Consider the following 55,910-nt stretch of genomic DNA (forward strand, 5'->3'; position numbering starts at 1 on the left):
GTGGGGGCGGGCTGCCACCTGGATTCAGGTGGGTTCGCCAGCGTCACCGCGCCGATGTGAGTGATGTGGGCGGCACATGTGGCCGCCTTGATGGCCGGGGCTGGCGTCTGGCCGCGTCGCGGCGCGCACATCCTCTATCCGGCACACGATTTATTGTACAATAACGCGGTTAACGGCCTCCCGATTAGGTGGCGCGCGGCATCCTTGGCCGCGCATCTATCTGGCCGGGAAGTCTTGCGTGTCCGTTCCATCGTGGTAGCAAGCCTGTTGGTCTAGTCCCTGTTACGGCGCCGAAGCCTGGTGCCGCCACAAGAGGGCCAACCGGGGGTCTGGGCCTGCTACCGGGATATTCGCACGGTCTGCCGCTCTCGTTCGCATGGGAGCGGTGCCATCCGGCTTTCGCCTGGGCGTTTTCTGGCTTCAGGCGAGCCGGCGGTCCGTCGTGATGAATTTCCGATGTCAAAGCGCCTGTCCATCGCGTCCTCACCGCGGGCAGTGTGCTGAACGGCGTGCCCCATGGAATTCAAAACAATTCAGACAAGGTGTGCGAATGAACCGCATTGCGAAACTTCTGGCTGTTGTGGCGCTGGCTCTGCCGGCAACTGCCATGACCGGTCTGGCATCTGCCGCAGAGCAGGCCGCCGCAAAGGCCGATCCGGCCAAGGGCGAAACCCTCTACACGCAAGGTGCCCCTGATCGCAATGTCCCGGCTTGCCTGAGCTGCCATGGCGCCAACGGTAACAGCGGCGGCGCCGCCAACCCGAAGCTGGCCGCCCAGCATCCGGAATACGTGCACAAGCAGCTCGACGACTTCAAAGCCAAGGCTCGCAACAACGCCATCATGTCGCCGTACGCGGCCGCCTTGTCCGAGCAGGAAATGAAGGACGTCGGCGCCTACCTGGCCAAGCAGACCCTCAAGCCTGCCACCGCCAAGAACAAGGACACCATCGAAGCCGGCCAGAAGATCTACCGCGGTGGCATCGCGGCCAAGGGCGTGCCGGCCTGCGCGGCTTGCCACGGCCCCACCGGTGCCGGCATTCCGGCCCAGTACCCGCGTATCGGCGGCCAATGGTCCGAGTACACTGAAGCGCAACTGGTTGCGTTCCGCCAGGGCACCCGCAAGAACAATCCTGTGATGACCACTATCGCCGCCAAGATGTCGGATGCCGAGATCAAGGCTGTGGCTGATTACGTCGCAGGGATTCGCTAAGTCGTTCCGCGCCGGGTAGCCGGAGCACCGTAGCGGGCCTCGCCACTCGCGAGGCGCCACGTCCAGGTGCAACCAAGCAGCCCGGCAACAATCGAAGAGGGTGGCCTGCGCGAGCATGTCCACCCTTTTTCATTTCAAGGCCGAGGGCCCCACTGCACATGTCCACCGCTTCCACGTCAGGACTGCACCTGAAGACTTCTCACCGCCTGCTACGCGACGCGGTTGAGCTGCTGTCCTCGATGCGTTTCGCTATCGCGCTGCTGACGGTGATTGCGATTGCCAGCGTGGTCGGCACCGTCCTCAAGCAGAACGAGCCCTATCCCAACTATGTGAACCAGTTCGGTCCCTTCTGGGCTGACCTGTTCCACGCGCTGTCGTTGCAAAAGGTTTACAGCTCCTGGTGGTTCCTGCTGATCCTGACCTTCCTGGTGATTTCCACCTCGCTGTGCCTGACCCGCAACGCGCCCAAGATGATCAAGGATATGCGCTCGTGGAAGGACCACGTGCGTGAGCGCAGCCTGCGGTCCTTCCACCATCACGCCGAGTTCGATTCGGGCCGTCCCCGCGCCGATGCCGTGGCGCGCCTCACCGCGCTGCTGGCGAACCGCGGCTACCGTATCAAGAGCGTTGCGCATGAGGGCGCCACCTTGCTGGCCGCCAAGGCGGGCGCGGCCAACAAGCTAGGCTACATCCTCGCGCACACCGCTATCGTGGTGATCTGCGTCGGCGGCATGCTCGATGGCGACATGCTGATCCGCGCGCAGATGTGGTTTGGCGGCAAGAGCCCGATCAGCGGCAACGCCGTGATCAACGACATCCCTCCCGAGCACCGTTTGTCGGTCAGCAATCCGGGCTTTCGCGGCAACGCCTTCGTGCCGGAAGGCTCGACGGTGTCCACCGCCATCCTGAATATCTCGGACGGTGCGCTGGTGCAGGACCTGCCGTTCAATATCACGCTGAAGAAGTTCACCGTCGAGCATTACTCGACCGGCATGCCCAAGCTGTTCGCCTCCGACGTGGTCATCACCGACCGCGCCACCGGCCGCAAGACCGAGGCTACCATCAAGGTCAACGAGCCGCTGGTGGTGGATGGCGTGGCCATCTACCAGTCCAGCTTCGAGGATGGTGGCTCCAAGCTGAAGTTCGTTGGCTACCCGATGCAGGGCACTAGCGACAAGACCTTCGCCTTTGCCGGCACCGTGGGCGCCAACGCGCCACTGAGCGGCACGGGCAACGCGGCCGACGCCGAGGGATTGACGGTCGAGTTCAGCGATTTCCGCCTGATGAATATCGAGAACGTCACCGATGCATCGGGCAAGCCGGACGCGCGTGGCGTTGCGCGCAAGTCGCTCAACGAGAAGCTCGAGGCCCACCTGGGCTCGGCGGTCAATCCTGACCGTGCGAAGGAGTTGCGCAACGTTGGCCCTTCGGTGCAGTACAAGTTGCGCGACCGCAACGGCCAGGCGCGCGAATTCAACAACTACATGGTGCCGGTGCAACTCGACGGCCAGTCGGTCTTCCTTGCCGGCATGCGGGATACGCCTAGCGAGCCGTTCCGCTATCTTCGCATCCCGGCCGACGAGCAAAACAGCGTGGCGGACTGGATGCGCTTGCGTGCCGCGCTGCAGGACCGCGCGATGCGCAGCGAAGCCGCGCGCCGCTTCGCACTTGCCTCGATGCCGGGCGAGGATCGCGAAGTATTGCGCGGCCAGTTGGCTGAGAGCGCCCTGCGCGCGCTCGACCTGTTTGCCGGCGCCTCGCGCAGCAACCCGCAAGCCCCGCCGGGCGGCTTCACCGCGATTGCCGCCTTCCTGGAAAAGTCCGTGCCGCCGGCCGAGCAGCAGAAAGCTGCGGATGTGCTGCTGAAGATCCTCAATGGCTCGATGTGGGAGCTCTGGCAGTTGGCGCGCGCGCAAGACAAGCTGCCGGTGGTGCCAAATAGTGCCAAGAGCGGCGCTTTCATGCAGCAAGCCATTAATGCGCTGTCCGACAGTTTCTTCTACACCGCGCCGGTTTTCCTGCAGCTCGACGACTTCACGGAAGTGAAGGCCAGCGTGTTCCAGATGACCCGTGCGCCGGGGAAGAACATCGTGTATCTTGGCTGTCTGCTGTTGGTGCTGGGCGTGTTCTCGATGTTCTACATCCGCGAGCGCCGCGTCTGGCTCTGGGTGAAGGATCCCGCAGATACCGCGGGAGCCGCCGGGGGACAGGGCGCCGCCAGCCATGTGCTGATGGCCATGTCCACGCAGCGCCGTACACTGGATTTCGAGAAAGAGTTTGTCGCGCTGCGCGACGATGTAGGCCGCGCCGCCGGCAGCATCGACACGACCGGCGCCCGCAATTAAGCAGGAACCACTATGTCTTCGAATGTAAATCAGGCCAGGCCGGGCATGCACGAGAGTCCGGCAGGCGTTGCCGCGAGTGGCGCTGAGCAGGCCTACCTGGAGCCGTCGTTCCTGCGCCGGCTGGGCTGGATCGACTGGCTCTTTGCCTTGATGCTGGCAGTGGGCGCGGGGTTCGCGCTGGCGCGCTACGGCGAGTGGATGAATGTCTACGACAAGGGCGTGCTGATCGCCGCGGTGCCTACCTTCGCGCTGCTGGGATGGCACTGGAAGCCGGTGCGGCTGCTGATGGTGACGCTGACCGTGTTGTCGCTGTTCGCGATCCAGCTCTACCAGGGCCAGTTGCCGCGCGCCGAGCAGGCCTTCTTCCTCAAGTACTTCCTGTCGAGCCAGTCCGCCATCTTGTGGATGAGCGCCCTGGTGTTCCTGTCCACCCTGTTCTACTGGGGCGGCTTGCTGGCGCGCTCGGAGACCGGGCTGCAGATCGGCAGCAAGATGGTGTGGGCAGCGGTGGTGCTGGGCTTTACCGGCATGCTGGTGCGCTGGTACGAGTCCTACCTCATCGGCGCGGACATCGGCCATATCCCCATCTCGAATCTGTACGAAGTGTTCGTGCTGTTCACGCTGATCACCTCGTTGTTCCACCTGTACTACGAAGGCCGCTACAAGACCCGCGCGCTGGGGCCGTTCGTGATGCTGGTGGTATCGGCGGCGGTCGGTTTCCTGCTGTGGTACACGGTCAGCCGCGATGCGAGCGAGATCCAGCCGCTGGTGCCCGCGCTGCAGAGCTGGTGGATGAAGATCCATGTGCCGGCCAATTTCATCGGCTACGGCACCTTCGCCCTGGCTGCCATGGTGTCGGTGGCCTACCTGCTCAAGCAGCACGGCATCCTCGCCGAGCGCCTGCCCTCGCTCGAAGTGCTCGACGATGTGATGTACAAGTCAATCGCTGTGGGCTTTGCCTTCTTCACCATCGCCACCATCCTGGGCGCGCTGTGGGCGGCGGAGGCCTGGGGCGGTTACTGGAGCTGGGACCCCAAGGAAACCTGGGCCCTGATCGTCTGGTTGAACTACGCGGCTTGGCTGCATATGCGGCTGATGAAGGGGCTGCGCGGCACCATGGCGGCCTGGTGGGCGCTAGTGGGTTTGCTGGTCACGACCTTCGCCTTCCTGGGCGTCAACATGTTCCTTTCCGGCCTGCATAGCTACGGCGAACTCTGACCTGGGTGTTGCGCCGCAATGAGAAAACCTGCCCATCGCTCCGATGCGGCAGGTTTTTTTTTCGCCCGAATGGAATAAAGCCGTCACATCCGGTGTTTACTGAAGGGACGGCGCCGGCTGGCGGTGCCGCATCGCATGGAGATCGACATCATGGCCCTTTCCCGTCCTAACGCAGTCGCTTCCCTCGCATCGTTGTCCCGCCCCGCCGTGCTCGCGCTCGCTTCTGCAGCGGTCCTGCTGTCCGCCTGTTCGGGCATGGGCAGCATGGGTGGCAGCGCCGGCAATATGCCGCCCACGGTGAAAGTTGCCGGTGGCACATTGACCGATCCCCAGGGCCTGACGCTCTACACGTTCGACCGTGACACGGGCGGCAAGAGCGCTTGCAATGGCGGCTGCGCCACCACCTGGCCGCCCCTGATGGCCGCGCCCGGCACCAGCGCCACGGGCGACTACAGCGTGATCACGCGCGACGATGGCGGCAAGCAATGGGCCTATCGCGGCAAACCGCTCTACCGTTTCTCCAAGGACGCCAAGCCGGGCGACCGCACGGGCGACAACTTCAACAACGTCTGGCACGCGGCAACGCCCTGATACGGGCCAGGGCAACCTGACGGCATGGAAGGTTTCGACCGCCAACTGGTGGCGCTGGCGCCGCGCTTGCGGCGCCACGCCCGGGGTTTGACCGGCGACGCGGCCTCCGCCGACGACCTGGTGCAGGACACGCTGGAGCGCGCGCTGCGCTACCGCTGGCGCTTTCGCCTGCGCGCGGGCGCGTGGTGGGGCGATGGCGCGGATGGCCTGCTGTCTTGGCTGCTGACCATGATGCACCGGCTGCGCGTGAACGCGTACCGTCGCGCCGACCTGGTGACCTATACCGACACGCTGCCCGACGTACCCAGTGCTGCGCCTGAGCCCGGCCTGCGGCTGGACTTGGCGCGGGCGCTGGCCCGCTTGCCCGAGGCGCAGCGCGCGGTGATGCTGCTGGTCGGCCTGGAGCAGCTCAGCTATGCCGAGGCGGCGCTGGTGCTGGCCGTGCCGGTGGGCACCGTGATGTCCCGGCTGTCGCGGGCTCGAGAGCAGATGCGCATGCTGATGGAAGGCACGCCAGCCAAGGCGGCCGATGCGAACCCGCAGGCCGCCGGCCGCGCGGCCGGACTGCAGCGAGTCAAATGATGTCTCCAGTCAACGAAGCCGATCTCCACGCCTACGCCGATGGCCAGCTCGATCCCGCAAGACGCGCCGAGGTGGAGGCATACCTGGCCGCCCATCCCGAGGCCGGGGAGCGCGTGGCAGGCTGGCGGCGGCAGACAGACGAATTGCACGCAGCCTTCGACGGCGTGCTCAATGAATCAGTGCCGTTAGCGGCACTTCCGCCAGGGCTGCGGGGCAGTAGCCGTGATGCGGCGCGGCGGCCCGCCGGCTGGGGTATGGCGCTGGCCGTCAGCGTTGCCTCGCTGGCGGTAGGCGGCGCGGTAGGCGGCGCAATCGGGTGGATTGCGCACGATCACGCGGACACACTGGCGGCCGGGGCGCCGTCGATGGAGCGCTTCGCGCGCGAGGCACTGGCCAGCCATGTCGTCTATGCGCCGGAGGTGCGCCACCCAGTCGAGGTGGCGGCCGCCGATGAAGCCCATCTTGTTGCCTGGCTATCCAAGCGCCTGGGGGCACCGCTGCGGGTGCCGGACCTGCGTGCCCAGGGATTCCACCTGATCGGGGGCCGTCTCGGCGTGGCCGAGGGCGGCCCGTCGGCCATCCTGATGTACGAGGCAGACGACGGCACCCGGCTGTCGCTGCAACTGCGGCACATGGCGCGCGATACGCCCGACACGGGTTTCCGGCTGGAGCGCATGGGCCCGGGGCCAGGTGAGCGTCCCGCCGCTGCGGCGCGTACCATGGCCTTTTACTGGGTAGACCGGGATCTTGGCTTCGCGCTGGCCGGGCCGCTGGAACGCGCACCCTTGCTCGCATTGGCGGAGGCCGTTTACCGGCAGTATCAGGGCGGTTGAGCCTCAGCCAAGCGTCGCGCGGAGCGCCCCGCATCCGATTGCCGGCTGCAATGCGTACGTAGGCCAGGCGATGCGACGGTGACGACGGGCCCAAAAAAGATGTCAGGATTCCCTTGTGCCAACCGACTCAACCCCAAGTCCAGTCGTGCAGGCGGGCCCCACCCAGGCCCGGCACGAACGGTGAACCGCATTTTGCATATGGCACGCAACGAGGAACAACGATGCTGATCCCCTCTCCGAAATGGCTGCGCGGCGACGATATCGCCGCCAGCGAGATCACGCCCCGCGGTGTTTTCGACGCGCGGCGCCGCCTGCTGGCGCTGGCTGCAGCGGGCGCAGCGGGGAGCACGCTGGCGCCATGGTTCGCCCGCGATGCGCATGCCCAGGCGCCGCGCGGGCAGAAACTGCCGGCCACGCCCAACAATGCCTACGTCGTGCCCGAGAAGCGCACGCCTTACGAGGACGTCACCACGTACAACAACTACTACGAGTTTGGCACCGACAAGGCGGACCCGGCGCGCAACGCCGGCACGCTGCGAACCCGGCCGTGGCAGGTCGCGGTCGAAGGCCTGGTGAAGAAGCCCAAGGTTTATGACATCGACGAACTCGTGCGCCTGATGCCGATGGAAGAGCGGGTCTACCGGCTGCGCTGCGTGGAGGGCTGGTCGATGGTGATTCCGTGGAGCGGCTACGCGCTGGCCGAACTGGTCCGCCGCGTCGAGCCGCAGCCGGGCGCCAAGTATGTGGAGTTCGTCACCCTCAACGACAAAAAGCAGATGCCCGGTGTCAGCGCCCGCGTGCTGGACTGGCCTTACACCGAAGGGCTGCGCATGGACGAGGCGATGCACCCGCTGACCTTGCTGGCCTTTGGCCTGTATGGAGAGGTGCTGCCCAACCAGAACGGTGCGCCCGTGCGCGTGGTGGTGCCCTGGAAGTACGGCTTCAAGAGCGCCAAGTCTATCGTCAAGATCCGCTTTGTCGACAAGCAACCCGCCACCAGTTGGAACCTTGCCGCGGCGCAGGAGTACGGCTTTTACTCCAACGTGAACCCGGACGTGGATCACCCGCGCTGGAGCCAGGCTACGGAGCGCCGCATCGGCGAGGACAAAGGCAGCGGCTTTGGCGCGCTGTTCGCGCCCAAGCGCAAGACGCTGCCGTTCAACGGCTACGGGCAGCAGGTGGCGTCGCTGTACCAGGGCATGGACCTGCGGAAGTTCTTCTGATGGCGCCCCCGGAGATGTCCCCGTCACGCCAGGCGGTTCGCTCGTCGCGGGCGGCGGGGCAGCCTGGGCTCGCGACGCTTGCGCCGGAACGCGTGCGCACGGTGAAGGTGGCGGTGTGGCTGCTTGCCATGCTGCCTTTCCTGCGGCTGCTCTGTCTCGGCTTTACCGATCAGTTCGGCGCCAATCCGCTGGAGTTCGTCACACGCTCGACCGGCACCTGGACGCTGGTCATGCTGTGCGTCACGCTGGCGGTGACGCCGCTGCGCCGGCTCACGGGCTGGAACTGGCTGATCCGGCTGCGCCGCATGCTCGGGCTCTTTGCCTTCTTCTACGCGCTGCAGCACTTCCTGTTGTGGCTTGCCGTGGACCGGGGCTTCGATGTGGCCTACATGATCAAGGACATTGCCAAGCGCCCCTTCATCACGGTTGGGTTTGCCGCCTTCGTGCTGATGGTGCCGCTGGCGGCCACCTCGGCCAATGTCATGGTCAAGTGGCTAGGTGGCAAGCGCTGGCAAGGGCTGCACCGGGCGGTGTACGCCATCGCCGTGCTGGCGATCCTGCACTACTGGTGGCATAAGGCAGGCAAGCACGACTTTGGCACGGTATCGATCTATGCCGCCGTGGTGTTCGGGTTGCTGGCGATGCGGATCTGGTGGTGGCGCAAGCCTGCAACTGGCCTCAAGGCACAAAGGTAGAACACAAAGGTAGAGCGTGATTTCGCGCTCGGCAGGGCGGGGCGGCCGCCCCGCTTGGGGGCGCCAAAGGGCTTCAAGATGTCCCCGGACCCGGCCCAGCCGCCGTCAAGCAGCGGCGCCGCCCCGGAAAGCGCCGCAGGTTGTCGGATTGCGGCGCCGGCACAGCCTGGTCCTGGCGCGCCACACGCCGAGTGGCGGCGAGGAGGGCGGGCGCTTAGCCTTGCAGCAGGCGTTCGTCGCGGAACAGGTCAGCCACGTGCTCGCGGCCGCGCACCAGATGCACGTCGTCGCCGTCGACCATGACTTCGGCAGCGCGCGGGCGGGTGTTGTAGTTGGAGCTCATGACAAAGCCATAGGCGCCGGCCGACATCACGGCCAGCAGGTCGCCCGGCTGCACCGCCAGGGCGCGGTCGCGGCCGAGCCAGTCGCCGGATTCGCACACCGGGCCGACCACGTCGTAGGTCAGGGCGGTGGCCTGCGCGGCTTCGCGCAGTTGCACGGGCTCGATGCGGTGGTAGGCCTCGTACATGGCAGGGCGGGCCAGGTCGTTCATGGCCGCGTCAACGATGCAGAAGTTCTTGGCGGCGCCCGGCTTGAGGAACTCGACCTGGGTCAGCAGCACGCCGGCATTGCCCACCAGCGAGCGGCCCGGCTCGAACAGCACCTCGCGATGGCCATGGCCACGCTCTGCCACGCGGTCCAGCAGCGTGCGGGCAAAGCCGGTGATGTCCGGCGGGGTCTCGTCGTCGTAAGTGATGCCCAGTCCACCGCCTACGTCGATATGCTCAAGATTGATGCCTTCGCGTTCCAGCGCTTCCACCACGTCCAGCACCTTGTCCAGCGCTTCCAGATAAGGGGCGACCTCGGTGATCTGCGAGCCGATATGGCAGTCGATGCCCGCGACTTCCAGGTGCGGCAGCGCGGCGGCGGCGCGGTAGGTCGGCAGCACGTCCTCAAAGGCGACGCCGAACTTGTTGCCCTTCAGGCCGGTGGAGATATACGGGTGGGTCTTGGCGTCCACATCCGGGTTGATGCGCAGCGACACGCGCGCGCGCTTGCCCAGGCGGCCGGCCACGGCATTGAGGCGGTCCAGCTCGGGGATCGACTCGACATTGAACGACAGCACATCATGCTGGAGCGCCAGTTCCATCTCGGCGGCGGTCTTGCCCACGCCCGAGAACACTACCTTGCGCGGATCGCCGCCCACTGCCAGCACGCGCTGCAACTCGCCGCCAGACACGATATCGAAGCCCGCGCCGAGCCTGGCGAAGACCTGCAGGATCGCCAGGTTCGAATTGGCCTTCATGGCGTACTGCACACGCGCGCGGCGCCCCTGGCACGCAGCGGCGTAGGCCTGGTAGGCGGCGGTCAGAGCGGCGCGCGAGTAGACGTAGGTAGGGGTGCCGTATTCGGCGGCAATGCGCGCGAGCGGCACGTGCTCGACGCTCAGGGCGCCGTCGTGGCGATGGAAGAAGGCGGTCATGGTTATTTGGCGGTGGGAGTGGCGTCCGGCGCTGCGTCCGGTGCCGTGGCGGGTGCCGCAGTGGGGGCGGAGCCCCGGGGAGCCGCCGGATTCGGCACGGCCGGGTTGCCCAGGCCGGGATCCGGTACACCCGGCTGCGCCGGTGCGGGAGGCTGCTTGGGCATCGTCAGCGGGCCGCGGATGCCGCATCCCGACAGCAGGGGCATCGCAAGGCTGGCGGCAAACGCCGATACAATCGCAACACGACGCAACATCGGGTCGTCCTTAAAATGTCGTCCAGGGTCGTCCCCGATCGTCCCGGAGTGTCCCTCAAGCGGAGCGCGGCGGGACCACCGGAAATACGAAGTACTTTTCAATACGCTGCCGGCTACGGCACTACATCGCTATAGCGGCCGCTGGCCGGCGGTCTTGGAGTTTAGCATGCCCCCCATGAGTGAAAGTGAGTTCCTGGCGCTGGCCCAGCAAGAGCTGGACCGGCTGGAAAGCGCGGTGGAAACCGCCGCCGACGCAGCCGACGCCGACATCGAAATCAACCGTGCCGGCAATCTCATGGAGCTCGAATTCGAAGACGGCTCCAAGATCATCGTCAACAGCCAGGCTCCCATGCAGGAACTGTGGGTGGCCGCGCGCTCGGGGGGTTTCCATTTTCGCCATGATGGCCAGCGCTGGGTCGATACGCGCGGCGGCGGTGAGCTGTATGCGGCGCTATCAGGCTACGTGAGCCAGCAGGCGGGGGTGACGCTGAAACTGGCCTGAGCGCTTTCGCCCACGCGCATGAAAAAAGCCGGCGATGGTTTCGCCGGCTTTTTCATTCGCGGGAAGCTGTCCCGGCGGGCCCTCAGCCGCCGCCGAACATTTCCAGGATGCGCTTCTTCTCTGCCTCGACGTCGGCGGGCGATTGCGTGCTTTCGTCCGGCTTGCCAGGCCACGGATCGCCCAGGCCAACCGAAGCCACGCCGGCGCCGCCCGCGTTTTCCTCGAAGGTCCAGTCGCCGCCCACCATGACCACGCCTTCCGGGGCCTGGCGTTCGGGGAGTTCCGGTACGCCCTTGAGCATCTTGCCCATGTAGCCCACCCAGATCGGCAGGGCCAGGCCGCCGCCGGTCTCGCGCACGCCCAGGCTCTTGGGCTGGTCGTAGCCCATCCAGGCGATCGCCACCAGCTTGGGCGTGTAGCCGGCGAACCAGGCGTCGACGGCGTCGTTGGTAGTGCCGGTCTTGCCGGCCAGGTCGTTGCGGCCCAGGCGCTGCTTGGCGCTGTTGGCCGTGCCGCTGCGCACTACCTCACGCAGCATGGTGTCGGCGATAAAGGCGGTGCGGGCATCCAGCACGCGCACCGCATCGGCGCCGGCGCGCTGGGGCTTGGTTTCGGAGATCACATTGCCGCGCGCATCGACCACCTTCTGGATCAGGTAGGGATTGACGCGGTAGCCGCCGTTGGCAAAGACCGAGTAGGCGCCAGCCATTTGCAGCGGGGTGACGCTGCCGGCGCCCAGCGCCATCGGCAGGTAAGCCGGGTGCTTGTCGGCGTCAAAGCCAAAGCGCGTGATGTAGTCCTGGGCGTACTGGGTGCCGATGGCGCGCAGGATGCGCACCGACACCAGATTCTTGGACTTTGCCAGCGCGCGGCGCATGGTCATCGGGCCTTCGAACTTGCCGTCGTAGTTCTTCGGCTCCCAGACCTGGCCACCGTTATCGCTGATCGACAGCGGCGCGTCGTTGATCACCGTGGCGGGGGAGAACCCCTTTTCCAGCGCCGCGGAGTAAATGAACGGCTTGAAGCTGGAGCCGGGCTGGCGCCAGGCCTGCGTCACGTGGTTGAACTTGTTGCGGTTGAAGTCGAAGCCGCCAACCATCGAGCGGATCTCGCCGTCTTCCGGGTTGAGCGAGATGAATGCGGCGGATACTTCCGGTAACTGCGTGACCGTCCATGCGCCTTTTTCGTCCTGCGTCACGCGGATGATCGCACCCGGCCGGATCTTGGCCTTGGGCTGCGCATTGGCCGCCAGCGACGGCGCGATGAAGCGCAGCGCCTGGCCTTCGATGGTGGCGACTTCGCCGGACAGCAGCGTGGCGGTGACCTGCTTGGCCGTCACGCTGGTGACCACGGCCGAGCGCAGGTCGTCGCTGCCCGGGTGCTCCAGCAGCGCGTCGTCGATGGCCTGCTCGCGCTCGTCCGCGCCAGCGGGCAGGTCGATAAAGGCCTCGGGGCCTCGATAGCCGTGGCGGCGCTCGTAATTCATGATGCCCGAGCGCACCGCCTCATAGGCGGCGTCCTGGTCGGGCTTGTTCAGCGTGGTGTAGACCGTCAGGCCGCGGGTGTAGGTTTCCTCGCGGTACTGCGCGTACATCAACTGGCGCACGATCTCGGCCACGTACTCGGCGTGGGTGGAGAACTCATTGCCCTCGCCGCGCACCTTCAGTTCTTCGTGGATGGCCTGTTCGTATTGCTCGGGCGTGAGGTAGCGCAGGTCGCGCATGCGCTGCAGGATGTACTCCTGGCGCACCTTGGCGCGCTTGGGGTTGACCACCGGGTTATAAGCGGACGGTGCCTTGGGCAGGCCGGCCAGCATGGCGGCCTCGGCCGGCGTCACGTCCTTGATCGACTTGCCGAAATACACCCGGGCCGCGCTGGCAAAGCCATAGGCGCGCTGCCCCAGGTAGATCTGGTTCATGTACAGCTCGAGGATCTGGTCCTTGGACAAGTTGGCCTCGATCTTGTAGGCCAGCAGCATTTCATACAGCTTGCGGGTGTAGGTCTTCTCGCTGGAGAGGAAGAAGTTGCGCGCCACCTGCATGGTGATGGTGGAGGCGCCCTGCGACAGGCCGCCGCGCAGGTTGGCCAGCCCGGCGCGCAGCACGCCGACGAAGTCGACGCCGCCGTGTTCGTAGAAGCGATCGTCCTCGATGGCCAGCACGGCCTTCTTCATCACGTCCGGTATTTCCGCAATCGGCACGAAATTGCGCCGTTCCTCGCCGAACTCACCAATGAGCACGTTGTCGGCCGTGTAGATCCGCAATGGGATCTTCGGGCGGTAATCCGTGATGGTGTCGAGCGATGGCAGGTTGGGCGCGGCCACCAGCAGCGCGTATCCCACCAGCAGTGCCACCGCCACGATCCCGGCCACCAGCAGGCCCAGGGCCCAAAAGGTCAGCCGCATCCAGATCGGACGTCGGGCAGGTAGGGACGGCTTCTGTTGTGCTGTGGCCATAAGGGAAATACCTAGTTAGAGGTGCCGGATTATATCTCCCGCGATACTTCGCTCCCGGCGCGTTGTGGCGCGCAAGCCGCTATCGCGCTGTTACAAGATGTAATGGGATTGAGATCTGCATGAAACGAAAAGATGGGCGAAGTGGGCAGGGCGCCGGGCACCGTGGGATTTTGGCAACGCTTTGTGAGGGGTGTTGATGAAAAGCAATCGTGGTCAAACCGGCACATTGCCAGCGCCCCGTTTTTTAGTGAGAATCCATCAACTAAAAGAGCAAAACGTTTCATCCAAGAAACAATACAGACTCGCCAAATTAGAGCAACCAAGCCAAGGCGAGTTCAACGGTCAGGGGGTCACCTTGCGGCGAGGCATCTTGTCGGGGTTGTTGCGCCGTACGACGGTCGGCGTTGACATCGGGTCGTCCAGCGTTAAGGTAGTCGAGCTGTCCGTGGGCAGTGGCAAAAGCGACTATCGGCTGGAGAAATGTGCCAGCGAACTGCTGGACCGTAGTGCCGTTGCCGATGGCAACGTGGTCAATATCGAAGCCGTTGGCATCGCTCTGAAGCGCGCCCTCGGCAAAGCCGGCATCCGCACCAAGGAGGTGGTGCTCGGCGTGCCTTCGATGCTGACCGAATCGCAGACCGTCAGCCTGCCGGACAACCTGTCCGAGGACGAGCTTTACGTCCAGGTGGAATCCGAGGCGCATCGCCTTTATCCGCCATCGCAGGCCGTCAATTTCGATTTCGCCGTGATCGGCCCCAGCGAAACCGAGGGCGGCATCGGCGTGCGCGTTACCGCGGCAAACAGCGACCGTGTGCAGGAGCGCGTGACCGCTGCCGAAATGGCCGGGCTCAAGCCGCACGTGATGGACGTCGAGGAATACGCGGTGCAGCGTTCCGTGGTGCAGATGCTGGGCGTGTCCGCCGACATCAGCGCCACCGACGCCAAGGAGCTGCCTGTGGTGGCCGTGATCCACCTTGGCGGCAGCCGCTCCAAGGCGATCTTCTACCAAGGCTGGAAAGAGCTCTACGAGCAGCCGCTCAACAGCTACGGCGACCAGCTCACCCAGAGCGCGGCGCGCATGTTTACGCTGGATGCGCTCAAGGCCGAGATCAAGAAGCGCAAGAATACGCTGCCCGAAGCCTGGCGCACCCAGTTGCTCAAGCCCTCCCTGGAGGCGCTGGCGGTGGAGGTGCAAGGCGCCGTGCGCAACTTCCTGTCAGCTTCAAGCATCGGCCGGGTCGACGAGATCCTGCTCTCCGGTGGCCATGCGTCGCTGATCGGCGTGCAAGCCGCGATCGAGCAGCAAACCGAGATCACCGCCACGCTGGCCAATCCCTTTGCCAACATGATGACAGCCGTCAAGGTCAACGAGCGCTATCTGCAGCGCGACCTGCCGGCCTACATCGTGAGCGCCGGGCTTGCGCTGCGCGGCCTGCAGTAAGCCAGCGAGGGAAGCCGCATGCCAACCAATTCGATCCCGACAGTTAATCTGCTGCCTTACCACGAAGCCCGCAGGGCCTCGCGGCGCAAGAAGGTCTATGCCCTGCTGGGCGGCGCGGCCGGCGCCGGCGCGCTGGTGGTGCTGCTGGGCGGCATGTACATCGATCACCGCGTCGATGCCGTGTCCAGCCTGAACCAGGTGCTTCTCGCAGAGAACAACCGCATGGACGGGCAGATCCGCGAGGTCAATTCGCTGCGCAAGGATATTGAAGGGCTGCTGCAGCGGCAGAAGGCCATCGAGGGCCTGCAGAACGAGCGCAATCGTCCCGTGCAGCTGCTGGAGGAACTGGTGCGCCAGGTGCCCGAAGGCGTGTACCTGACCACTCTCAAGCAGACCGGCGACGCCTTTACCGTGACCGGCATCGCGCAGTCGAACGAGCGCGTGTCGGAGTTGCTGCGCAACCTTAGCCAGGTGCAGTGGCTGGACAAGGCCGAGCTGGGCGAATCCAAGGCTGTGATGATGACCAACAACCTGCGCGAGCAACGGCGCCTGTTCGATTTCTCCATGCGCTTCGCCTACCGTGCGCCGCAAGCGCCGGAAGACGGCAAGAAGGGCAAGGCCGGCCTCGCCGGCGCGAGTGCGCCAGCAGGCGGAAAGGGCTGACCATGGCACTCAATAGCGAAATCTCGCTCGCCACGCTGAACGATCTCACCGCGCAGTTCCGCGGCCTGAACCTCAATGAGCCGGAAACCTGGCCGACCGCCCCGCGCGTGCTGTTCGCGGTGCTGGCTGCGGTGCTGGTGCTGCTGCTGGGCTGGCAGTTCTACTGGAGCGGCAAGCTCGAGGATCTCGATCGCCGGCATGCCGAGCAGGACACCCTGAAGCAGTCCTACCTGAGCAAGGTGGCGCAGGTGGCCAACCTGGATGCGCTTCGCAAGCAAAAGGCGGAAGTGGAGCAGCGCGTGGCGCTGGTCGAGCGCCAGTTGCCCAATAAGACCGAGATGGACGCGCTGCTGGCCGACGTCAATCACGCTGGCGTGGCGCGCGGCCTGCAGTTCGAGTTGTTCAAGCCGCAAGCCGCCGTGATCAAGCCGTACTTTGCCGAGATCCCGGTCAACCTGAAGGTCACCGGCCGCTACCACGACGTGGCCCAGTTCAATGCCGATGTTGCTGCGCTCTCGCGCATCGTCTCGATGCAGGGGCTGCAGTTCACCACCGGCAAGGATGGCGGGCTGACGATGGAAGCCACGGCCATGGCCTACCGCGCGCTGGACCCTGACGAACAGGCGGCGCAGCGCAAGGCGGAAGCCGCGGCGGCCAAGACGGCTGCGGGAGCAAAGAAATGATGCCAGCGATCCAGGCTTCGCGCCTGCGTGCCTGCGCTTGCGCGCTGATCGGCGCTGCGCTGTTGGCAGCCTGCGGGGGCAGCGAGGAAGACGGCCTGCGCCAATGGATGGCGCAAGCCCAGGCCGCCAAGGCGCCGCCGCCGGCGCCGCTGCCCGAGCCCAAGCCTTACGTGCCGCGCGATTACGCGGGCCGCAGCGCGCCCGAGCCCTTTGCCCAGAACAAGATCGGCGACCTGAACCGGGTCCTGTCCGAGTCGCCGGAATCCGGCCGGCGGCGCGAGCCGCTGGAGGATTTCCCGCTGGAGAACTTCAAGATGCTGGGCGCCATGAAGAAGAGCGGCGAGACCTACGGCGTCGTGCAGGTAGATAACAAGATCCACCACGTCAAGGTGGGGCAGTATCTCGGCCAGAATTACGGCCGGGTGGTCCGCATCAACGATCAGGAGATCGTGTTGCGCGAATTGGTCCGGGAAGGGGTAGCCGAGTGGAAAGAGAAAATGACCAGCCTGAAGCTGGAGGGGTCGGCATGATCATGGGTCGCTGGTACCGGGCGCTTGCGGGCGCCGCAATGATGACGCTGGTATTGGCCGCGCCGGCTGCACTGGCGCAGCCGACGCCGGGCAATGCCATCAAGCGCGTCGACGCCTCCACGGTGGGCGAGCAGACCGTGTTCACGGTCGAGATGCAGGGGCCGCCGGCGCAAAAACCGGCCGACTTCACCACGCAGAATCCGCCCAAGCTCGCCATCGACTTTCTCGATACCGGCTTCGCGGCCGGGCGGGCGCAATATGACTTCGGCGGCAAGTTGCTCAAGAGCGCCAACGTGGTCCAGATAGGCGATCGCACCCGTGTGATCCTTGACCTGACCCGCGTGGCCAGCTACCGCACCGAGGTGCGCGGCAACCTGTTCGTGGTGCTGCTCGATAATGTCGCCCCGACTGCCCGCGCGGCGGTGCCGACGTTCGCCCCCAGCTCGGCGCAGGCGCCAGCAGTGCCGGCGATGCGGCCGACCGTGCGCAATATCGATTTCCGCCGTGGCCAGGATGGCGCTGGCCGCATCGTGGTGGATCTTTCCTCGCGCGACTCCGGCATCAATATCGCGCAGCAGGGCCAGAACGTGGTGGTCGATTTCCTCAACACATCGCTGCCCGACGGCATGCGCAGGCGCTTTGACGTGACCGATTTCGGCACTCCGGTGCAGGGCATGCGCGCGAGCGACAACAACGGCAGCACCCGCCTCACCATCGAGCCGCGCGGCAACTGGGAGTACAGCTCCTATCAGACCGATACGCAGTTCGTGGTGGAGGTGCGCCCGGTCAAGGAAGATCCGGCCAAGCTGATCAGCGGGGCAGGCTTTCGCGGCGAGCGGCTCTCGCTGAACTTCCAGAACATCGATATCCGCTCGCTACTGCAGGTGTTTGCCGATTTCACCAATCTCAACATCATCACCAGCGAAAGTGTGCAGGGCAACCTGACCCTGCGCCTGAAGGATGTGCCCTGGGACCAGGCGCTGCAGATCGTGCTCGATGCCAAGGGACTGGCCTCGCGCCGCAACGGCAATGTGCTGTGGGTGGCACCAAAGGCCGAGCTGGCCACCAAGGAAAAGCTCGAGCTCGAGTCGCAGCAGCAGATCAATGACCTCGAGCCGATCCGCAGCCAGGTGTTCCAGCTCAACTACCAGCGTGCCGAAGACGTGCGGCGCATGCTGCTCGGGCTGGCCGCGGCGGGTGCAGGCGGCGTCGGCGGCGCGGGCGCGTTGGGCAGCGTGGGCGCAGTCGGGGCGGTCGGCATAGGCGGTGTGGCTGCCAGTAACACCCGCATGCTGTCCAAGCGCGGCTCGCTGACGGCCGATCCCCGTACCAACCAGCTGTTCGTGTCCGATATCGCGACCAAGCTCGAAGAGGTGCAGAGTTTCCTCGGCAAGATCGACATCCCGGTGCGCCAGGTCATCATCGAGGCGCGCATCGTCGAGGCCAACGATACCTTTAGCCGCAACTTGGGCGTCAGGCTGGGTTTTGCCTCCAAGACGGCAGGTGCCGGCTACGGCAACACCTACACCAATGTGGTCAGCCCGGTGACGCAGAACGCAACCTGGGACAACGGCCCGGCGCTGAGCCTGCCGGCGGCGGCGATCAACGGCGTCAACCCGGGCTCGGTCGCGGTCAGCCTGTTCAGCAACACGGCCGGCCGTTTCCTGGCGCTCGAGCTGTCCGCGCTGGAAGCGGACGGGCGGGGCAAGATCATCTCCAGCCCGCGCGTGGTCACCGCCAACAATATCAAGGCGCTGATCGAGCAAGGCACGGAGTTGCCCTACCAGGCCGCCACCTCCAGTGGCGCCACCTCGGTGCAGTTCCGCAAGGCCAACCTGAAGCTGGAAGTCACGCCGCAGATCACGCCGGAAGGCAATGTGCTGCTGGATGTCGACGTCAACAAGGACAGCGTGGGCATTCAGACCACCTCGGGCTTCGCCATCGACACCAAGCACGTGCAGACGCAGGTGCTGGTGGAGAACGGTGGCACGGTGGTGATTGGCGGCATCTATAGCCAGACCGAGTCCACCAATGTGAACAAGGTGCCACTGCTGGGGGACATCCCGATCCTCGGCAACCTGTTCAAGGACAACGCCAAGGTCAACAACCGGACCGAGCTGCTGGTGTTCCTGACACCGCGCGTGCTCAACGACAGTGTGTCGCTGAAATAGCGCCCGCGCCCGCCGGATGCAGTAGACTGACAGGCCGCATCGTTCCGATGCGGCTTTTTTTATTGTCCAGGCGTGCTAGAGAGGTTGGGCGAAGGTGCATGTGGCCGGCGCGCAAGGCGTGTCGCGAGGTGGGTTGCCTTGTGCCGATTGCGCCTCGCCACTTGCCCGGATCGTCCCAACATAAGAAGATGATGCAGTTTTCCACCGCGAGGGCCGGCCAGAGACCCGGCTTCCGCCCGACACGCCAGTGACAGTCACCCGCCCGAACCTTTTCTTTGTTGGCCTGATGGGTGCCGGCAAGACCACCGTCGGCCGTACCGTGGCCCGGCGCCTGAATTACCCGTTCTTCGATTCGGATCACGAACTCGAGGCGCGTTGCGGCGTGCGTATCCCGATCATCTTCGAGCATGAGGGTGAAGCGGGCTTTCGCGACCGCGAGGCGCAGGCGATCGACGAGCTGACCCAGCGCCGCGGCATCGTGCTGGCCACCGGCGGCGGCGCGGTGCTGCGCCCGGAGAATCGCGCCCACCTGAAGGCGCGCGGCACCGTGGTCTACCTGCGCGCCAGCCCGCACGACCTGTGGCTGCGCACCCGCCACGACCGCAATCGCCCGCTGCTGCAGACCGAAGACCCCAAGGGACGGCTGGAGACGCTCTATGGTGAGCGCGACCCGCTTTACCGCGAGGTGGCGGATTTCATCATCGAGACCGGCAAGCCTTCGGTAGCGCAGCTTGCTAATATGGTGTTGATGCAACTTGAAATGGCCGGTTTCACCGTTGCCGCCGAAGAACCCGAAGGGGCAGACGGCGAGTGCGCGGACAACCTCCCGGCGCAGGACCAGAATCACAATGATCACCCTTGAAGTCAGCCTCGGGGAGCGCAGCTACCCCATCCATATCGGCACCGGCCTGCTTGACCAGGCTGAGTTGTTCCGCCCCCATGTGCGTGGCCAGCATGCCGTCATCGTCACCAATGAGACCGTAGGGCCGCTGTACGCCGCCCGCGTCCAGGCCAGCCTGGCGGCGCTTGGCAAGACCGTGCGCACCGTGACCCTGCCCGACGGCGAAGCCTTCAAGCAGTGGGAAACGCTCAACCTGATCTTCGACGCGCTGCTTAGCGCGGGCGCCGACCGCAAGACCACGCTGATCGCGCTGGGCGGCGGCGTGGTGGGCGACATGACCGGGTTCGCCGCTGCCTGCTACATGCGCGGCGTGCCGTTCGTGCAAGTGCCCACGACCTTGCTCTCGCAGGTGGATTCGTCGGTTGGCGGCAAGACCGGCATCAATCACCCGCTCGGCAAGAACATGATCGGCGCCTTCCACCAGCCCAATGCGGTGATTGCCGACATCGACACCCTGCGCACGCTGCCGGAGCGCGAGCTCGCGGCGGGCCTGGCCGAGGTGATCAAGCACGGCGCCATGGCCGATGCCGGCTATTTCGGCTGGATCGAGGGCAATATCCGCGCGCTCAACGCCTGCGACCCGGACATCATGGCGCTGGCGGTCAAGCGCTCCTGCGAGATCAAGGCTGCCGTGGTGGCCCAGGACGAGCGCGAGGGCGGCCTGCGCGCCATGCTTAATTTTGGCCACACCTTCGGCCACGCGATCGAGGCTGGCATGGGCTATGGCGAGTGGCTGCACGGCGAGGCCGTGGGTTGCGGCATGGTGATGGCGGCGGACCTGTCGCACCGGCTCGGCTTCATCGACACCGAAACGCGCGCGCGCGTGGTGCACCTCATCCGCGCCGCCATGCTGCCTGTGGTCGCGCCGGAACTCGGCACCGACCGCTACATCGAACTGATGAAAGTGGACAAGAAGGCAGAAGCCGGCAGCATCAAGTTCATTCTGCTCAGGAAGCTGGGCGAAGCCTTCATCACCACCGTGCCAGACCCTGACCTGCGCGCTACCTTGCAGCACGCGGTGCTCAGGCCGCCTACCGAGGCGCCGGTCGCCTGACGCGATTGGTTGTGCCTTGCAACGCCGTCCGGGCGGCGCACTGCCACCCGGCGCACGCCCGACCGGATTGCCGCATGACCGACCTCGAAAGCCATCTCGCTCCCTATGCCGCCCGCTCCGCGCAGACGCTTGGGCGGGCGCACGCCGAACCGGTCTCGTCCTCGCGCACAGAATTCCAGCGCGACCGCGACCGCGTCATCCACAGCACGGCCTTCCGGCGGCTCGAGTACAAGACCCAGGTCTTCGTCAATCATGAAGGTGACCTGTTCCGCACCCGGCTCACCCACAGCCTGGAAGTGGCGCAGATCGCCCGCTCCATTGCCCGCAACCTGCGCTTGAACGAGGATCTGGTCGAAGCCATCTCGCTGGCGCACGATCTTGGGCACACGCCCTTCGGCCATGCTGGCCAGGACGCGCTGAACAACTGCATGAAGAATCACGGCGGCTTCGAGCACAACCTGCAGAGCCTCCTGGTGGTGGATGAGCTGGAGGAGCGCTATGGCGGCTTCAATGGGCTCAACCTGACGTTCGAGACGCGTGAGGGCGTGCTCAAGCATTGCTCGCGCGTCAATGCCTCTGCGCTTGGGGAGCTGGGCCGGCGCTTTCTGGAGGGCACGCAGCCCTCGCTGGAGGCCCAGCTGGCCAACCTGGCTGACGAGATCGCCTACAACAACCACGACATCGACGACGGCCTGCGCTCGGGGCTGCTCACGCTCGAGCAGATGGACGAAGTGCCGATGTGGGGGCGCCATCGCGCCGAGGCGATGGCGGCGTTTCCCGGCATCAACGGGCGGCGCGTGATCAACGAAACCGTACGCCGCATGATCAACACGCTGATTGTCGACCTGATCGAAACCACCAGCCAGAACATTGCCGCCGCCAACCCGCGCAATATCGAGGCCGTGCGGGCTGCAGGCCCGCTGGTGGCCTTCAGCGCGCCGGTGCGCGAGGAAGCGGCGGCACTCAAGCGTTTCCTGTTCCGCCATCTCTATCGCCATTACCTGGTGATGCGTATGTCCTCCAAGGCCCAGCGCATCATCACCGACCTGTTCGATGTGTTCATGGCGGATCCGCGCCTGCTGCCGCCGCAGTACCAGGCGGGACAAGGCCGTGACCCGTCCCGGCTGATCTCGCACTACATCGCCGGCATGACCGACCGCTATGCGATCCGGGAGCACCGCCGCATTTTTGCTGTCGACGAAGGCAGTTAGGCCGGCGCGGCCAGTGGGAAAATTGGGGACGGATCAGGCTGCGGCTACGCTATCATCGGGCATCGCTTCCGTTTGATGCCATCCGACCGGCAAGCACCTATCGCCGATTCCTTTCGCCCATCATGGCCCGACTTCCTCGTTTCTCCCCGGCTTCGCTGCCGGCACTGGTGTTGCAACGCGGCAACAATCGTCAGCCCGTCTTCCTTGGCACCGACGACTACCTCCACTACCTGGACTGCCTGCGCATGGCCGCGCGGGAGCACGACCTGGCGATCCACGCTTACGCCTTGCGGCCGAATCATGTCCACCTCGTGGCAACCCCACGGCATGCCGATTCGCTCAGCCTCACCATGCAAGCGGTAGGGCGGCGCTACGCGCGCTATTTCAACCGGGTCGCGGACCGTACCGGCACGCTGTGGGATGGCCGCTTTCGCTCGGCGGTGTTCGATCCGATCGCCTGGATGCTGCCGGCCATGCAATACGTGGAGGGCAACGCCGTGCGTGCCGGCGAGGTGATGTCGGCCGACGGGGATCGCTGGAGCAGCTATCGCCACCATGCCGGCATCGAGGCCAGCCCCTTTGTGAGCGATCACTCTGCGTACTGGGCTCTGGGCAATACGCCGTTCGAGCGCCAATCCAATTACCGTGCCGTCACCGCCGAAGGGCTGTCGTCGATGACGCTGGCCACACTTCGCAGCCACGCGCATAGCGGCTGGCCGCTGGGTGACGCGGCCTTCCTTGCGCAACTCGAGCGCCAGGGCGGGCGGCGCGTCCAGCCGTTGCCCAAGGGCCGCCCGGCGGGCCGATCCGCAATGGACAGGGAGTCCGAGCCGGACATGGTCTAGCCTTGGGCCGGACGTGTGAAGTACGGCGCGCTCGGCAGCTACGAGATCAGCAATGCACGCTTCGCGCTGCACCATTTTTATCTGTCCCCAAATAAAGACCATCCCCGATGTGGTGCGAGGCTTAATATTATCTGACCCCATTTAAAAATTTTGCGGGACGCGTACGATTCTTTTATAGTTGCTCCACCCACATTCATTGTGCGGCGCGTCACGCCTGTGTACGCCGCTGCGGCCCCGCTGTCTCTCTGGTTCCCCGTCCCCGGTTTCCAACCGGCCCCGGTGGAAGAGTGCGGTCCCCGTTCCGGTCTGCCTTGCTGGCTCGCAGCCCTCACCGGAATCAAGCCCGTGGACCAATCGCAATCCCAATCAAAGCAAACGATGGCCCAAGCGCAGGCCGCAGAGTCTGCCGCCGCTGCGCATGCGCCTGCCTCGCGTCCGCAAGCCCAGGGCATGTACGACCCCGCCAATGAAAAAGACGCCTGCGGCGTCGGCATGGTTGCCCATATCAAGGGCAAGAAGAGCCATGAGATCGTCCAGCAAGGCTTGAAGATCCTGGAAAACCTGGACCACCGTGGCGCGGTCGGCGCCGATGCGCTGATGGGCGACGGTGCCGGTATCCTGATCCAGATCCCGGACCAGTTCTACCGAGAAGACATGGCCAAGCAGGGTGTGACCCTGCCGCCGTCCGGCGAGTACGGCGTGGGCATGATCTTCCTGCCGAAGGAGCACGCCTCCCGCCTGGCCTGCGAGCAAGAGCTCGAGCGCACCGTGCGCCTGGAAGGCCAGGTCGTGCTGGGCTGGCGCGATGTGCCGGTCGACGCCGCCATGCCGATGTCGCCGACGGTGCGCACCACCGAGCCGGTGATCCGCCAGATCTTCATCGGTCGCGGCCGCGACATCATGACCACGGACGCGCTGGAACGTAAGCTCTACGTGATCCGCAAGACCGCCAGCCATGCCATCCAGGCGCTCAAGCTCAAGCACGGCAAGGAGTACTTCGTGCCGTCGATGTCGGCGCGCACGGTCGTGTACAAGGGCCTGCTGCTGGCAACGCAAGTCGGCGAGTACTACCTGGACCTGCAGGACCCGCGCGCCGTCTCGGCCCTGGCCCTGGTGCACCAGCGCTTCTCCACCAACACCTTCCCGGCCTGGGAACTGGCCCACCCGTACCGCATGGTCGCCCACAACGGCGAAATCAACACGGTCAAGGGCAATGTGAACTGGGTCAACGCGCGGACCGGCGCGATCTCGTCGCCGGTGCTGGGCGACGACCTGCCCAAGCTGTGGCCGCTGATCTATCCCGGCCAGTCGGACACGGCATCGTTCGACAACTGCCTTGAACTGCTGACGATGGCCGGCTACCCGCTCGTCCACGCCATGATGATGATGATCCCGGAAGCCTGGGAGCAGCACACCATGATGGACGACAACCGCCGCGCCTTCTACGAGTACCATGCCGCCATGATGGAGCCCTGGGACGGCCCCGCCGCGATCTGCTTCACCGATGGCCGCCAGATCGGTGCCACGCTGGACCGTAACGGCCTGCGCCCGGCACGCTTCTACGTGACCGAGGACGACATCGTGGTGCTGGCTTCGGAAGCCGGCGTGCTGCCGTTCCCCGAGTCGCGCATCGTGCAGAAATGGCGCCTCCAGCCGGGCAAGATGTTCCTGATCGACATGGAGCAAGGCCGCATCATCGACGACAAGGAACTCAAGGACAACCTGGCCAACGCCAAGCCCTACAAGAGCTGGATCGACGCCGTGCGCATCAAGCTCGACGAGCTGGATGCCAAGCCCGAGGACGTGGCTGCCGAGAAGAAGCCGGACGCACGCCTGCTGGATCGCCAGCAAGCCTTCGGCTACACGCAGGAAGACGTCAAGTTCCTGATGGCGCCGATGGCGCTGGCAGGCGAGGAAGCCACCGGCTCGATGGGCAATGACAGCCCGCTGGCCGTGCTGTCGTCCAAGAACAAGACGCTGTACCACTACTTCAAGCAGCTGTTCGCCCAGGTCACCAACCCGCCGATCGACCCGATCCGCGAGAACATGGTGATGTCGCTGGTGTCCTTCATCGGACCCAAGCCCAACCTGCTCGAGTTGAACAACATCAACCCGCCGATGCGTCTCGAAGTGTCCCAGCCCGTGCTGGACTTCAAGGACATCGCCAAGATCCGCAACATCGAGCACTACACCGGCGGCAAGTTCCGTTCGTATGAACTGAACATCTGCTACCCGCAGGCATGGGGCAAGGAAGGCATCGAAGCCCGCCTAGCCTCGCTGTGCGCGGAAGCCGTGGATGCCGTGCGCTCGGGCTACAACATCCTGATCGTGTCGGACCGCCGCGTCGATGCGCAGCACGTGGCCATCCCCGCGCTGCTGGCAACGTCCGCCATCCACCACCACCTGGTGGACAAGGGCCTGCGTACCTCGGCCGGCCTGGTGGTGGAAACCGGCACGGCGCGCGAGGTGCATCACTTCGCGCTGCTGGCCGGCTACGGCGCCGAAGCCGTGCACCCGTACCTGGCGATGGAAACGCTGGCCGACATGGCACAAGGCCTGTCCGGCGACCTGTCGCCCGAGAAGGCGGTCAAGAACTTCGTCAAGGCGATCGGCAAGGGCCTGCAGAAGGTGATGTCCAAGATGGGCATCTCCACCTACATGTCGTACACCGGTGCGCAGATCTTCGAAGCCATCGGCCTGTCGCGCGAGCTGGTGCAGAAGTACTTCCACGGCACCGCGACGAATGTCGAAGGCATCGGCATCTTCGAGGTGGCCGAGGAAGCGCTGCGCCTGCACCAGGACGCCTTCGGCGACAACCCGGTGCTGGACACCATGCTGGAGACCGGCGGCGAGTACGCCTACCGCGTTCGCGGCGAAGCGCATATGTGGACCCCGGACTCGGTGGCCAAGCTGCAGCATGCTGTGCGCGCCGACGACGGCAAGGGCGCGTACCAGACGTACAAGGAATACGCCAACATCATCAACGACCAGAGCCGCCGCCACATGACGCTGCGCGGCCTGTTCGAGTTCAAGGTCGATCCGACCCGCGCCATTGCGCTGGAAGAAGTGGAACCGGCCAAGGAGATCGTCAAGCGCTTTGCCACCGGCGCCATGTCGCTGGGCTCGATTTCCACCGAAGCCCACGCCACGCTGGCCGTCGCGATGAACCGCATCGGCGGCAAGTCCAACACCGGTGAAGGCGGCGAGGACGCGAACCGCTACCGCAACGAGCTGCGCGGCATCCCCATCAAGCAAGGCGACACGCTGCAGGGCCTGCTGGGCACCGAAGCCGTGGTGCGCGACCAGGAACTGCAGGCTGGCGACTCGCTGCGCTCGAAGATCAAGCAGGTGGCCTCGGGCCGTTTCGGCGTGACCGCCGAATACCTGGCGTCCGCCGACCAGATCCAGATCAAGATGGCACAGGGCGCCAAGCCCGGCGAAGGTGGCCAGCTGCCCGGCCACAAGGTCTCGGACTACATCGGCAAGCTGCGTTACTCGGTGCCGGGCGTGGGCCTGATTTCGCCGCCCCCGCACCATGACATCTACTCGATCGAAGATCTGGCGCAACTGATCCACGACCTGAAGAACGTCAACCCGGCCTCCGATATCTCGGTCAAGCTCGTGTCCGAAGTGGGCGTGGGCACCGTGGCAGCGGGCGTGGCCAAGGCCAAGGCCGATCACGTGGTGATCGCCGGCCATGACGGCGGCACCGGCGCTTCGCCGCTGTCGTCGATCAAGCACGCCGGCACGCCGTGGGAGCTGGGCCTGGCCGAGACGCAGCAGACGCTGATGCTCAACGGCCTGCGCAACCGTATCCGCGTGCAGGCCGACGGCCAGATGAAGACCGGCCGCGACGTCGTCATCGGCGCGCTGCTGGGAGCCGACGAGTTCGGCTTCGCTACCGCGCCGCTGGTGGCCGAAGGCTGCATCATGATGCGCAAGTGCCACCTGAACACCTGCCCGGTGGGCGTGGCTACGCAGGATCCGGCGCTGCGCGCGAAATTCCAGGGCAAGCCCGAGCACGTGGTGAACTTCTTCTTCTTCATCGCCGAAGAAGCCCGCGAGATCATGGCGCAACTGGGCATCCGCACGTTCGACGAGCTGATCGGCCGCGCCGACCTGCTCGACACCAAGCCCGGCATCGAGCACTGGAAGGCGCGCGGCCTTGATTTCACCCGCGTGTTCTACCAGGCACCGTTCCCCGCCGAGCTGCCGCGCTTCCATACCGACGTGCAGGACCACGGCCTGTCGCTGGAAGCCGGCAAGGCACTGGACCACGTGCTGATCGCCAAGGCTCGCCTGGCCATCGACAAGGGTGAGCGCGTGTCGTTCATCCAGCCGGTTAAGAACGTCAACCGTACCGTCGGCGCGATGCTCTCGGGCGTGGTGGCCAAGCAGTACGGCCATGAAGGCCTGCCTGACGACACCATCCACATCCAGTTGCAGGGCACCGCCGGGCAGTCCTTCGGCGCATTCCTGGCGCACGGCGTCACGCTGGACCTGGTGGGCGACGGCAACGACTACGTGGGCAAGGGCTTGTCCGGCGGCCGCGTGATCGTGCGCGCCCCGCATGAGTTCCGCGGCGACCCGACACGCAACATCATCGTGGGCAACACCGTGCTGTATGGCGCGATCGCTGGCGAGGCGTTCTTCAACGGCGTGGCGGGCGAGCGCTTCGCGGTGCGCAACTCCGGCGCGGCCGCGGTGGTGGAAGGCACGGGCGACCATGGCTGCGAGTACATGACCGGCGGCACCGTGGTGGTGCTGGGCGGCACTGGGCGCAACTTCGCGGCCGGCATGTCGGGCGGCATGGCCTATGTCTATGACGAGGACGGCCTGTTCGACAAGCGCTGCAACACCTCGATGGTGGCACTGGAAACGGTGCTGGCCGCGGCAGACCAGGAGAAGGGCCAGTCGCCCGCTTCCTGGCACAAGATGGGCGGCCAGCGCGAGCTTGACGAAGTCATCCTCAAGGGCTTGATCGAGCAGCATTTCCGCTTCACGGGCTCAGAGCGCGCCAAGGCATTGCTGGCCGACTGGACCACGGCACGCCGCAAGTTCGTCAAGGTCTTCCCGACCGAGTACAAGCGCGCACTGGGCGAGATGTATGCCAAGGAACAGGAAGCGAAAGACAGCGACCGGGAAGCCATCGCCGCCTGAGCCCCGAGGGCAGGGCAGAGAGCCCGACCAAGCATGAGCGCTGTCGCGGATTCGCGCCGGCCTCACAAGATACTGACCTCACAGCGGGGCCGGCGCATGCGCCGGTGCCGCTCAGCATGACCAAGGACGCAACATGGGTAAGGCGACTGGCTTTCTCGAATTTCCGCGCCAGAACGAAGGTTACGAGCCCGTAACCAAGCGCGTGAAGCACTACAAGGAATTCGTATTCGCGCTGTCCGACAGCGAAGCGAAGATCCAGGGCGCGCGCTGCATGGACTGCGGCATCCCGTTCTGCAACAACGGCTGCCCGGTCAACAACATCATCCCCGACTTCAACGACCTGGTGTATCGCCAGGACTGGAAGTCGGCGATCGAGGTGCTGCACCAGACCAACAACTTCCCCGAGTTCACGGGCCGCATCTGCCCGGCACCGTGCGAAGCTGCCTGCACCCTCGGCATCAATGAAGCACCGGTCGGCATCAAGTCGATCGAGCACGCCATCATCGACAAGGCCTGGGAAGAAGGCTGGGTTGCCCCGCGGCCGCCCAAGCACAAGACCGGCAAGACCGTTGCCGTGGTTGGCTCCGGCCCCGCCGGCATGGCCGTCGCCCAGCAATTGGCGCGCGCCGGCCATGACGTGACCGTGTTCGAGAAGAACGACCGCATCGGTGGCCTGCTGCGCTATGGCATCCCCGACTTCAAGCTTGAGAAGTGGCTGATCGACCGCCGCATGGAACAGATGCAGGCCGAAGGCGTGACCTTCCGTGCCGGCGTGATGGTGACCGACGGCGAACTGCCGGCCGGCATCAAGAGCTATGCGCGTGAAACCATCTCGGCACAGGCCCTGCAAGACCAGTTCGACGCCGTGGTGCTGGCGGGTGGCTCGGAAGTGCCGCGCGACCTGCCGGTCCCGGGGCGCGAGCTCGACGGCATCCATTACGCGCTGGAATTCCTGATCCCGCAGAACAAGGAAGTGGCCGGCGACGAGCCCAACGCGCTGCGCGCCGATGGCAAGCACGTGATCGTGATCGGTGGCGGCGATACCGGCTCCGACTGCGTAGGTACGTCGAACCGCCATGGCGCGGAATCGATCATCCAGTTCGAGCTGCTGCCGCAGCCGCCGGAAGAAGAGAACAAGGCGCTGGTGTGGCCGTACTGGCCGATCAAGCTGCGCACCTCGTCCTCGCACGACGAAGGCTGCAACCGCGACTGGTCGGTCGCCACCAAGGAGTTCATTGGCGAGAACGGCAAGATCACCGCGCTCAAGGCCTGCCGCGTCGAATGGAAGGATGGCAAGATGCAGGAAGTGCCGGACAGCGAGTTCATCCTCAAGGCGGATCTCGTGCTGCTGGCCATGGGCTTCACCAACCCGGTGGGCTCGCTGCTCAGCGCTTTCGGCGTGGATACCGACGCGCGCAAGAACGCCCGCGCCAGCACCGAAGGCGATCGTGCGTATCACACCAACGTGCCCAAGGTGTTCGCCGCTGGCGACGTGCGCCGCGGCCAGTCGCTGGTGGTGTGGGCGATCCGCGAAGGCCGCCAGGCCGCGCGTTCGGTCGATGCCTTCCTGATGGGGCATTCCGAGCTGCCGCGCTGATTCGCGTAATGGCTTTGCTGATGCGGTGACGCGTGACTCGCGCCGCAAGACCCGCCCCGCGCAAGCCGGGCGGGTTTTTTTATAGCGGCGCGCTCAGCCTGGCTGCAGCGTACGGCCCATCAGCACGGCATCGTTGCCGTAAGCCGCCAGTTTGGCGGACGCGGCAGCGCTTGGAGGCGTCAAATTCTCGTACCCGAGTCTGCGCCACCATGCCGCAGCCGATTGCACGGCGACCAGCCGCGACGAGCGCAATCCGGCAGCGAGCGCGGTCGTGCGGGCCGCGGCGTAGAGCGTTGGCGCCAGGCCCCGGCCCTGGCCGGCGGGCGCTACCGCCATATCGTGCACGAACCAGGTCAGTATGCCGGCCGGCTCACCAGCGCGTTCCCAATGCCGCTCCAGCACCCCGTCGAGTGCTGGCAGGCTGTTCTGGGGCCACATGTGGGTAAACAGATAGGCTGCCAGCTCACCATTCCGGCCGGCGGCCACCCAGCAAGTGGCGGGCGACAGCGCCAGGCGGCTGCCGAGGGCTGCGGCGGACTCGAGCAGCATGCCGCGATAGCACTGGGCCTGGATTTCCAGCACGGCGGGCAGGTCGGTGGCCAGCATGGGCCGAGGAGTGTATTCACGCATGACGGGCGATTATAGTGGCGTCGAAGCACAGGCGCGCGGATGCCCGGAGATCCGCGCCCAGCCATGCTTACAGGGTTGTCCCGGCTATGGTTAACGTGGTCTGTGCGGTTTTGGGCATTCTTCGTAGAATGACCTGACAATTAGAACAAAGAAAACAAAGACTGCCTCGCTAATCCCTTTTCAGCCGATCAAGACGCCACGGCGATGCCAGTGGCCCGGAGGAATTGATGTCCGAAGTGCGCATTGTTTCGCGGCTTTGGCGAGGTAAGGCGACGTTGCTTCACCCCGCTGCCATGCCGGCTTGTCCGCAGCTGTTTTCGCATGTCTGGCTTCTGCTGTTCCTCGCTGCCCTGCTGCTTGCCGCGAGCCGGCCCGGTCTGGCCCGACCCGCCTCTGTGCCGGTTACCCAGGCGGCGGCGCCTGCGCGCCCGATATCGTTTCCCGTCCGTCCCATTCGCCTGATTGTGCCTTTCCCGGCCGGTGGCGTGCCGGATGCCGTGGCGCGCCTGCTGGCCGAGCGCCTGGCGGAACGCCTCGGCGTGCCGGTCGACGTCGACAACCGGCCCGGTGCGGGCGGCACCACGGCGGGAGACGTGGTGGCCAAGGCCAGTTCCGACGGGCATACCCTGCTGTTCCACCAGGCCACCATGCTGATCCAGCCTGGCCTGGAGCCGGTGCCTTATGACGTAGTGCGCGACTTCACGCCGGTGGCGCGGGTCGCGACCATGCCGCTGTTCCTGGTGATCGACGCGCGCCTGCCGATGCGCACGCCGCAGCAATGGCTCGCCGCGGTCAATGCCAGTCCGGGATCCTACAGCTACGGTTCCGGCCAGGCCGGCAGCCCCTCGCATCTCTATGCCCAATACGCCGTGCATGGTGTGCCGAACGGGGTGCCGCTGGTTACGGCCAAGGGCGAGGCGGCGGTGGTGCAGGAGATGCTGGCAGGGCGCGTCAGTGCTTGCTTCTGCGCGTTTGCTTCCGTGCAGGCCCAGGTCAAGAGCGGCAACTTGCGCCTGCTTGGCGTGACTGGTGTGGCGCGCTCGCAACTGGCGCCCACGGTGCCCACGCTGCAGGAGTCGGGGGTGGATGGCTACGGCGCGGCGGCCTGGTACGGCGTCATTGCCCCGGCCAAGACACCGCATGCCATCGTGGCGCGGATCGCCAGCGAGCTGGACGGCATCATGGGCGAGCGCGAGGTGCGGGATCGCCTGCTGGCTGCAGGCCTGACGCCGTTGCGCGATTCGCCGGAAGCCTTTGCGACGGCGATCCGGTCGGAGTCGATCCAGTGGCAGGTGATCTTGCGGCAAACTGGCGGGCCTACTGAACCTTGAGCTTTGCTTTTTCGGCAGAGATCACCGAAGCCTGCAAGGCAAATGTGATGAAACAATGATTTGCATAGAGTGGATGTGGATTGCGCCACACTGCCTCGGGCAGCGCTAGGTAGTAGCCCTTATAATGGCGGACTGCCTAACACGGTGCCAACGTGACCGATTCCGCCTCAAACCTCGTCGAGCTCCAATCTGTCGATTTCGCCTATACGGCGGGCGGCAAGCCAATCCTGTCGGGCCTTAGCATGCGCTTCCCGCGCGGCAAGGTGGTGGCTGTCATGGGCGGCTCTGGCTGCGGCAAGACCACCGTGATGCGCCTGATCGGCGGCCAGGTCAGGCCGCAGAGCGGCCAGGTGCTCTTCAACGGCGCTAATGTTCCCGCCCTCGCCCGTAGTGACCTGTACGCCGTGCGGCGGCAGATGGGCATGCTGTTCCAGTTTGGTGCGTTGTTCACCGATCTCTCCGTGTTCGACAACGTTGCTTTCCCGTTGCGCGAACATACCGATTTGCCCGAGTCGATGATCCGCGACCTGGTGCTGATGAAGCTCAACGCCGTCGGCCTGCGCGGCGCGCGCGAGCTGATGCCGTCAGAGATCTCCGGTGGCATGGCGCGCCGGGTGGCACTGGCCCGCGCGATCGCGCTGGATCCAGCCCTGCTGATGTACGACGAGCCCTTTGCCGGCCTCGACCCGATCTCGCTGGGCCTGACCGCACGCCTGATCCGCAGCCTGAACGATGCGCTGGGGGCCACCTCCATCATCGTGTCGCATGACGTCAACGAGACCTTTCTCATCGCCGACTACGTCTATTTCATTGCCAATGGCCGCATTGCCGCCGAAGGCGAGCCCGAAGCCCTGCGTGCCTCGACGGATCCCTTCGTGCACCAGTTCGTCCATGCCGAGCCTGACGGCCCGGTCCCGTTCCACTATCCGGGGCCGTCGCTGGCCGAGGACTTCGTGAGCGGAGCCGGACGATGATGGGATTTTTCACGAGCATCGGCTCCGCGGTGCGGCAGTCGGTCAGCGGACTGGGTCATGCCACGCGCATGTTTTTCACGGTACTGGCGATGTCTCCGGCGTTGCTGCGCCGCTTCCGGCTGGTGAGCGACCAGATTTTCTTTGTCGGCAACCTGTCGCTGGTGATCATTGCGGTTTCTGGCCTGTTTGTCGGCTTTGTGCTGGGTTTGCAGGGCTATTACACGCTGAATCGCTACGGCTCCGAGCAGGCGCTGGGGCTGCTGGTGGCGCTGTCGCTGGTGCGCGAGCTGGGCCCGGTGGTGACGGCGCTGCTGTTCGCCGGCCGTGCCGGCACGTCACTCACCGCCGAGATCGGCCTGATGAAGGCGGGTGAGCAACTCACCGCCATGGAAATGATGGCGGTCAATCCGCTGCAGCGCGTGATTGCGCCGCGCTTCTGGGCTGGTGTGGTTGCCATGCCGGTGCTGGCGGCGATTTTCAGCGCCGTTGGCATCCTGGGTGGCTATGTGGTCGGGGTGCAGATGATCGGCGTGGACGCGGGCGCGTTCTGGTCGCAGATGCAAAACGGCGTGGATGTTCGCAATGACGTGCTCAATGGCGTCATTAAGAGCTTCATTTTTGGCGTCGCGGTGACGTTTATAGCGTTGTACCAGGGCTATCAGGCCAAGCCGACGCCGGAAGGCGTGTCGCGCGCCACCACGCGCACTGTCGTGATTGCCTCGCTGGCGGTGCTGGCGCTGGATTTCCTGCTGACTGCGCTGATGTTCAGCTGACATGGCCGGTGCGGTCGCCGGAGCCGGAGTACTTGAAGAAGAGACGCAGATGAAAAGAAATACACTCGATTTCTGGGTTGGGCTGTTTGTTGTGGCGGGTTTCGTGGCGCTGCTGTTCCTGGCGCTCAAGGCCGGCAACATGAGCGCCCTGTCGTTCCAGGACACCTATTCGGTCCAGGCGCGCTTCGATAATATCGGCGGCCTGAAGCCGCGTGCCCCGGTGAAGAGCGCCGGCGTGGTGGTGGGCCGTGTGGCGGATATCCGCTTCGACGACAAGACCTACCAGGCGACCGTGACGCTCAACCTGGAAAAGCGCTACCAGTTTCCGAAGGACACCTCGGCCAAGATCCTGACCTCGGGCTTGCTCGGGGAGCAGTACCTGGGCCTTGAGGCGGGTGGCGACACCGCCATGCTGGCGGAAGGCTCGCGCATCACCATGACGCAGTCGGCCGTGGTGCTGGAGAACCTGATCGGGCAGTTCCTGTATAACAAGGCCGCCGATGCGGGGGCGGGTGGCAACAATGCAGGCGGCGCTGCTGCGGGAGCTGCCAGCGGCGCAGCGGGGGTGGTGAAATGACCGGCAGGCGTGCTGCCGCGCGCTGGCGCGTGGGACGAAACTGCTTGCTGGCGGCCTCGGTTGCATGGCTGGCGGCAGGTTGCGCCACTGGCCCGACCGCCAACCCGAAGGATCCTATCGAGCCCTTCAACCGGGAAGTCTTCAAGGTTAACGACGCCGTCGACAGGACCGTGCTGCGCCCGGTTGCCCAGGTGTACGCCGATTACGTTCCGTCGCCGATCCGCACCGCGATCGACAATGCCTTTTCCAACGTCAGCGATGTCTACTCGGCCGTCAACAACCTGCTGCAGGGCAAGCCCACCCGCGCCGCGGAAGACACCATGCGCGTGGCCATCAACAGCGTGCTGGGCATCGGCGGGCTGATCGACATCGCCACGCCGGCGGGCTTGCCGAAGTACAAGGAAGACTTCGGCCAGACCCTGGGCGTATGGGGCGTGCCGGCCGGCCCGTACCTGGTGCTGCCGCTGTTCGGGCCGAGCACGGTGCGCGATACCGCCGGCATGCTGGTTGACCGCCAGATCGATCCGTCGGCGTATATCGATCCCGTGTGGTTGCGCAACTCGCTGTTCGGGGTGCGTGTCGTCAACACCCGGGCTTCGCTGCTTGGTGCCACTGGCCTGATCGAGATGGCGGCGCTCGACAAGTACGCCTTCACGCGCGATGCGTACCTGCAGCGCCGTGAGTACCAGATCTATGACGGCAACCCGCCGGAGAGCGACGATACCGTGCCGGCCAGCCCGCCGCCGGATGCCACGCAGGAAAACCAGGCGCTGCCCACGCCACCAGTGCAGATGCCGGGCAATATCGGCAATTTCCGCCTGCGCTGAGTGGGATTTGCCGCGGCTCGTGTCGCCGCTGTGAGCGGTGCAACAAAGTATGAAAATGTGGCGCCGGAGGCTCCGGCGCCGCGAACTCCGAGGCCTCGCCCGAACTCCAACTCGGCGCATGACCATTGCCGGCCTTGGTGCCGGGACACGTAAGGATGCCGTACCTCGGTGTCCCTGCGTTATCGAATTGATAAGGACGAAATATGCTGAAGCGACTGTTGCTGCCTTTTCTTACCGTGGTTGCCTTTTCCGGCGCCGCCCACGCCCAATCGCAGGATGCCAGCACGCCCGACGGGCTGGTCAAGGCCGTGGTCAGCGACGTGATGACTTCGGTCAAGGCGGACAAGGACATGCAGGCCGGGAACATCGGCAAGATCTCGGCGCTGGTTGAGCAGAAGATCCTGCCCAACGCGAATTTCCAGAAAACCACGCAGATCGCCATGGGCCGCAACTGGTCCAAGGCCACGCCCGAGCAGCAAAAGCAGATCACCGACGAATTCAAGACCCTGCTGATCCGCACCTATTCGGGCGCCATCGCGCAGATCCGCGACCAGAGCGTGCAGTTCCGCCCGTATCGTGGCAGCCCGGACGATACCGACGCCACCATTCGCACCCAGGTCATCAACAAGGGCGAGCCGATCCAGCTCGACTACCGCCTTGAGAAGACCGCGCAGGGCTGGAAGGTCTATGACATCAACGTGCTGGGCGCCTGGCTGACCGAGGCCTACAAGGGCAGCTTCAACACCATCGTGGGCCAGCAGGGCGTGGACGGCGTGATCAAGACGCTGCAGGACCGCAACCGCCAGCTCGCCAACGCCAAGAACTGAGCTTGCTGGCCTGCCTGAGCGGCAGGCTGCGGCGCAGCATGGCTTGCCGAAGTGTTCTACAATGAGCGCTCCCGCCCCTGCGGGAGTGCTTTTTCCCAGACCCGCATCCCCGGACCGCTGCCAGATGCTTTCGCTCGACACCTCGCTGACCAACCGCAACGCCGCCGCCGTGCTGCGTGACGGGCTGGCACGCCTGGCCCAGGGCGAAGCCCAGGTGGACTGCAGCAAACTGGCCCAGGTCGACTCCGCCGCCGTCGCCGTGCTGCTGGCTTGGCAGCGCGATGCAGCCAGCCGAGGCCAGTCGCTCGCGTTCGTTGGCGTACCGGCTCAGCTGGCTGAGCTGGCCGCGTTGTACGGCGTCGATTCCCTGCTGCAACTCGGCGCCCAGGCGGGCGCGCGGGGCGCGCAAGTCACTGTTTCCCACCGACATTGAACCGGCATCCGTGGCAAGCTGCTGATCTGCGCTTGCTACCGCGATGCCCGGGCGATGGCTCACGCCACGCCTCGTGCTCAAAGCGGGACTGCTCCCGCATCCCCTATAATTCCGGGTTGTTCGACCGTTCCGGCATATAAGGCTCGGGCAAGACACGGTCGAAGCACCCAGGCGGTCTCCGCCATTTCAAGGAGGCCGGCGCGCGAGCCCACAAGAGCCCGACGCGCCTGCCAAACAGTATCCGGCCATGAAAGCCATCGAACTCAAAGACGTTCGCAAGCGCTACCGCAACCTGCAAGCGCTCAAGGGCGTCAGCTTCACCGTCGAGCGGGGCGAATTTTTCGGCCTGCTCGGCCCCAACGGTGCAGGCAAGACCACGCTGATCTCCATCCTGGCGGGCCTGAACCGTGCCGATTCCGGCAGCGTCAGCGTGCTCGGCCACGACGTGGTGTCCGATTACCGGTTGGCGCGGCGTATGCTGGGCGTGGTGCCGCAGGAACTGGTCTTCGATCCCTTTTTCACGGTGCGCGAGACGTTGCGCCTGCAGTCCGGCTACTTCGGCCTGACCCGCAACGACGACTGGATCGACGAGATCATGGCCAACCTCGATCTCACCAACAAAGCCGACGCCAACATGCGCCAGCTCTCCGGCGGCATGAAGCGCCGCGTGCTGGTGGCCCAGGCGCTGGTGCACCGGCCGCCGGTCATCGTGCTCGACGAGCCCACCGCCGGGGTTGACGTGGAACTGCGCCAAACGCTGTGGAAGTTCATCTCGCGCCTGAATCGCGAAGGCCACACCATCATCCTGACCACGCACTACCTGGAAGAGGCCGAGGCGCTGTGTGACCGCATCGCCATGCTCAAGTTCGGCGAGGTGGTGGCGCTGGACCGCACCAGCAACCTGCTGAGCCAGTTCGCCGGGCTGCAGCTGGCGCTGACATTTTCCCGTGGTGCCTTGCCGGCCGCGCTTGAGCCGCTGCGCATGCCCTCCTCCAACCCGGGCGAACGCGCGGTGCGGCTGCGGCTGTCGGGCTACCCGGCCGTGGAGCCGATTCTGGCCGCCTGCCGCGAGGCCGGCTGCGAGATCGAAGACATGGAAATCAACAAGGCAGACCTGGAGGACGTGTTCGTGCAGATCATGCGGCGCGAAGGCCATATGCCGGGCGCGTTGCCGGATACGGCTGTGGAGGCTGCAGCATGAAGATGCCAACCGAATTCGACGGCACGCAGGACGCCATCAACACCCACCTTGCGCCGATGGCGGTGGGGGGGCTGGTTGGCTTTCGCACGCTGCTCTACAAGGAAGTCCTGCGTTTTTGGAAGGTCAGCTTCCAGACCGTGGCGGCGCCGGTGCTCACCGCGATCCTGTACCTGCTGATCTTCGGCCATGTGCTGGAGAACCGGGTGAAGGTCTACGACCAGATCAGCTATACGGCCTTCCTGGTGCCCGGGCTGGTGATGATGAGCGTGCTGCAGAACGCCTTTGCCAACAGTTCGTCGTCGCTGATCCAGTCCAAAATTACCGGCAACCTGGTGTTCATCATGCTGCCGCCGCTGTCGCATTGGGAAATGTTCGGCGCCTATGTGGTGGCATCCATCGTGCGCGGCCTGGCCGTGGGACTGGGCGTGCTGCTGGTGACGGCCTGGTTCGCCAACCTGCATTTCGCCAATATCGCCTGGATCCTGGTGTTTGCCGTGCTCGGCGCGGCGATCCTTGGCACGCTGGGGCTGATCGCCGGGATCTGGGCTGAGAAATTCGACCAGCTCGCGGCCTTCCAGAACTTCCTGATCATGCCGGCCACTTTCTTGTCCGGTGTGTTTTATTCGATCCACTCGCTGCCTGCCTTCTGGCAGGCGGTGTCGCACGCCAATCCGTTCTTCTACATGATCGACGGCTTCCGCTATGGCTTCTTTGGCGTCTCCGACGTGGCGCCGGGCTTCAGCCTCGCAGTCGTGGGTACGGCTTTCGTGGTGCTTGCCACGGTCGCGCTGCAGCTGCTCAAGAGCGGCTACAAGCTGCGCCACTGAACGCTACCTACAAGAGCAGAACGCCAAGAGCCCGTGTATCCAGATCCGGAACCGCAAGCGAATCAACGCGAAAAGACCATCATGCTGCCTACACCCCAACAAGTCAGTGACTACATCGCCCAAGGGCTGTCCTGCGAACACCTGGAAGTGGAGGGCGACGGCCAGCACTTCTTTGCCACCATCGTCAGCGCCCAGTTTGACGGCAAGCGCCTGATCCAGCGGCACCAGCAGGTCTATGCTGCGCTGGGCGACCGGATGCGCGCCGAGATCCACGCACTGTCGATGAAGACGCTGACGCCGGCCGAATGGCAGGCGCAGGCGGGCGAGGGAAAGCAGTAAGCTAAGCGCCGGAACAAGGCGGACTCGAACGAACGAATACGGACCAACAAGCTGGCCGCCCGACAGGCCGGACATGACAATCAGGGGCCGCGCCACGCGCGCGGCGGCCCACGGGTATCAGATGCTGCGGCGGCGCGCCTTGACGCACCGCTACGGACCGTAATGAAACATGCCGGACGCCAGCGGGCGGCCGGCCGGAATTGAAAGAACATGGACAAACTCGAGATCCAGGGCAATGGCCCGCTGCGAGGCGAGATCCGCGTATCCGGCGCCAAGAACGCCGCGCTGCCGATCCTGTGCGCGGGACTGCTTAGCGCCGACACCATCTCGCTCGACAACGTTCCCAGGCTGCAGGACGTAGGTACCACGCTCAAGCTGCTGCGCCAGATGGGCATGAAGGCCGAGCAGGACGGCACGCACGTGACGCTCAACGGCGCCGGCGTCGACTTGCCCGAGGCTCCCTACGAGCTGGTCAAGACCATGCGCGCGTCAATCCTGGTGCTGGGCCCGCTGGTGGCGCGATTTGGCCAAGCGCGCGTGTCGCTGCCCGGCGGCTGCGCCATTGGCGCGCGCCCGGTCGACCAGCACATCAAGGGCCTGCAGGCCATGGGCGCCGAGATCAGCATCGAGCACGGCTTTATCCATGCTCGCGCCAAGCGCCTGAAGGGCGCGCGTGTGGTGACCGACATGATCACCGTGACCGGCACCGAGAACCTGCTGATGGCCGCCACGCTGGCCGACGGCGAGACCGTGCTCGAGAACGCCGCGCGTGAGCCCGAAGTGACCGACCTGGCCAACCTGCTGGTCAAAATGGGGGCCCGTATCGAGGGCATCGGCACCGACCGCCTGGTGATCCAGGGCGTGGATCGCCTGCATGGCGCCAGCCACGCTGTGATTGCCGACCGTATCGAGGCTGGCACCTTCCTGTGCGCGGCCGCGGCGACGCTTGGCGATGTGGTGCTGCGCGGCGTGTCGCCGCACATTTTGGACACGGTGCTCGACAAGCTGCGCGAAGCCGGCGCCGCCATCGAGGCCGGCGAAGACTGGATCCGCCTGAAGATGGCCCAGCGCCCACAGTCGGTGAGCTTCCGTACCTCCGAATACCCGGCCTTCCCGACCGACATGCAGGCGCAGTTCATGGCGCTGAACAGCGTGGCCGGCGGCGTGGCCCGCATTACCGAAACCATCTTCGAGAACCGCTTCATGCATGTGCAGGAGCTGAGCCGGCTGGGCGCCGACATCGCGGTCGAAGGCAATACCGCGGTGGTCACCGGCGTGCCCCGGCTGTCGGGCGCCAAGGTGATGGCGACCGACCTGCGCGCCTCCGCCAGCCTGGTGATCGCCGGCCTGGTGGCCGAGGGCGAGACCGTGATCGACCGCATCTATCACCTTGACCGTGGCTATGACCGCATGGAAGACAAGCTGTCGGCCGTGGGCGCCAAGATCCGCCGCATCGCCTGAGCGCACGAAAAGATAAAAGGACGCAGATGAGCCCCTCCCCGACCCAGTTGACGCTGGCCCTCTCCAAGGGCCGGATCTTCTCCGAAACCATGCCGCTGCTCGAGGCGGCCGGCATCCATGTCACCGAGGATCCGGAAACCTCGCGCAAGCTGATCCTGCCCACCTCCGATCCGGACGTGCGCGTCATCATCGTGCGCGCCTCCGATGTGCCGACCTACGTGCAATACGGCGCGGCCGACTTCGGCGTGGCCGGCAAGGACGTGCTGATGGAACACGGCATGGCCGGGCTCTACGCACCGATCGACCTGAATATCGCCAAGTGCCGCATGTCGGTTGCAACCTCGGCCGGCTTCGACTACGCCAGCGCGGTGCGCCAGGGCGCGCGGCTGGCCGTGGCCACCAAATATGTGCAGACCGCGCGCGAGCACTTCGCCAAGAAGGGCGTGCACGTAGACCTGATCAAGCTGTACGGCTCGATGGAACTCGGGCCGCTGGTGGGACTGGCCGACGCCATCGTCGATCTGGTCAGCACCGGCGGGACCCTGCGCGCCAACAACCTGGTCGAAGTGGAAGAGATCGTACAGATATCGTCGCGCCTGGTGGTCAACCAGGCTGCCCTCAAACTTAAGCGTGAGCGGCTTGCCCCGATTCTCGACGCGTTTGAACGCGCCTCCGCCGCGCTGGCCTGACGCCGCGCGAGAGAGAGCCTGGGGAATGGAGTCATGAACGAAAATTCTATGGAAAACCTCGCAATCCGCCGGCTGGATTCAACCGAGCAGGGCTTTGCCGCCGAGTTGCGCAAGGTACTGGCGTTCGAAGCCGGTGAAGACGATGCCATCGATCGCGCCGTGGCGCAGATCCTTGCCGATGTGAAGGCGCGCGGCGACGCCGCGGTGCTGGAGTACACGCAGCGCTTCGATCGCGTGGAAGCCAGCTCCATGGCCGCGCTGGAGATCTCGCCGGCCAAGCTCGAAGCCGCGCTCGAGGAGCTCGAGCCCAAGCGCCGCGCCGCGCTGGAAACCGCGGCGGCGCGCGTGCGCGCCTACCACGAGAAGCAGAAGATCGAGTGCGGCAGCCACAGCTGGGAATACACCGAGTCCGACGGCACCGTGCTGGGACAAAAGGTGACCCCGCTGGACCGCGTCGGCATCTATGTGCCGGGAGGCAAGGCCGCGTATCCGTCGTCGGTGCTGATGAACGCCATCCCGGCACGCGTGGCCGGCGTCAAGGAAGTCATCATGGTCGTGCCCACGCCGGGCGGTGTGCGCAACGAGCTGGTGCTGGCCGCGGCGCAGATCGCCGGCGTGGATCGCGTGTTTACCATCGGTGGCGCGCAGGCGGTTGGCGCGCTGGCTTACGGTACGGGCTCGCTGCCCCAGGTCGACAAGATCGTCGGTCCGGGCAACGCCTACGTGGCGGCGGCCAAGCGCCGCGTGTTCGGCACCGTCGGCATCGACATGATCGCCGGCCCGTCCGAGATCCTGGTGATCTGCGACGGCACCACCGATCCGGACTGGGTGGCGATGGACCTGTTCTCGCAGGCCGAGCACGATGAGCTCGCGCAGTCCATCCTGCTGTGCCCGGACTCGAACTACCTGGCCCAGGTGGAAGAAAGCATCCACCGCCAGCTTGACTCCATGCCGCGCCGCGACGTCATCCGTGCGTCGCTGTCCGGGCGCGGCGCGCTGATCCGGGTACGCGACATGGACGAGGCCTGCGAGATCGCCAACGCGATCGCGCCGGAGCACCTGGAGATTTCCGCCGAGAACCCGCGCCACTGGGCCGAGAAGATCCGCCACGCCGGCGCCATCTTCCTGGGCCGCTATACGAGCGAGTCGCTGGGCGACTATTGTGCGGGGCCCAACCACGTGCTGCCGACCTCGCGCACCGCGCGTTTCTCGTCGCCGCTGGGCGTGTACGACTTCCAGAAGCGCTCCAGCCTGATCGAAGTGAGCGAGCAGGGCGCCCAGATGCTGGGCCAGATCGCTGCCGAGCTGGCCTATGGCGAGGGCTTGCAGGCCCACGCCCGCAGCGCCGAGTATCGCCTCAGGCGTAACTGAGGCACAGCGGCCGGGTTCCGGTTTTTTTCGGCGCCCGGCCGGATTGCAGCAATCAGCACCGACAACCACCGACCAAAGAGGTAATCCAATGTCCGTAGTGCAGCCTTCCCTGATCGAACGCATCATCCGTGACGACGTACGCGCCATGGGCGCCTACCATGTGCCGGATTCGCACGGTCTGGTGAAGCTGGACGCGATGGAGAATCCCTACCAGCTGCCCGACGCGCTGCGCGCAAAGCTGGCCGCGCGGCTGGCCGAAGTGGCGCTGAACCGCTATCCGGTGCCGAGCAGCGAAGTGCTGCGCGCGCGCCTGAAGACCGTCATGGACGTGCCCGCGGGCATGGACGTGCTGCTGGGCAACGGCTCGGACGAGATCATCAGCATGTTGTCGCTGGCCGCCGCCAAGCCGGGCGCCAAGGTGCTGGCACCGGTGCCGGGCTTCGTCATGTATGCCATGTCCGCCCAGTTTGCCGGGCTGGAGTTCGTCGGCGTGCCGCTCAAGGCGGATTTCACGCTCGACCGGGCTGCCATGCTCGCGGCCATGGCCGAGCACCAGCCCGCCATCATTTACCTGGCCTACCCCAACAATCCCACCGGCAACCTGTTCGATGCGGATGACATGGAGGCCATCGTGCGCGCCGCCCAGGGCGAGACCTGCCAGAGCCTGGTGGTGGTCGACGAGGCCTACCAGCCATTCGCCCAGGACACCTGGATGCCGCGCCTGGCCGAGTTCGGCAACCTGCTGGTCATGCGCACCGTATCCAAGCTGGGCCTGGCCGGCATCCGGCTGGGTTACCTGGCCGGCGCGCCGGCTTGGCTCTTGCAGATCGACAAGGTGCGCCCGCCGTACAACGTCAATGTGCTGACCGAGGCCACCGCGCTGTTCGTGCTGGAGCATGTCGACGTGCTGGACCAGCAGGCTGCGCAACTGCGCGCCGAGCGCGCCACCGTGGCCAGCGCACTGGCCGCCTTGCCGGGCGTGACGGTCTACCCGAGCGCCGCCAATTTCCTGCTGGTGCGCGTCGACGATTCCGCCCGTGTGTTCGATGGGGTGCTCGCGCGCAAGGTTTTGATCAAGAACGTGGGTAAAATGCACCCATTGCTGGCCAACTGTCTGCGCGTCACGGTCAGCACTCCCGAAGAGAACGCGCAATTTCTCGCTGCCTTCCAGGCGGCGTTGCAGGATTAACACCATGCGTGTTGCAGAGGTCACCCGCAATACTTCGGAAACGCAAATTCGCGTTTCGCTGAATCTCGATGGCACCGGCCGCCAGAAACTGGCGTCGGGCGTGCCGTTCCTCGACCACATGCTGGACCAGATCGCCCGCCATGGCATGTTCGACCTCGAGGTCGAAGCCAGCGGCGACACCCATATCGATGACCACCACACGGTGGAAGACGTCGGCATCGCGCTCGGCCAGGCCGTTGCCAAGGCCATTGGCGACAAGAAGGGCATCACCCGCTACGGCCACAGCTATGTGCCGCTGGACGAATGCCTGTCGCGCGTGGTGATCGACTTCTCCGGCCGTCCGGGCCTGGAGTTCCACGTGCCGTTTACCCGCGCGCGGGTGGGCAGCTTCGACGTGGACCTGACCATCGAGTTCTTCCGCGGGTTCGTCAACCACGCCGCGGTGACGCTGCATATCGACAACCTGCGCGGCATCAATGCCCACCATCAATGCGAAACCGTGTTCAAGGCTTTCGGCCGCGCGCTGCGCATGGCGGTGGAAATGGATCCGCGCGCCGGCAACACGATTCCGTCGACCAAGGGCACCCTCGTCGGCTGAGCCTTAACGGCGTCCACCAGCCTCGCTTGGCGGCGCATTCTGCGCCGCCGGCGGCAAATTTCCGATCAATGTGGTGCCGATGCGGCACCAACGCGGCATTAGCGCGACATTAGCCCAACCCGATGGATACGCTTAAGTCGTTCATCTCGCTGCTGGCGCTGATCAACCCGATCGGGGCCATCCCGTTCTTCATCAGCCTGACTACCCAGCAGACCGAGGAAGAAAAGCGGCATACCATCAAGATCGCGTCGATCTCGGTGGCGACGGTAGTGGGCATTTCCGCCTTGCTGGGCCAGCAGATCATTGAGTTCTTCAATATCTCGGTGGCCTCGCTCCAGGTGGGTGGTGGCCTCATCATGATCATGATGGCGATGAACATGCTGAACGCCCAGACCAGCCGCACCAAGGCGACGCCCGAGGAAGAGGACGAGGCGGAAGCCAAGGCCAGCATCGCGGTGGTGCCGCTGGCGCTGCCCTTGCTGACCGGGCCTGGCTCGATCAGCACGGTAATCGTCTATGCCGGCAAGACCCAGCACTGGTACCAGTTGCTGATTCTGGTTGGAATTGGGATCGCGCTTGGCGCGGTGGTATATATAGTATTCCGCGCCGCGGACCCGATCGCGCGCGTGATCGGCCGCACTGGCATCAATATCGGCACGCGCCTGATGGGGCTGATCCTGTCGGCGCTGGCCGTGGAATTCATTGTGGACGGGCTTAAGACATTGTTGCCTGTTTTGAAATCATGACTACCATAGCAATTGTGGATTACGGCATGGGCAACCTGCGCTCGGTGGCGCAGGCCCTGCGTGCGGCGGCGCCCGAGGCGGACGTGCAGGTGGTGGACCAGCCCGAGGCGATCCGCGCGGCGGACCGCGTGGTGCTGCCCGGCCAAGGGGCGATGCCCGACTGCATGGGCGCGCTGGGCGCGTCCGGCTTGCAGCAGGCGGTGATCGAGGCCGCCGCCAGCAAGCCGATGCTGGGTGTGTGCGTTGGCGAACAGATGCTGTTCGACTTCAGCAAGGAAAGCAGGACGCAGGACGGCAGCACGCCTTGCCTGGGGCTGTTGCCCGGCGAGGTGATCCGCTTCGAGCTGGAAGGCATGACCCAGCCGGACGGCTCACGCTACAAGGTGCCGCAGATGGGCTGGAACCGGGTGCGGCAAGTGCGCTCCCATCCGCTGTGGGCTGGCATCCCCGATGAAAGCTGGTTCTATTTCGTGCATAGTTACTACGTGCATGCGCAGGATCCGGCGCATATCGCCGGCGAAACCGACTACGGTGTCTTATTTACGAGCGCGGTAGCGCGCGATAATATTTTTGCCACGCAGTTCCACCCGGAAAAGAGTGCCGCCATGGGCTTGCGGCTGTACCGGAACTTCGTGCATTGGAATCCCTGAACCTCGATAGCGGCTTTTTCGGGACCGAGTTGGCCGGCCACGGTGGCTAGCTCAATTTTCTCTTTCACTCAATCACGCTCGTCACACTTATGTTGCTCATTCCGGCCATCGACCTGAAGGACGGTCAATGTGTACGCCTTAAACAAGGCGACATGGACCAGGCCACCGTCTTTTCCGAAGATCCCGCCGCCATGGCACGTCACTGGGTGGAGCAGGGCGCACGGCGCCTGCACCTGGTCGACCTCAATGGTGCGTTCGTGGGCAAGCCCCGCAATGAAGCTGCCATCAAGGCCATCATCGCCGAGGTGGGCGATGAGATCCCGATCCAGCTCGGCGGCGGCATCCGCGACCTGAACACCATCGAGCGCTGGCTCGACGGTGGCCTGTCGTACGTGATCATCGGCACGGCCGCGGTCAAGAATCCCGGGTTCCTCAAGGATGCCTGCACGGCGTTCGGCGGCCATATCATCGTCGGCCTGGATGCCCGCGAAGGCAAGGTTGCCACCGACGGCTGGAGCAAGCTGACCGGCCACGAAGTCGCGGACCTCGCGCGCAAGTACGAGGACTACGGCGTAGAGGCCATCATCTACACCGACATCGGCCGCGACGGCATGCTGCAGGGCATCAATATCGATGCCACCGTCAAGCTGGCGCAGTCGGCGACGATTCCGGTGATCGCCAGCGGCGGGCTGTCCAACCTGGCCGATATCGAACGCCTGTGCAGCGTGCAAAAGGATGGCGTCGAAGGCGTCATCTGCGGCCGCGCGATCTATTCGGGCGACCTCAATTTCGCCGAAGCCCAGGCGCTTGCCGACAAGCTCGGCGCCGCGCAGTAAGACAACGCGCCTCGCGCGCGACAATTGCAGCCACCGGCGCCGCGCATGTGCGCAGCGCCGTGGCGGGCAAGGAATCTCATGCTAGCCAAACGTATCATCCCCTGCCTCGACGTGACCAACGGGCGGGTGGTCAAGGGTGTCAACTTCGTCGAATTGCGCGACGCGGGCGACCCGGTCGAGATCGCCCGCCGTTACGACGAGCAGGGTGCCGATGAAATCACTTTTCTTGATATCACCGCGACCAGCGACGGCCGCGACCTGATTCTGCACATCATCGAGGCGGTGGCCTCCCAGGTCTTTATCCCGCTGACGGTAGGTGGCGGCGTGCGGGCCGTGGAAGACGTGCGGCGCCTGCTTAATGCCGGCGCGGACAAGATCAGCGTCAACTCTTCGGCCATCGCCAACCCGCAACTGGTGTCGGACGCCACCGCGCGCTACGGGTCGCAGTGCATCGTGGTTGCGATCGACGCCAAGCGCAGCTCCGCGCCCGGCGAGCCGGCACGCTGGGAAGTCTTCACCCACGGCGGGCGCAAGGCCACCGGCCTGGACGCCGTGGCCTGGGCGCGCGAGATGGCCGCGCGCGGCGCCGGCGAGCTGCTGCTCACCAGCATGGATCGCGACGGCACCAAGAGCGGCTTCGATCTCGAGCTCACACGGGCTGTCAGCGACGCGGTGTCCGTGCCGGTGATTGCCTCGGGTGGCGTGGGCAGCCTGAAGGACCTGGCCGACGGCATCAAGCTGGGGCACGCCGACGCGGTGCTGGCCGCCAGCATCTTCCACTACGGCGAGCACACCGTTGGCGAAGCAAAGGCATTCATGGCCCGCGAGGGCATTCCGGTGCGAATCTGAACACGGCGAACCGACATGGCAAAGAAGTGGCTCAACAAGGTTAAGTGGGACGACAACGGCCTGGTGCCTGTGATCGTCCAGGAAGTCGGCTCGAACGACGTGCTGATGTTCGCGTTCATGAACCGCGAAGCGCTGCAGCGCACCGCGGAGATCGGCGAGGCCGTGTTCTGGTCGCGCTCGCGCAAGCGCCTGTGGCATAAGGGCGAGGAATCCGGCCACGTGCAGAAGGTGCACGAGATGCGCCTGGATTGCGACGAAGACGTGGTCCTGCTCAAGGTCACCCAGAACGACGGCATCGCCTGCCACACCGGGCGCCACTCCTGCTTCTTCCAGAAGTTCGAGGGTGACGCCGAGAGCGGCGACTGGCAGACCGTCGAGCCCGTGCTCAAGGATCCGTCCACCATCTACGCGGCCAAGCCATGAGCGAACAACACTTGAGCAGCACGGACGTGCTGGCCCGCCTGGCCGCCGTGCTGGAGTCGCGCAAGCCGGAGAACGGCGGCGACCCGGATAAGTCTTACGTGGCACGCCTGTTCCACAAGGGTGACGATGCCATCCTGAAGAAGATCGGCGAGGAAGCCACCGAGACCGTGATGGCCGCCAAGGATGCTCGCGCGGCGGGCCTGGGTCCGGAAGCGGTCGGCAAGGTGGTGTACGAGGTGGCCGATCTCTGGTTCCACAGCATGGTGCTGCTCGCCCGTTTCGGCCTGAAGCCGGCCGACGTGGTCAACGAACTGGCGCGCCGCGAAGGCCTGTCCGGCCTCGAGGAAAAAGCCCAGCGCAAGGCTGACGGCGGTTGAATTACCGCGCCGGCCAGTCGGTACCCGCAGCTACGAGCCGCTTTGAGGAGCAACGACGATGGGGGATGTGATCACCGCTGACAACGACCGGCTCGCCAGCCTGCGCAAGCTGACGCACATTCTTTATGCTCTGTACGCCATTTTTTGGCTGACCGGCGGCATCACCGCGCTCATCGCCATCGTGGTGGGGTACGTCAAGCGCGACGACACGCGGGGCACCCTCTATGCTTCTCACTTTGCCTGGCAGATCCGGTCCTTCTGGTGGTCGGTGGCGTGGGCCATTCTGGGCGGCGCGTTGTTTGCCACGGTGTTCCTGATACCGCTGGCCTTTGCGGCATGGGGCGTGCTGTCCCTGTGGATGTTGTATCGTATCGTCAAGGGCTGGCTCTACCTGAACGATGGCAAGCCGATGTACCCGGATCAGCGTTTCTGATGCTTCTGACGGGAACCCGACGGGTTCACGGCGAAATCGCAGCCTGATTTGCTGCGCGCAATGAAATTTTCATGAATTCACCGCACAATTGCCTCTTCTGCCGGATCGTGGCCGGCCAGCTGCCGTCGCGCAAGGTGTATGAAGACGACGAAATGCTGGCTTTCCATGATATCCACCCGAAAGCCCCGGTACACTTCCTGCTCATTCCCAAGGTGCATGTCGATTCGCTGGCCGATTGCGGACCCGGCGAAGGCGCGGTGCTTGCTAAAATGATGTTGAAAGTGCCGGAGTTGGCGCGCGCGGCAGGCTGTGGCAATGGTTTCCGGACGGTGATCAATACCGGCCCGGATGGCGGACAGGAGGTGTACCACCTCCATCTGCACGTGCTTGGTGGCCCGCGCGGCCAGTGGAAGGTGCCGCTGCCTTAAAACTGGCTTCAAGCCAGCCTGGCAGCCAGCCCATGCAGGACCGCGGGCCGCGTGGCCTTCGGTCAGATGCCGTGCCGGCAACCGTCGCCCGGCATGGCCTTCAGTGACGGAACAACAAGCCGGGGTGGCAAGGCGCCGCCCCAGGCTTCATCAGGAGCAGAAAATGGGTTCGTTTAGCATTTGGCACTGGCTCATCGTGCTGGTGATCGTCATGCTGGTCTTTGGCACCAAGAAGCTGCGCAATATCGGCCAAGACCTCGGTGGCGCCGTGAAGGGCTTCAAGGACGGCATGAAGGATGCCAACGGGAACCCCGCTGACGCGCCGGACGCGCCCGCCAAGGAACTGCGCGACACCACCACCATCGACGTCGAAGCCAAGGAAAAGTCGCGCCAGCAGTAAGCGCGATCCCACCCTTGTCAGCACGCCCGATGTCCTTCCTCCTGGCAGCAATGCCTTGCCGGCCATGCTCGCTTTGCCACGCTTGCCTGCGTGGCGATCTGCGCGCTGGCCGGGGCGGCCGTTGTTACGGCCTCATCCTTTCGAACCTCGCATGATCGATCTCGGCATTTCCAAGCTTGCACTGATCGGCGCGGTGGCGCTGGTGGTGATCGGTCCAGAGCGGCTGCCGAAGGTGGCGCGCACGGTCGGCGCACTGGTCGGCCGCGCGCAGCGCTATATCAATGATGTGAAGGCAGAAGTCAGCCGCGAGGTCGAACTCGACGAACTGCGCAAGATGCGCACGGAGTTCGAGGACGCCGCGCGCGATGTCGAGCGCACCATCCACAAGGAAGTGCACGAGCACGGCCAGGCCCTGAACGATGCGCTGACCGGCACCGATTCCAGCACGCAGGCAGGTGCAAGCCCGGCCGGCGGCTATGTGCCTTCCTGGGACACGGCGCACAAGCCTCACAACGGCCGCAAGAGCTGGCGCGTCAAGCAGGGCGCGCAACCCCTGTGGTACAAGCGCCAGCACAATGTACGCGTGTGGGTGCAATCCGGCGCCGCGCGCGTCAAGCGCCACCGTCCCGCCACCGGTCCCGCTCGCTCTTTCTTCGAGTGAGCATGAAGGGGCTTGTCCACACGCCGGTATCCGGCCGGCCACCGCTGTCGTGCGTTCCGACTTGCGCGCCGTGCCGTTGTATCGCCACTGATTCCTCGATGCCAGCCACCTCGGCTGAGCGGTCCACGCCATGAGCGACTCTCGTTCCCAAGATCCCCAAGACCCGCAAGACGATGGTCCGCAGGAAACCTTCATCTCTCACCTGGTGGAGTTGCGCTCGCGTATCGTCAAGGCTGCGTCGGGCGTGATCCTGGTGTTCGTCAGCCTGGTCTACTGGGCGCCGAACATTTACAACCTGTTTGCCAGGCCGTTGATGGAGTCGCTGCCCAAGGGCGGCAGGATGATCGTCACCGACGTCACCGGCTCCTTCTTCGTGCCGATGAAGGTGACGCTGCTGGTAGCCTTCCTGATAGCGCTGCCCTGGGTGCTCTACCAGATATGGCAGTTCGTCGCGCCCGGCTTGTACCAGCATGAGAAGCGATTGATCGTGCCGCTGGTGAGCAGCAGCTACATCCTGTTTATCTGCGGTGTGGCGTTTGCCTATTTCCTCGTGTTTCCCACGGTGTTCCATTTCATGGCGCACTACAACGCGCCGCTGGGTGCCGAGATGTCGACCGACATCGACAAATACCTCAGCTTCGCCATGACCATGTTCCTGGCTTTCGGCATTACTTTCGAGGTGCCGGTGGTCGTGATCGTGCTAGTGCGTTTCGGCGTGGTCGAGCTGGAGAAGCTCAAGCAGATTCGCCCCTATGTGATCGTCGGCGCCTTCGTGATCGCCGCCGTGGTGACGCCACCCGATGTGCTGTCCCAGTTGTTGCTGGCGGTGCCTTTGATTGCGCTCTATGAGCTGGGGCTGATCATGGCGCGATTCACCACAAAGCCCGTTGCCGCGGACGCTGCAGCCAGCGAAGCCCAGCCGGATTGACGGCCGGTCCGAATGGCGAGAACAAGGCTTGGCACCGTAACTTTTGCACCAAAATGGTGAAAAACGTCGTCTATGCTGTTGCGACATCACAACAAAATGTGTCCGTAACCATGGTTAACGATGAAAAAGCCTTCTAGCGGCCGGGGGCGCTGACCCATAATACGCAGCAGACGTGAAGGTAAATGCGTCGCCCAAGCACTTGGGCAAGCCAAGATTTCCCAATCAGTTGACAAGGAAAGTGTCGATATGAAGATGAAACTGTTTGCAGCCGCTGTAGCTGCCCTGGCCGCTGGTGGTGCGTATGCCCAATCGAGCGTGACCCTGTACGGCGTGGTTGACGCTGGTATTTCGTACAACAACAAGGCTAACGCAGCCGGTGACAACCTGTACCGCATGACGTCGGGCAACCAATCGGGTTCGCGTTGGGGCCTGCGTGGCGTGGAAGATCTGGGTGGCGGCCTGAAGGGCATTTTCGTCCTGGAAAGCGGCTTCAACACCGACACCGGCGGTCAAGCTGACTCCAGCCGCCTGTTCAATCGTAATGCATACGTTGGCCTGCAGAACCAATGGGGCACGGTCACCCTGGGTCGTCAACAGACCCTGATGTATGACTTCGGCCTGGCCTACGATCCGATGGCGATTTCGACTCGCTACTCGATCACCTCGACCGCAGCTGAATTCGCTCAGCGTGCTGACAACGCCGTCAAGTACGTCGGCACGTTCGGCGGCCTGACCGTCGCTGGTCTGTACAGCTTCACCAACAACGGCCAAGAAGTTGCTGGTCAGTTCCGCAGTGGCCGCGAATACAGCGTGAGCGCAAGCTACGCAGCAGGCCCGTTCTCGGTTGGTGCTTTCTATGACCAGACGAACAACACTGGTGCTGACGCCGCAAACGCGGCTCTGATCCGCCGCGCCAGCGTTGCTGGTACGTACGCATTCGGCCCGGCCAAGGTGTACGCTGGCTACCGTTACGCTCACGCCTTCAACGGCGCAAGCCTGGTTGGCGCATCGGCCCTGAACGCCGCTGGCGTGTCGACGGCATTGACGAACTCGGCTTCGAGCGTGTACTGGGCTGGCCTGGGTTACCAGCTGACCCCGGCGTTCTCGCTGACCGGCGCTGTGTACTATCAAGACTTCCGTCAAACGAGCGCAGATCCGTGGCAATTCGTCGCTACGGCTGACTACGCTCTGTCGAAGCGTACCGACCTGTACACCTCGCTGTCGTACGTGAAGAACAAGAACGGCTCGTCGCTGGGCGTGGACGGTTTCAACACCTCCAGCACGACCAACGTGCAGCAAGGCGCGAACCAGTTCGGCGCTACCGTTGGTATCCGCCACAAGTTCTAATTTAATGCGGGCGCAAGCCCGCTTTAGATTGGCTTGAATGCAAAATGCCGACATCCGCAAGGATGTCGGCATTTTGTTTTGTGCGCGCCGTATCGAGGATGGCGTGCAATGAGGGATCTCGGATGAAGCCCGGCGCTGGTTAGTCACGGTGCACTGCCTCGATGTCACATAAGCGGTGCGCATGAACCTCTCGTGCATTTCCCCGCATCCCCGCGCATGGCGAGGCCCGGGGTGTTCGGATTCGCCGTTGCCACCACCTTCCGGCCAGTAGTGCCGCGCTCCCTGGGCGCTCTCCCATGCCCGGCGACTTGGCAGGATGTCCTTTCCGGGCGCTCGTAGCGCAACGCCAGGTTCGCTTACCCGGCTTGATACGCGTCGCCGTCAGGCCTTAAAACAAAAAACCCCGCCACAAAGGGCGGGGTTGGGCGGCTTGCGGCGATGGCAGGGTAGGATGGTAGGATCTTCTGAAAGCTCAACCCGCTGCCGGCTACTCTTCCTCATCCAGCGGCAGGGCCCGGCGCGGCGGCGGTGGCCGTTTGCCGATCATCACCGTTAGTTCGGTCGGCCTGCCACGGCGCACAACCTTCATCCTGGCCTCCGCGCCTGGCTTGAGCTGGGCGATGGCGTTGAGCAGGGCGGTGGTGTCGGTAATGCTCTGCCCATCCACCGAAACCAGCACGTCGCCCGGCTTCACGCCAGCCTTGTCCGCCGGGCCGCCCTGGACGACGGCAGCGATCAGCGCGCCTTCCTTGGCCTCGAGGCCGAACGACTCGGCGATCTCGGGGGTCATGTCCTGAGGCTCCACGCCAATCCAGCCGCGGGTCACGGAGCCGGTCGAGATGATGGATTCCATCACTTGCTTGGCCGTGGACACCGGAATGGCGAAGCCGATGCCCAGCGAGCCGCCGGAGCGCGAATAAATGGCCGTGTTGACGCCCAGCAGATTGCCCTGCGCGTCGACCAGCGCGCCGCCGGAGTTGCCCGGGTTGATCGCCGCGTCGGTCTGGATGAAGTTCTCGAAGGTGTTGATGCCCAGGTGGCTGCGGCCCAGCGCCGAGACAATGCCCATGGTGACGGTCTGGCCGACGCCGAAGGGGTTTCCGATGGCCAGCACCACGTCGCCTACCTTGACGTTCTCGATACGTCCCAGCGTGATCGCCGGCAGTTCCTTGAGTGTGATCTTGAGCACGGCCAGGTCGGTTTCCGGGTCCGAACCCACAACTTTGGCGTTGGCCTTGCGGCCATCGGTCAGGGCGACTTCGATTTCGTCGGCGCCGTCCACCACGTGGTGGTTGGTTAGAATGTAGCCTTCCGCGCTGACGATGACGCCCGAGCCAAGGCTCGACACCGGCTCCCGCCGCTCCGGCAGGCGATCGCCAAAGAAGAAGCGGAACCAGGGGTCTTCTGCCTGCGGATTGGGCGTTTGCTTATTGCCGTTCTTGCTGGTGAAGATGTTGACCACCGCCGGCATCGCCTGCTGGGCCGCCTCGCTGTATGAGCCCGGCGCGGAGGAGCCGGCCACATTGGGGACGACTTCCTTCAGCGCAACGATGGGCGAACCGGATTGCACGGCCACCCGGCCACGCTGCAGCCATTCGGGTTTGAGCGTGGCCACGACGAACCACACTGCCAGCACAACGGTGACAGCCTGAGCAAAGAACAGCCAAAAGCGGCGCAACATATTGGATTTTGGGCAGAATATGAAAACAAAAGATCTTGAATTGTACTTGAACGACCTGCTTCAAGTACCTCGATACAAAGACTATTGCCCGAACGGATGGCAAGTGCAAGGCCGCCCCGAGGTAGAGCACATCGCCACCGGCGTGACCGCAAGCCTGGCCCTGGTCGAAGCCGCGATCGAGGCCGGCGCCGATGCCATCCTGGTCCATCACGGCTATTTCTGGAAAAACGAGGACGCCCGCGTGATCGGGCAAAAGCACGCGCGTTTGAAGCGGCTTCTGGGCGCCGACGTGAACCTGCTCGCCTATCACCTGCCGCTCGACGACCATCCCGAGTTCGGCAACAACGCCCAGCTTGGATTGCAGCTCGGCTTCACCCCCACCGGGCGCTTCGGCGACGGCCAGCTTGGCTGGACCGGCACCTTGCCGCAATCCATGCCGCTAGCAGCGCTGGCCGCCCATGTGGGCGGTGTGCTCAACCGCGAGCCGCTTGCCATCGGCGATCCTGAGCAGATGATCCGCACCGTGGGCTGGTGCACCGGAGGTGCCCAGGGCTACTTCGACGCGGCGGTGGCAGCCGGCGTGGATGCTTACCTGAGCGGCGAGGTTTCGGAGCAGACCACCCATCTGGCGCGTGAGAGCGGCGTGGCCTACCTGGCTGCGGGGCATCACGCCACCGAGCGCTATGGCATCCAGTCGCTCGGTGAACACCTGGCGCAGCAATTCGGCCTGCGCCATACCTTTATCGATATTCCCAACCCGGTTTGATTTCCGGCTGATCTGGTGCCGCGAGCCCGGCGTGGTGGCCGGGCCGCGCCTGGCATTGCTTCAGGGCTGGCGTGCCTTCAGGCTGTCGCGGATCTCGCGCAGCAGCACCACGTCCTCGGGCGTGGCAGCCGGTGCCGGCGGCGGTTCGGCGGCGCGCATCTTCATGATGGCGCGCACCATCATGAAGATGATGAAAGCCAGAATGATGAAATTGACCAGAATAGTCAGGAAATTCCCATAGGCGAATACGGGAATGCCGGCTTTCCTAAGGGCGTCGAGCGTGTGCGGCACGCCCGCCGGCGGCTCGGACAGCACCACGAAAAGGTTGGAGAAGTCGAGTTTGCCGATAATGCGGCCCACCACTGGCATGATCAGGTCATTCACCACGGAATCGACAATCTTGCCGAACGCGGCGCCGATAATCACACCGACTGCCAGGTCGATCACATTGCCCCGCATCGCGAAGGCCTTGAACTCCGACATCATCCCCATGCTCTTCTCCCAGTGTTGCTTTCGTTGAACGGTTGTCAGGATAAAAGCCTGCCCCATCACCGCCTGTAACGCAAGCGTACAGGCCACATCGCCCTATTTGTGGCCGATTATCGTACGTCGCGCAATCACCGTGCGCCTTTCAATGCCACATGTGCCTAAGGTACAATTTACGGTTGACGCAAAATCTAATTTGACATCCCCTGGGGTTTGGAATGAGTGACCAGCAAAACGTGAAGAACGTGGATAAGGGTCGCCGCAATTGGTTGATTGCGACGTCAGTCGCTGGCGGCATCGGAGGCGTGGCGGTAGCGGTTCCGTTCGTCAGTACGTTTGCGCCGTCAGAGAAGGCAAAGGCCGCCGGAGCCCCGGTAGAAGCCGACATCAGCGCTCTGAAATCAGGCGAGATGATGACCGTTGAATGGCGTGGCAAACCAGTCTGGATCCTGAAGCGTACCGAGGAAATGCTCGCGTCGCTGAAGAAGACCGATGCCGAAGTCGCCGACCCCAACTCGGACGTTCCCTTCACCATGAAGACGCCCGAGTACTGCAAGAACGAAACGCGTTCCCGCGCAGAACACAAGGATCTGCTGGTCGTGGTGGGCATCTGCTCCCACCTGGGCTGCTCGCCCTCTGGCCCCTTTGTCCCCGGCTCCAATCCCCAGCTCGGCTCCGATCCCGGTTTCCTCTGCCCCTGCCACGGCTCGACGTTCGACCTCGCTGGCCGCGTGTTCAAGAACAAGCCGGCTCCGCAAAACCTCGACGTACCCCCGTACCAGTTCCTGTCCGACACCAAGATCGTGATCGGCAAGGATGAAAAAGGAGACGCTTGACCATGGCGGCCGAAAAACAAGTAAAGACGACCGGCCTGCTTGGCTGGATCGACGCACGCTTCCCCGCAACCCAACTCTGGGAAGATCATCTTTCCAAGTACTACGCACCGAAGAACTTCAACTTCTGGTACTTCTTCGGCTCGCTCGCCCTGCTGGTCCTGGTCATCCAGATCGTCACCGGCATCTTCCTGGTGATGAACTACAAGCCGGACGGCACGCTCAACGCCGCTGGCATTCCCGTGGCTTACGCCAGCGTGGAATACATCATGCGCGAGGTACCCTGGGGCTGGCTGGTGCGCTACATGCACTCCACCGGCGCCTCGGCCTTCTTCGTGGTGGTGTACCTGCATATGTTCCGTGGCCTGCTGT

56 protein-coding genes (1 of these 56 running past the window's edge) are annotated in these 55,910 nt (G+C 64.7%); 50 read left to right on the top strand and 6 right to left on the bottom strand.

Annotation, left to right across the window (positions count from 1 at the left end; all coding sequences use genetic code 11):
* Positions 1-550 precede the first annotated feature (550 nt).
* The 8 genes from AC1RWI_RS18625 (at position 551) to msrQ (ending at position 8,697) form a co-directional block, all read left to right on the top strand.
* Positions 551-1,210 (top strand): c-type cytochrome, encoded by a 660-nt coding sequence (locus AC1RWI_RS18625; RefSeq protein WP_043350320.1) that lies wholly within the window; start codon positions 551-553, stop codon positions 1,208-1,210.
* Between the two features lie 158 nt (positions 1,211-1,368).
* Positions 1,369-3,555: a cytochrome c biogenesis protein ResB gene (locus AC1RWI_RS18630; protein WP_492867965.1), complete on the top strand. Its 2,187-nt coding sequence runs from the start codon at positions 1,369-1,371 to the stop codon at positions 3,553-3,555.
* A gap of 45 nt (positions 3,556-3,600) precedes the next feature.
* The gene (gene ccsB / locus AC1RWI_RS18635) at positions 3,601-4,773 is read left to right on the top strand and encodes a c-type cytochrome biogenesis protein CcsB (protein ID WP_492868005.1); all 1,173 of its coding nucleotides are present in this window, start codon (positions 3,601-3,603) and stop codon (positions 4,771-4,773) included.
* Positions 4,774-4,923: 150 nt separating this feature from the next.
* On the top strand, positions 4,924-5,364 hold the full coding sequence (locus AC1RWI_RS18640; RefSeq protein ID WP_043352394.1) for a COG4315 family predicted lipoprotein: 441 nt from the start codon (positions 4,924-4,926) through the stop codon (positions 5,362-5,364).
* Positions 5,365-5,388: 24 nt separating this feature from the next.
* The gene (locus AC1RWI_RS18645; RefSeq protein WP_043350311.1) at positions 5,389-5,946 is read left to right on the top strand and encodes an RNA polymerase sigma factor; all 558 of its coding nucleotides are present in this window, start codon (positions 5,389-5,391) and stop codon (positions 5,944-5,946) included.
* Positions 5,943-6,779 (top strand): anti-sigma factor family protein, encoded by an 837-nt coding sequence (locus tag AC1RWI_RS18650; RefSeq protein WP_492867968.1) that lies wholly within the window; start codon positions 5,943-5,945, stop codon positions 6,777-6,779. The genes AC1RWI_RS18645 and AC1RWI_RS18650 overlap by 4 nt, the downstream gene beginning before the upstream one ends.
* Positions 6,780-7,000: 221 nt before the next feature.
* The gene (gene msrP, locus AC1RWI_RS18655; protein ID WP_043350307.1) at positions 7,001-8,002 is read left to right on the top strand and encodes a protein-methionine-sulfoxide reductase catalytic subunit MsrP; all 1,002 of its coding nucleotides are present in this window, start codon (positions 7,001-7,003) and stop codon (positions 8,000-8,002) included.
* 14 nt (positions 8,003-8,016) lie between these two features.
* Positions 8,017-8,697: a protein-methionine-sulfoxide reductase heme-binding subunit MsrQ gene (gene msrQ, locus AC1RWI_RS18660; protein ID WP_043352392.1), complete on the top strand. Its 681-nt coding sequence runs from the start codon at positions 8,017-8,019 to the stop codon at positions 8,695-8,697.
* Between the two features lie 214 nt (positions 8,698-8,911).
* On the opposite strand, the gene lysA is transcribed toward msrQ, so the two are convergent.
* Both lysA and lptM read right to left on the bottom strand, forming a co-directional pair.
* Positions 8,912-10,180, bottom strand: coding sequence for a diaminopimelate decarboxylase (gene lysA, locus AC1RWI_RS18665; RefSeq protein WP_043350304.1), 1,269 nt, complete (start codon positions 10,178-10,180; stop codon positions 8,912-8,914).
* A gap of 2 nt (positions 10,181-10,182) precedes the next feature.
* Entirely contained in the window at positions 10,183-10,434 is a 252-nt protein-coding gene (gene lptM, locus AC1RWI_RS18670) for an LPS translocon maturation chaperone LptM (protein WP_082054941.1), read from the bottom strand.
* Positions 10,435-10,600: 166 nt separating this feature from the next.
* On the opposite strand from lptM, the gene cyaY reads away from it, so the two are divergent.
* Complete coding sequence (gene cyaY, locus AC1RWI_RS18675) at positions 10,601-10,936, top strand: iron donor protein CyaY (RefSeq protein WP_043350301.1); 336 nt, start codon at positions 10,601-10,603, stop codon at positions 10,934-10,936.
* An 82-nt stretch (positions 10,937-11,018) separates the two neighbouring features.
* On the opposite strand, the gene AC1RWI_RS18680 is transcribed toward cyaY, so the two are convergent.
* A complete protein-coding gene (locus AC1RWI_RS18680; protein ID WP_492867971.1) occupies positions 11,019-13,391 on the bottom strand; it encodes a penicillin-binding protein 1A in 2,373 nt (790 codons plus the stop codon).
* 370 nt (positions 13,392-13,761) lie between these two features.
* Here AC1RWI_RS18680 and pilM point away from each other — a divergent pair, with 370 nt between their 5' ends.
* The 11 genes from pilM (at position 13,762) to AC1RWI_RS18735 (ending at position 29,647) form a co-directional block, all read left to right on the top strand.
* Positions 13,762-14,832: a type IV pilus assembly protein PilM gene (gene pilM / locus AC1RWI_RS18685; RefSeq protein ID WP_173430693.1), complete on the top strand. Its 1,071-nt coding sequence runs from the start codon at positions 13,762-13,764 to the stop codon at positions 14,830-14,832.
* A gap of 18 nt (positions 14,833-14,850) precedes the next feature.
* Positions 14,851-15,495: a PilN domain-containing protein gene (locus AC1RWI_RS18690; RefSeq protein ID WP_043350295.1), complete on the top strand. Its 645-nt coding sequence runs from the start codon at positions 14,851-14,853 to the stop codon at positions 15,493-15,495.
* 2 nt (positions 15,496-15,497) lie between these two features.
* Complete coding sequence (locus tag AC1RWI_RS18695) at positions 15,498-16,178, top strand: type IV pilus inner membrane component PilO (RefSeq protein WP_043350292.1); 681 nt, start codon at positions 15,498-15,500, stop codon at positions 16,176-16,178.
* Positions 16,178-16,708, top strand: coding sequence for a pilus assembly protein PilP (locus tag AC1RWI_RS18700; protein WP_236702062.1), 531 nt, complete (start codon positions 16,178-16,180; stop codon positions 16,706-16,708). The genes AC1RWI_RS18695 and AC1RWI_RS18700 overlap by 1 nt, the downstream gene beginning before the upstream one ends.
* The gene (locus tag AC1RWI_RS18705) at positions 16,705-18,879 is read left to right on the top strand and encodes a type IV pilus secretin PilQ (protein WP_043350285.1); all 2,175 of its coding nucleotides are present in this window, start codon (positions 16,705-16,707) and stop codon (positions 18,877-18,879) included. The genes AC1RWI_RS18700 and AC1RWI_RS18705 overlap by 4 nt, the downstream gene beginning before the upstream one ends.
* A 247-nt stretch (positions 18,880-19,126) precedes the next feature.
* Entirely contained in the window at positions 19,127-19,741 is a 615-nt protein-coding gene (locus AC1RWI_RS18710) for a shikimate kinase (RefSeq protein ID WP_043350282.1), read from the top strand.
* Positions 19,728-20,834: a 3-dehydroquinate synthase gene (aroB, locus tag AC1RWI_RS18715; protein WP_492867975.1), complete on the top strand. Its 1,107-nt coding sequence runs from the start codon at positions 19,728-19,730 to the stop codon at positions 20,832-20,834. The genes AC1RWI_RS18710 and aroB overlap by 14 nt, the downstream gene beginning before the upstream one ends.
* Before the next feature lie 74 nt (positions 20,835-20,908).
* Positions 20,909-22,045, top strand: a complete 1,137-nt coding sequence (locus AC1RWI_RS18720; protein WP_492867977.1) for a deoxyguanosinetriphosphate triphosphohydrolase — start codon at positions 20,909-20,911, stop codon at positions 22,043-22,045.
* 122 nt (positions 22,046-22,167) lie between these two features.
* Positions 22,168-22,890 carry a transposase gene (locus AC1RWI_RS18725; RefSeq protein WP_492867980.1) on the top strand — a complete coding sequence of 241 codons (723 nt, stop codon included), beginning with the start codon at positions 22,168-22,170 and terminating at the stop codon, positions 22,888-22,890.
* Between the two features lie 378 nt (positions 22,891-23,268).
* Positions 23,269-28,050 (top strand): glutamate synthase-related protein, encoded by a 4,782-nt coding sequence (locus tag AC1RWI_RS18730; protein ID WP_043350268.1) that lies wholly within the window; start codon positions 23,269-23,271, stop codon positions 28,048-28,050.
* Positions 28,051-28,183: 133 nt separating this feature from the next.
* The gene (locus AC1RWI_RS18735; protein WP_492867982.1) at positions 28,184-29,647 is read left to right on the top strand and encodes a glutamate synthase subunit beta; all 1,464 of its coding nucleotides are present in this window, start codon (positions 28,184-28,186) and stop codon (positions 29,645-29,647) included.
* A 93-nt stretch (positions 29,648-29,740) separates the two neighbouring features.
* Here the strand turns inward: AC1RWI_RS18735 and AC1RWI_RS18740 are convergent, their stop codons facing one another.
* Positions 29,741-30,277 carry a GNAT family N-acetyltransferase gene (locus tag AC1RWI_RS18740; RefSeq protein WP_492867984.1) on the bottom strand — a complete coding sequence of 179 codons (537 nt, stop codon included), beginning with the start codon at positions 30,275-30,277 and terminating at the stop codon, positions 29,741-29,743.
* A gap of 293 nt (positions 30,278-30,570) precedes the next feature.
* Between AC1RWI_RS18740 and AC1RWI_RS18745 the strand changes: the two genes are divergently transcribed.
* The 27 genes from AC1RWI_RS18745 (at position 30,571) to AC1RWI_RS18875 (ending at position 51,772) form a co-directional block, all read left to right on the top strand.
* Positions 30,571-31,608 (top strand): Bug family tripartite tricarboxylate transporter substrate binding protein, encoded by a 1,038-nt coding sequence (locus tag AC1RWI_RS18745; RefSeq protein WP_419188888.1) that lies wholly within the window; start codon positions 30,571-30,573, stop codon positions 31,606-31,608.
* 152 nt (positions 31,609-31,760) lie between these two features.
* Entirely contained in the window at positions 31,761-32,582 is an 822-nt protein-coding gene (locus AC1RWI_RS18750; protein WP_043350257.1) for an ABC transporter ATP-binding protein, read from the top strand.
* The gene (gene mlaE, locus AC1RWI_RS18755) at positions 32,579-33,355 is read left to right on the top strand and encodes a lipid asymmetry maintenance ABC transporter permease subunit MlaE (RefSeq protein WP_043350253.1); all 777 of its coding nucleotides are present in this window, start codon (positions 32,579-32,581) and stop codon (positions 33,353-33,355) included. Before AC1RWI_RS18750 ends, mlaE begins: the two co-directional genes overlap by 4 nt.
* 49 nt (positions 33,356-33,404) lie before the next feature.
* Positions 33,405-33,932, top strand: coding sequence for an outer membrane lipid asymmetry maintenance protein MlaD (gene mlaD / locus AC1RWI_RS18760; protein ID WP_043352390.1), 528 nt, complete (start codon positions 33,405-33,407; stop codon positions 33,930-33,932).
* A complete protein-coding gene (locus AC1RWI_RS18765; protein ID WP_043350250.1) occupies positions 33,929-34,759 on the top strand; it encodes an MlaA family lipoprotein in 831 nt (276 codons plus the stop codon). The genes mlaD and AC1RWI_RS18765 overlap by 4 nt, the downstream gene beginning before the upstream one ends.
* Before the next feature lie 203 nt (positions 34,760-34,962).
* Positions 34,963-35,586, top strand: coding sequence for an MlaC/ttg2D family ABC transporter substrate-binding protein (locus tag AC1RWI_RS18770; protein ID WP_043350246.1), 624 nt, complete (start codon positions 34,963-34,965; stop codon positions 35,584-35,586).
* Positions 35,587-35,647: 61 nt separating this feature from the next.
* Positions 35,648-36,019: an STAS domain-containing protein gene (locus AC1RWI_RS18775; RefSeq protein WP_492355174.1), complete on the top strand. Its 372-nt coding sequence runs from the start codon at positions 35,648-35,650 to the stop codon at positions 36,017-36,019.
* Positions 36,020-36,266: 247 nt separating this feature from the next.
* Positions 36,267-37,220, top strand: coding sequence for an ABC transporter ATP-binding protein (locus tag AC1RWI_RS18780; protein ID WP_006159648.1), 954 nt, complete (start codon positions 36,267-36,269; stop codon positions 37,218-37,220).
* Positions 37,221-37,276: 56 nt separating this feature from the next.
* Complete coding sequence (locus AC1RWI_RS18785) at positions 37,277-38,047, top strand: ABC transporter permease (RefSeq protein WP_144409906.1); 771 nt, start codon at positions 37,277-37,279, stop codon at positions 38,045-38,047.
* Positions 38,048-38,128: 81 nt separating this feature from the next.
* A complete protein-coding gene (locus AC1RWI_RS18790; RefSeq protein ID WP_043352389.1) occupies positions 38,129-38,386 on the top strand; it encodes a BolA family protein in 258 nt (85 codons plus the stop codon).
* Positions 38,387-38,596: 210 nt separating this feature from the next.
* Positions 38,597-39,847 (top strand): UDP-N-acetylglucosamine 1-carboxyvinyltransferase, encoded by a 1,251-nt coding sequence (murA, locus tag AC1RWI_RS18795; RefSeq protein ID WP_043350234.1) that lies wholly within the window; start codon positions 38,597-38,599, stop codon positions 39,845-39,847.
* A 26-nt stretch (positions 39,848-39,873) separates the two neighbouring features.
* Positions 39,874-40,536: an ATP phosphoribosyltransferase gene (hisG, locus tag AC1RWI_RS18800; protein ID WP_043350231.1), complete on the top strand. Its 663-nt coding sequence runs from the start codon at positions 39,874-39,876 to the stop codon at positions 40,534-40,536.
* Between the two features lie 33 nt (positions 40,537-40,569).
* The gene (gene hisD / locus AC1RWI_RS18805; RefSeq protein WP_043350227.1) at positions 40,570-41,907 is read left to right on the top strand and encodes a histidinol dehydrogenase; all 1,338 of its coding nucleotides are present in this window, start codon (positions 40,570-40,572) and stop codon (positions 41,905-41,907) included.
* Between the two features lie 88 nt (positions 41,908-41,995).
* Positions 41,996-43,096 carry a histidinol-phosphate transaminase gene (hisC, locus tag AC1RWI_RS18810; protein ID WP_492867989.1) on the top strand — a complete coding sequence of 367 codons (1,101 nt, stop codon included), beginning with the start codon at positions 41,996-41,998 and terminating at the stop codon, positions 43,094-43,096.
* Between the two features lie 4 nt (positions 43,097-43,100).
* Positions 43,101-43,694 (top strand): imidazoleglycerol-phosphate dehydratase HisB, encoded by a 594-nt coding sequence (hisB, locus tag AC1RWI_RS18815; protein WP_006159655.1) that lies wholly within the window; start codon positions 43,101-43,103, stop codon positions 43,692-43,694.
* Positions 43,695-43,816: 122 nt separating this feature from the next.
* On the top strand, positions 43,817-44,440 hold the full coding sequence (locus AC1RWI_RS18820) for a YchE family NAAT transporter (RefSeq protein ID WP_043350221.1): 624 nt from the start codon (positions 43,817-43,819) through the stop codon (positions 44,438-44,440).
* The gene (gene hisH / locus AC1RWI_RS18825) at positions 44,437-45,090 is read left to right on the top strand and encodes an imidazole glycerol phosphate synthase subunit HisH (protein ID WP_043350218.1); all 654 of its coding nucleotides are present in this window, start codon (positions 44,437-44,439) and stop codon (positions 45,088-45,090) included. Before AC1RWI_RS18820 ends, hisH begins: the two co-directional genes overlap by 4 nt.
* 89 nt (positions 45,091-45,179) lie before the next feature.
* The gene (hisA, locus tag AC1RWI_RS18830; protein ID WP_492867992.1) at positions 45,180-45,926 is read left to right on the top strand and encodes a 1-(5-phosphoribosyl)-5-[(5-phosphoribosylamino)methylideneamino]imidazole-4-carboxamide isomerase; all 747 of its coding nucleotides are present in this window, start codon (positions 45,180-45,182) and stop codon (positions 45,924-45,926) included.
* 78 nt (positions 45,927-46,004) lie between these two features.
* The gene (gene hisF / locus AC1RWI_RS18835; RefSeq protein ID WP_043350210.1) at positions 46,005-46,775 is read left to right on the top strand and encodes an imidazole glycerol phosphate synthase subunit HisF; all 771 of its coding nucleotides are present in this window, start codon (positions 46,005-46,007) and stop codon (positions 46,773-46,775) included.
* Positions 46,776-46,790: 15 nt separating this feature from the next.
* Positions 46,791-47,198 (top strand): phosphoribosyl-AMP cyclohydrolase, encoded by a 408-nt coding sequence (gene hisI / locus AC1RWI_RS18840; protein ID WP_043350207.1) that lies wholly within the window; start codon positions 46,791-46,793, stop codon positions 47,196-47,198.
* Entirely contained in the window at positions 47,195-47,575 is a 381-nt protein-coding gene (locus AC1RWI_RS18845; protein ID WP_043350203.1) for a phosphoribosyl-ATP diphosphatase, read from the top strand. Before hisI ends, AC1RWI_RS18845 begins: the two co-directional genes overlap by 4 nt.
* A gap of 58 nt (positions 47,576-47,633) precedes the next feature.
* On the top strand, positions 47,634-48,008 hold the full coding sequence (locus tag AC1RWI_RS18850; protein WP_043350200.1) for a DUF4870 family protein: 375 nt from the start codon (positions 47,634-47,636) through the stop codon (positions 48,006-48,008).
* 71 nt (positions 48,009-48,079) lie between these two features.
* The gene (locus tag AC1RWI_RS18855; protein ID WP_043350199.1) at positions 48,080-48,436 is read left to right on the top strand and encodes a histidine triad nucleotide-binding protein; all 357 of its coding nucleotides are present in this window, start codon (positions 48,080-48,082) and stop codon (positions 48,434-48,436) included.
* 163 nt (positions 48,437-48,599) lie between these two features.
* The gene (gene tatA, locus AC1RWI_RS18860; RefSeq protein ID WP_043350196.1) at positions 48,600-48,836 is read left to right on the top strand and encodes a Sec-independent protein translocase subunit TatA; all 237 of its coding nucleotides are present in this window, start codon (positions 48,600-48,602) and stop codon (positions 48,834-48,836) included.
* A 151-nt stretch (positions 48,837-48,987) separates the two neighbouring features.
* Positions 48,988-49,497: a Sec-independent protein translocase protein TatB gene (gene tatB, locus AC1RWI_RS18865; protein WP_492867995.1), complete on the top strand. Its 510-nt coding sequence runs from the start codon at positions 48,988-48,990 to the stop codon at positions 49,495-49,497.
* Between the two features lie 130 nt (positions 49,498-49,627).
* Entirely contained in the window at positions 49,628-50,425 is a 798-nt protein-coding gene (gene tatC / locus AC1RWI_RS18870; RefSeq protein WP_150985700.1) for a twin-arginine translocase subunit TatC, read from the top strand.
* 246 nt (positions 50,426-50,671) lie between these two features.
* Positions 50,672-51,772 (top strand): porin, encoded by a 1,101-nt coding sequence (locus tag AC1RWI_RS18875; RefSeq protein WP_043350185.1) that lies wholly within the window; start codon positions 50,672-50,674, stop codon positions 51,770-51,772.
* A gap of 487 nt (positions 51,773-52,259) precedes the next feature.
* On the opposite strand, the gene AC1RWI_RS18880 is transcribed toward AC1RWI_RS18875, so the two are convergent.
* Positions 52,260-53,453: a Do family serine endopeptidase gene (locus AC1RWI_RS18880; protein ID WP_043350181.1), complete on the bottom strand. Its 1,194-nt coding sequence runs from the start codon at positions 53,451-53,453 to the stop codon at positions 52,260-52,262.
* Between the two features lie 19 nt (positions 53,454-53,472).
* Here AC1RWI_RS18880 and AC1RWI_RS18885 point away from each other — a divergent pair, with 19 nt between their 5' ends.
* Entirely contained in the window at positions 53,473-54,219 is a 747-nt protein-coding gene (locus tag AC1RWI_RS18885; RefSeq protein ID WP_043352388.1) for a Nif3-like dinuclear metal center hexameric protein, read from the top strand.
* 60 nt (positions 54,220-54,279) lie between these two features.
* On the opposite strand, the gene mscL is transcribed toward AC1RWI_RS18885, so the two are convergent.
* A complete protein-coding gene (mscL, locus tag AC1RWI_RS18890) occupies positions 54,280-54,711 on the bottom strand; it encodes a large conductance mechanosensitive channel protein MscL (protein WP_043350178.1) in 432 nt (143 codons plus the stop codon).
* A gap of 212 nt (positions 54,712-54,923) precedes the next feature.
* On the opposite strand from mscL, the gene petA reads away from it, so the two are divergent.
* Positions 54,924-55,541 carry a ubiquinol-cytochrome c reductase iron-sulfur subunit gene (gene petA, locus AC1RWI_RS18895; RefSeq protein ID WP_043350175.1) on the top strand — a complete coding sequence of 206 codons (618 nt, stop codon included), beginning with the start codon at positions 54,924-54,926 and terminating at the stop codon, positions 55,539-55,541.
* A gap of 2 nt (positions 55,542-55,543) precedes the next feature.
* On the top strand, positions 55,544-55,910 hold the beginning of the coding sequence (locus AC1RWI_RS18900) for a cytochrome b (protein WP_043350174.1). 1,037 nt of this gene lie beyond the right edge of the window; 367 of the gene's 1,404 nt are visible here — the first part of the coding sequence; the start codon lies at positions 55,544-55,546; its stop codon lies off the right edge, out of view.

The organism is Cupriavidus sp. MPR-AND1C (assembly GCF_058809705.1).

Excerpts from the sequence above, each read along its gene's own strand:
- AC1RWI_RS18630 (WP_492867965.1), top strand. The coding sequence starts at position 1,369 with ATGTCCACCGCTTCCACGTCAGGACTGCACCTGAAGACTTCTCACCGC.
- AC1RWI_RS18855 (WP_043350199.1), top strand. The coding sequence starts at position 48,080 with ATGAATTCACCGCACAATTGCCTCTTCTGCCGGATCGTGGCCGGCCAG.
- mlaD (WP_043352390.1), top strand. The coding sequence starts at position 33,405 with ATGAAAAGAAATACACTCGATTTCTGGGTTGGGCTGTTTGTTGTGGCG.
- aroB (WP_492867975.1), top strand. The coding sequence starts at position 19,728 with ATGATCACCCTTGAAGTCAGCCTCGGGGAGCGCAGCTACCCCATCCAT.
- AC1RWI_RS18765 (WP_043350250.1), top strand. The coding sequence starts at position 33,929 with ATGACCGGCAGGCGTGCTGCCGCGCGCTGGCGCGTGGGACGAAACTGC.
- AC1RWI_RS18640 (WP_043352394.1), top strand. The coding sequence starts at position 4,924 with ATGGCCCTTTCCCGTCCTAACGCAGTCGCTTCCCTCGCATCGTTGTCC.
- msrQ (WP_043352392.1), top strand. The coding sequence starts at position 8,017 with ATGTCCCCGTCACGCCAGGCGGTTCGCTCGTCGCGGGCGGCGGGGCAG.
- msrP (WP_043350307.1), top strand. The coding sequence starts at position 7,001 with ATGCTGATCCCCTCTCCGAAATGGCTGCGCGGCGACGATATCGCCGCC.
- AC1RWI_RS18735 (WP_492867982.1), top strand. The coding sequence starts at position 28,184 with ATGGGTAAGGCGACTGGCTTTCTCGAATTTCCGCGCCAGAACGAAGGT.
- AC1RWI_RS18725 (WP_492867980.1), top strand. The coding sequence starts at position 22,168 with ATGGCCCGACTTCCTCGTTTCTCCCCGGCTTCGCTGCCGGCACTGGTG.
- AC1RWI_RS18690 (WP_043350295.1), top strand. The coding sequence starts at position 14,851 with ATGCCAACCAATTCGATCCCGACAGTTAATCTGCTGCCTTACCACGAA.
- hisH (WP_043350218.1), top strand. The coding sequence starts at position 44,437 with ATGACTACCATAGCAATTGTGGATTACGGCATGGGCAACCTGCGCTCG.
- AC1RWI_RS18880 (WP_043350181.1), bottom strand. The coding sequence starts at position 53,453 with ATGTTGCGCCGCTTTTGGCTGTTCTTTGCTCAGGCTGTCACCGTTGTG.
- hisD (WP_043350227.1), top strand. The coding sequence starts at position 40,570 with ATGAACGAAAATTCTATGGAAAACCTCGCAATCCGCCGGCTGGATTCA.
- hisA (WP_492867992.1), top strand. The coding sequence starts at position 45,180 with ATGTTGCTCATTCCGGCCATCGACCTGAAGGACGGTCAATGTGTACGC.
- AC1RWI_RS18775 (WP_492355174.1), top strand. The coding sequence starts at position 35,648 with ATGAGCGCTCCCGCCCCTGCGGGAGTGCTTTTTCCCAGACCCGCATCC.
- AC1RWI_RS18790 (WP_043352389.1), top strand. The coding sequence starts at position 38,129 with ATGCTGCCTACACCCCAACAAGTCAGTGACTACATCGCCCAAGGGCTG.
- AC1RWI_RS18700 (WP_236702062.1), top strand. The coding sequence starts at position 16,178 with ATGCCAGCGATCCAGGCTTCGCGCCTGCGTGCCTGCGCTTGCGCGCTG.
- AC1RWI_RS18625 (WP_043350320.1), top strand. The coding sequence starts at position 551 with ATGAACCGCATTGCGAAACTTCTGGCTGTTGTGGCGCTGGCTCTGCCG.
- hisI (WP_043350207.1), top strand. The coding sequence starts at position 46,791 with ATGGCAAAGAAGTGGCTCAACAAGGTTAAGTGGGACGACAACGGCCTG.
- AC1RWI_RS18720 (WP_492867977.1), top strand. The coding sequence starts at position 20,909 with ATGACCGACCTCGAAAGCCATCTCGCTCCCTATGCCGCCCGCTCCGCG.
- ccsB (WP_492868005.1), top strand. The coding sequence starts at position 3,601 with ATGCACGAGAGTCCGGCAGGCGTTGCCGCGAGTGGCGCTGAGCAGGCC.
- AC1RWI_RS18695 (WP_043350292.1), top strand. The coding sequence starts at position 15,498 with ATGGCACTCAATAGCGAAATCTCGCTCGCCACGCTGAACGATCTCACC.
- AC1RWI_RS18780 (WP_006159648.1), top strand. The coding sequence starts at position 36,267 with ATGAAAGCCATCGAACTCAAAGACGTTCGCAAGCGCTACCGCAACCTG.
- AC1RWI_RS18770 (WP_043350246.1), top strand. The coding sequence starts at position 34,963 with ATGCTGAAGCGACTGTTGCTGCCTTTTCTTACCGTGGTTGCCTTTTCC.
- AC1RWI_RS18705 (WP_043350285.1), top strand. The coding sequence starts at position 16,705 with ATGATCATGGGTCGCTGGTACCGGGCGCTTGCGGGCGCCGCAATGATG.
- cyaY (WP_043350301.1), top strand. The coding sequence starts at position 10,601 with ATGCCCCCCATGAGTGAAAGTGAGTTCCTGGCGCTGGCCCAGCAAGAG.
- hisB (WP_006159655.1), top strand. The coding sequence starts at position 43,101 with ATGCGTGTTGCAGAGGTCACCCGCAATACTTCGGAAACGCAAATTCGC.
- AC1RWI_RS18875 (WP_043350185.1), top strand. The coding sequence starts at position 50,672 with ATGAAGATGAAACTGTTTGCAGCCGCTGTAGCTGCCCTGGCCGCTGGT.
- AC1RWI_RS18785 (WP_144409906.1), top strand. The coding sequence starts at position 37,277 with ATGGCGGTGGGGGGGCTGGTTGGCTTTCGCACGCTGCTCTACAAGGAA.
- mscL (WP_043350178.1), bottom strand. The coding sequence starts at position 54,711 with ATGGGGATGATGTCGGAGTTCAAGGCCTTCGCGATGCGGGGCAATGTG.
- AC1RWI_RS18845 (WP_043350203.1), top strand. The coding sequence starts at position 47,195 with ATGAGCGAACAACACTTGAGCAGCACGGACGTGCTGGCCCGCCTGGCC.
- tatC (WP_150985700.1), top strand. The coding sequence starts at position 49,628 with ATGAGCGACTCTCGTTCCCAAGATCCCCAAGACCCGCAAGACGATGGT.
- AC1RWI_RS18680 (WP_492867971.1), bottom strand. The coding sequence starts at position 13,391 with ATGGCCACAGCACAACAGAAGCCGTCCCTACCTGCCCGACGTCCGATC.
- hisF (WP_043350210.1), top strand. The coding sequence starts at position 46,005 with ATGCTAGCCAAACGTATCATCCCCTGCCTCGACGTGACCAACGGGCGG.
- petA (WP_043350175.1), top strand. The coding sequence starts at position 54,924 with ATGAGTGACCAGCAAAACGTGAAGAACGTGGATAAGGGTCGCCGCAAT.
- AC1RWI_RS18730 (WP_043350268.1), top strand. The coding sequence starts at position 23,269 with ATGGCCCAAGCGCAGGCCGCAGAGTCTGCCGCCGCTGCGCATGCGCCT.
- lysA (WP_043350304.1), bottom strand. The coding sequence starts at position 10,180 with ATGACCGCCTTCTTCCATCGCCACGACGGCGCCCTGAGCGTCGAGCAC.
- AC1RWI_RS18740 (WP_492867984.1), bottom strand. The coding sequence starts at position 30,277 with ATGCGTGAATACACTCCTCGGCCCATGCTGGCCACCGACCTGCCCGCC.
- AC1RWI_RS18650 (WP_492867968.1), top strand. The coding sequence starts at position 5,943 with ATGATGTCTCCAGTCAACGAAGCCGATCTCCACGCCTACGCCGATGGC.
- tatB (WP_492867995.1), top strand. The coding sequence starts at position 48,988 with ATGATCGATCTCGGCATTTCCAAGCTTGCACTGATCGGCGCGGTGGCG.
- AC1RWI_RS18850 (WP_043350200.1), top strand. The coding sequence starts at position 47,634 with ATGGGGGATGTGATCACCGCTGACAACGACCGGCTCGCCAGCCTGCGC.
- hisC (WP_492867989.1), top strand. The coding sequence starts at position 41,996 with ATGTCCGTAGTGCAGCCTTCCCTGATCGAACGCATCATCCGTGACGAC.
- tatA (WP_043350196.1), top strand. The coding sequence starts at position 48,600 with ATGGGTTCGTTTAGCATTTGGCACTGGCTCATCGTGCTGGTGATCGTC.
- AC1RWI_RS18745 (WP_419188888.1), top strand. The coding sequence starts at position 30,571 with ATGCCGGCTTGTCCGCAGCTGTTTTCGCATGTCTGGCTTCTGCTGTTC.
- AC1RWI_RS18645 (WP_043350311.1), top strand. The coding sequence starts at position 5,389 with ATGGAAGGTTTCGACCGCCAACTGGTGGCGCTGGCGCCGCGCTTGCGG.
- mlaE (WP_043350253.1), top strand. The coding sequence starts at position 32,579 with ATGATGGGATTTTTCACGAGCATCGGCTCCGCGGTGCGGCAGTCGGTC.
- AC1RWI_RS18820 (WP_043350221.1), top strand. The coding sequence starts at position 43,817 with ATGGATACGCTTAAGTCGTTCATCTCGCTGCTGGCGCTGATCAACCCG.
- lptM (WP_082054941.1), bottom strand. The coding sequence starts at position 10,434 with ATGTTGCGTCGTGTTGCGATTGTATCGGCGTTTGCCGCCAGCCTTGCG.
- AC1RWI_RS18885 (WP_043352388.1), top strand. The coding sequence starts at position 53,473 with ATGAAAACAAAAGATCTTGAATTGTACTTGAACGACCTGCTTCAAGTA.
- hisG (WP_043350231.1), top strand. The coding sequence starts at position 39,874 with ATGAGCCCCTCCCCGACCCAGTTGACGCTGGCCCTCTCCAAGGGCCGG.
- murA (WP_043350234.1), top strand. The coding sequence starts at position 38,597 with ATGGACAAACTCGAGATCCAGGGCAATGGCCCGCTGCGAGGCGAGATC.